The sequence below is a fragment of the Streptomyces sp. SID13726 genome (assembly GCF_010548375.1).
Taxonomy (GTDB): domain Bacteria; phylum Actinomycetota; class Actinomycetes; order Streptomycetales; family Streptomycetaceae; genus Streptomyces.
In genome coordinates, this window is sequence record NZ_JAAGLY010000029.1 from 57,672 (window position 1) to 99,095 (window position 41,424).

Sequence of the window (41,424 nt, forward strand, 5' to 3'; positions counted from 1 at the left end):
CCGGTACGTGATTCCGACGGCGGCTGTCGGGGACGCGCGCCGCCTTGAGGAGTCGGCGCTGCCGGACGGATGCAGCCTCGACTACGAGGACGGTCCCGGGATGGGCGGCGACGGGCCGTTCGGCCAGGACTCGGGTCCCTCCGGGCGCAGACAGCTGCCGCTGGTGTCGGTGGAGAACTTCCACGCGCTGCGCAGGCGGCAGACCACCGACGACGCTGAGGAGGCCTGATGCCCTCGGACGCAGTGCTGTACCAGGCGGCGGCGCTCTGCCTGACGTATCCCGACGACGCCTTCCGGGCGCGGCTGCCGCTGCTGCGCGAAGCTGCGCCGCAGCTGCGGGAGTTCGTGGACCACGCGGCGGTGACGCCCGCGCAGGATCTCGCTGCGCACTACGTCCAGGTCTTCGACTTCAAGAACCGGCACAGTCTGTATCTGAGCTGGTGGCAGGACGGGGACACCCGGCGGCGCGGGATGTCGCTGGTGCGGTTCAAGGACGTCTACCGGGCCGCCGGTCTGGAGTTCACCGGCGAGGAGCTGCCCGACTTCCTGCCCGCCGTACTGGAGTTCACGGCCCGCACCGGTGACACCACCCTGCTCACCGAGCACCGCGAGGGACTGGAGCAACTCCGCTCCCGGCTCACCGGCTTCGGCACACCGTACGCATCCGTCCTGGACGCGGTGTGCGCCGCGCTGCCGATCGGGGCGCGCTCATGACGACACTCCTGTGGGGCGTGCTGCCGTACGTCACGATCGCGCTGCTGATCGCCGGGCTGGTCTGGCGTTACCGCTACGACAAGTACGGCTGGACGACCCGCTCGTCCCAGATCTACGAGTCGAAGCTGCTGAACGTCGCGTCCAACGCCTTCCACTACGGCATCCTCTTCGTGCTCGCCGGCCACCTCGTGGGGCTGTTCATCCCGATGTCCTGGACGGAGTCGCTCGGCATCGGCGAGCACACGTACCACCTGTTCTCCCTGTACGGCGGGACGGCGGCGGGCGTGCTGACGGTGACCGGGATCGCGCTGCTGATCTATCGCCGCCGTACGAAGGCACCGGTGTTCCGGGCGACCACGGTCAACGACAAGGTGATGTACCTCGTGCTGCTCGGCGCGATCGTGATGGGCATGGTCGCCAAGCTGACCCACGCCTCCGGCAACGGCTACAACTACCGTGAGTCCATCGCCCCTTGGGCCCGCAGCCTGTTCAGGCTGCGACCGGACACGGACCTGATGTCGGGCGTCCCCGTCCTCTACGAGATCCACGCGGTCATCGGCATGACCCTGATCGCCCTGATCCCGTACACCCGCCTGGTCCACATGTTCAGCGCCCCGGTGCAGTACCTGTTCCGCCCGTACGTGGTGTACCGCAGCCGCGACCCCAAGCAGTTGGGGTCGCGGCCGGAGCGGCGGGGGTGGGAGAGGACCGGGGTCTGACGGGGTCTCAGGCGGCGCCGCCCTTCTGCTCCTTCTCCTCGTCCACGATCTCCGCGTCCACCACGCCCTCCTCCTCGGAGGTGCTCGTGCTCGGCTCTTCCGCCGCTGAACCGCCGGAGGCTGCCGCATACATGGCCTGGCCCATCCTCTGGCTGACGGAGGCGAGTTTCTCGACGCCGTCGCGGAGGGTGTTGGTGTCGGCGTTCTCCGCCAGGAGGCGTTTGAGGTCGGTGATCGCCGACTCGACCTCCGTCTTCGTCTCGGCCGGGACCTTGTCCTCGTTCTCGCGGACGAACTTCTCGGTCTGGTAGACGAGTTGCTCGGCCTGGTTGCGGGTCTCGGCGGCCTCGCGGCGACGGTGGTCCTCCTCGGCGTACTGCTCGGCCTCGCGCATCATGCGGTCGATGTCGTCCTTGGGCAGCGCCGAGCCACCGGTCACCGTCATCTTCTGTTCGCGGCCGGTCGCGAGGTCCTTCGCCGAGACGTGCATGATGCCGTTCGCGTCGATGTCGAAGGCGACCTCGATCTGGGGCACGCCCCGGGGCGCGGGCGGCAGGCCGGTGAGGTCGAAGACGCCCAGCTTCTTGTTGTACGCGGCGATCTCCCGCTCTCCCTGGTAGACCTGGATGCCGACGGAGGGCTGGTTGTCGGCCGCGGTCGTGAAGATCTCCGAACGCCGGGTGGGAATCGTCGTGTTGCGCTCGATCAGCTTCGTCATGATGCCGCCCTTGGTCTCGATCCCCAGGGACAGCGGGGTGACGTCGAGCAGCAGCACGTCCTTCACGTCGCCGCGGATGACACCCGCCTGGAGCGCCGCGCCGACCGCCACCACCTCGTCCGGGTTGACCCCCTTGTGCGGGTCCTTGCCGGTGAGTTCCTTGACCAGGTCCGTCACCGCGGGCATCCGGGTCGAACCGCCGACGAGGATCACGTGGTCGATCGCGGCGAGCTTGATGCCGGCGTCCTTGACCGCCTGGTGGAAGGGGGTCTTGCAGCGGTCGAGCAGATCGGCGGTGAGCTCCTGGAACTGAGCCCGCGTCAGCTTCTCGTCGAGGTGCAGCGGGCCTTCGGCGGAGGCGGTGATGTAGGGCAGGTTGATCGAGGTCTCGGACGAGGAGGACAGCTCGATCTTGGCCTTCTCGGCGCCCTCGCGCAGCCGTTGGAGCGCCATCTTGTCCTTGCCGAGGTCGACGCCGTACTGCCCCTGGAACTTCTTCACGAGGTGCTCGACGACCCGCTGGTCCCAGTCGTCGCCGCCCAGATGCGTGTCGCCGTTGGTCGCCTTGACCTCGATGACCCCGTCGCCGATCTCCAGCAGGGACACGTCGAAGGTGCCGCCACCGAGGTCGAAGACCAGGACCGTCTGCTCCTCGCCCCGGTCCAGGCCGTACGCGAGGGCCGCCGCCGTGGGTTCGTTGATGATCCTGAGGACCTTGAGCCCGGCGATCTCCCCGGCCTCCTTGGTGGCCTGCCGCTGGGCGTCGTCGAAGTAGGCCGGCACGGTGATCACGGCGTCGGTGACGTCCTCGCCGAGATAGGACTCGGCGTCCCGCTTCAGCTTCTGCAGGACCCGCGCGGACAGTTCCTGCGCCCGGTAGCGCGTGCCGTCGATGGCGCCCTCGTCGGGGAAACGCCAACTCCCGTCCCCCATGTACCGTTTCACGGAGCGCGCGGTGCGCTCGACGTTGGTCACGGCCTGCCGCTTGGCGACCTCTCCGACCAGCACCTCGCCGTTCTTGGCGAAGGCCACGACCGACGGTGTGGTCCTGGCCCCCTCCGCGTTGGCGACGACGGTGGGCTCACCCCCTTCCAGCACGGCCACCACCGAGTTCGTGGTCCCCAGATCGATCCCGACCGCACGACCCATCGCTGTCCCCTTCCGCCAGGGAGTTCCGTCAGGAGGCCATCCCGCACTCCAGCACAAAACTTGAGTGCGCTCTTGTCAATGGGACGGGTACCCCGTCGGACGCGCTTCGTGCCGCTCGCCGCGCAGGGCGACGGCCCTCCGGGGCCGGTCGGTGATCAGGACGTCGACGCGCGGATGGTCGAGAAAGGACCGCATCAGGGGCTCGTCGTTGACCGTCCAGACCATGGTGAACAGATCGTGGCGGACCGCCTCGCGCAGCACGTTGGCCCGCGCGAGCCGCTGGTGCACGGCCACCCCGCCCGCGCCGCAGGCGCGCACCCGGCGCATCGGCAGGAGCTCGCTGAGCCGGACGCCTGCCAGCCGGGACCGGGCGATCTCCTTGCCGTCCCGCCCCAGCGACAGGGCCGTGCGCACCCGGGGGAAGGCCCGGGCCACGGCGGCGACGGAACGGTCCTCCAGGGTGGTGGCGACGAACCCGTCCTCCCCGAGCAGCGCCACCGCCCGGTCGACCAGCTCCCGCTCGTACCCGGTCTCCTTGAGGTCCAGGTGGCCGATCAGCCTCCCCGCGATCAGTGACATGACCTCGTCGACGACCGGCACGGCGTACCCGGCCCGCTCGCTCAGCTCGGCGTGCGTGATCCGCGCCAGCAGGGGTCCGCCGGGCCCCACCCGGGGGTCGTGGTGGACGACGAACACCCCGTCCGCCGTACGCCGGATGTCGAACTCGACGTACTCCGCCCCGGACCGGACGGCGTCCTCGTACGCCTCCCGGGTGGCGGCCCTGGCGCGCTCGGAGCCGCCCCGGTGGGCGGAGACGGCGGGGCGGCCCGGCATACGGCGGTCAGCTCCCGGACGGCGGGCGCTGGGCGGGGACCGGGACGGACGGGGTCAGCAGGGGGCCGCGGCGCCTGCCGACCCGGATGATGCGGACGTATCCGATCGCGGCGAGCACGAGGAAGGGCACCCAGGCCAGGAGGTACGCGGGGAGGTAGCGGGCGTCGAAGATGGAGCGGTGGACGTTCACGGTCGTGGCGTTGACTCCGAAGAACGCCAGCAGCAGGGTCGGCGGCAGGGCGATCAGGGTGGCGATCGCGACCAGTACGGAGACCGTGCGGTCCCGGCGGTCGTCGCGCTCCGAGAGCTCGGCGTCCAGCGCCGCCGAGCGGGCGCTGATCACCGAGGTCAGCCGCTCGACCATGCGGGCCGAGTTCTCCAGACTGTCCCGGACGCCGAGCGCGTCGCGCAGGGAGGTCTGGAAGGCCTCCATGACCATCTCGGGGATCAGCAGGCTGTCGACGTACGCCTCCACGCCGAAGGCGAGGTCCAGCTGGAGTTCGTTGACCCCGGCGGAGAGCTGTGCGATCAGTGACCGGACCTCGGACGGTGAGCGTGTCGAGGCCTGTTCGTTGGCCCGCATCGCCTCGAACGCGGCCAGCCGGGTGCGCTGGAGGACCGCGAGGGCGGAGATCATGCCGACGGCGACCAGGGTCAGGCCGTTCTCCACGTGCTCGGCCCAGCCGGCGTGGACGGAGACCCCGCGGCCGTGCGCGGAGAGGGTGGCGCCGTGGTTCCTCAGGTTGGGCAGCACGGCGGGTACGGAGGCGCGGGGGCCGCCCATCCGGCCGCGGTAGAGGATCTCGTTGAGCACGACGGGCAGCCGGGCCTCGTCGGCGTCCAGCAGGGTCGTGCGCAACTCCCCGCCTGGGAAGACGAGTTGGTGCACGTTCTGCCCGAAGGCCAGGGGCTCGACGGGGTGCAGCAGCTGCCCCAGCGCGGTGAGCAGCGGCCGGCCGCCGAGGGTGATGCCGTCCCGGTCGAAGCAGGTGGTCGCGAGCCATCCGGCGAGGTCGGCGGCCGGGGTCGGTCCGGCGAACTCGCAGTCCACGACCAGGGTGATGTCACCGCGCGGGGTGGCGAGGACCGCCAACTCGGCGGACGCCAGGGCGAGTCCGTGGTCGCCGTGCGGCAGCCGCAGCTGATCGGGCGGCACGTCCTCGACGAGCACCGGTACGGGCAGCACGGCCTCGCTGGACTTCAGGTGCAGCCCGAAGCGGCCGAAGTCGAAGCGGTCGACGAGCCGACCGAGCGTGGGGCGCTCCGGGTCCAGCCGGCCGGTGAGGCTGAACAGCACCAGGACCCGGGTGAGTTGACGGGTGCCGGAGTCGAGTACGGCCGTACCGCCGGACGTTCCCGGAATCATCGTGTTCCCTTCCACCCCACCGATTCTGGTCCCCGTACCGGACGTCGCGCGGACCGCCCCGGACAGGCGGCCCGCGCGACCCGGCGCCTTCGGGATCAGGCGAGCTTCGCGTCCAGCGTGATCGGTACGGCCTTCAGGGCCTGGCTGACCGGGCAGTTGGCCTTGGCGTCCGTGGCGGCGGCGACGAAGCCGTCCTCGTCCAGGCCGGGCACGGTGCCCTCGACGGTGAGGTGGATGCCGGTGATGCCCTCACCCGGCTGGAAGGTGACGTCGGCGGAGGTGACGAGCTTGGTGGGCGGGGTGCCGGCACCGGCAAGGCCGTGCGACAGCGCCATGGAGAAGCAGCTGGAGTGGGCGGCGGCGATCAGCTCCTCAGGGCTGGTCTTGCCGTTCGCCTGCTCGGCGCGCGACGGCCACGACACCGGCTGCTGGCCGATGCCGGAGGAGTCGAAGGTGACGACTCCGTTGCCCTCGAGCAGGTTGCCTTCCCAGACGGTGTGTGCGGAGCGCGTGGTAGCCACGGTCAGTCCTTTCCTGTGGTCCCGCTGATGGGGGTGCGGGATCGATCCGATCACACCCTACGACTCAGCTCACCCGGAACACCGGCCCCCGTGAGGTGAACGGCAGCCGAGCCCCCTTCGGGATCAGATACGCGTGCTCGCGGCGTACCCGCAGCACGTCGCACCAGCCGTCCGTGATCACCAGGACCGGGGCGCCGGGCGGGAAGTCGTCGGCGCGGTGCAGCAGGTCGATGCCGGGCTGCAGGACGGTGCCGCCGCGGCCGCGCACCCGGACCCGGCCGGCGATCTCCGTCACGGGCAGATAGCCGGCGTCGTGCGGGGCCGCGTCGCAGAACACGACCCGGGCGGCCGGTACGTCCCGGGCCCCGGCGTACGAGGCGATGGCGCCCAGCGCCTTGCCGAGCAGGGTGCGGTCCATCGAGCCGGAGGTGTCCAGGACCACGCCGAAGGTGCAGCGGGCGATCTCCTCGGGCGGGAAGTAGCGCCCTGCGCGGGGGATGTCGGGGGTGGAGGACTGGCGGCGCGAGGGACGGGCGTAGGACCGCACGGGCCGCGGGCTGGGCACGAACTCGTCGAACCAGCGCGCGAGTCGGGCGTCCCACGGCAGCGGCGGATGGCTGAGCGCGCGGATCTCCTCGACCAGGCCGCCGGGCAGGTGGCCGCGGTCCTTCTGCTGGTGCAGGTCCAGGCCCTGGCACAGGCCCCGGCGGTAGAACTCGTCGAGGTCGACGTGGTCGCGGGGCGATCCGAGCGGGCCGCCGAGGATGTCGCCGACGCCCTTGCCCCGCAGGGTGGCGAGCCGGCGCTGTCTGCGCAGGTCGCCGGCGATGCGGTCGTAGACCTCCTCGGCGGACAGACCGGCGAGCTGCGGGTCGTGCAGCAGCCCCTCGGGCATGGTGCCGACCTCCATCTCGGTCAGCCAGCCGTTGATGACGTAGTCGCAGGCGACGTTGAAGAGAAAGGGGTCGCGGGCGCCGCGGCGGTCGCCGTGGCGCAGGGCGGCGTGCAGCATCTCGTGGGCGAGGATGAACCGCCACTCCTCTTCCTCGAAGGTGCGCAGCGGGTTGACGTAGATCTCCCCGGCCTCGGGGTCGACCGCGGCGATGGAGATGCCGTGGGCGCGGGTGAGTTCGGCGTCGGCGACCAGCTTGATGCCGGCGGCGATGCCGCCGAGGAGGGGGTAGGAGGAGACGAACCAGCTCAGGGCTGCCTGCCAGGGGCGTTTCACGGGTGCCTCGCCGTCCAGCGAGTCCCGTCGTCCGCCGGCCATGTCCATCGCGGCCGACACGGTCCTGGTGAGCGCGGTGGCGAACGCCATCTGGTGGTCCGGGGGTTGGACGGACCAGCCGCGCCAGGGCATCAGCACTTGGTCGGGGCGGTCGTGCGCGGTGCCGCAGTGCTCGTAGGCGGCGGGCAGTCCGTCGCGCCGCCAGCGCGCGGCGAGCCGCTCCTCGTCGCCGTCCGGGTAGGCGGCGGGCAGGTGCTCGGGGGTCTCGCCGACGGGGAAGCCGAGCAGGAAGCGGTTGACGACGACGCAGCGGGCGGCGAGTTCGAACGGGTCCGGCTGGACGCGCGGGCCCCGCACGGCGGGGACGTGCCCGAAGCCGAGGTGCAGGACGGCGTGCGCGAGCGCCCAGGCCCAGGCGGCGGGCTCAGCCAACCGCTGGGGGCTGACGTGGAGTTCGCCGTAGGAGTCGACGACCACGAGCCCGTCCCGGGGCGCGTACTCGCAGGTCTCGTGACGGCAGACGTCGAACTCGACGGCCGCGAGGGCCGGGTTGGTCTTGAGCAGCCGCATGCCCTCGGCGAACGCCTCGGCCGCGAGGTCCCGTTTCTTCTTCTTGTCGGAACCGCGGCTCACCGCCGCGCCTCCACCAGCCGGGGCATGTCACGGGCCGCCTCGACGAGGAACCAGGAGGGCAGTACGGGGTTGCCGTCGGCGTCGGAGGCGATGACGGTCTGGGCCACCTCGACGGAGATCTCGGCGAGCTGGACCAGCAGCGACTTGGCGCGGTACGCGGTCTGCCGGCCGTTCGCCGACATGTGGTCCTTGCTGACCGGGAGTTCCTTGACGAGCCGGCCGCGGAAGGACTCGGCGAGGTAGTAGAGCAGGTCGCGGTCCTCCAGGCGGTTCGGCCAGCGGGCGTCGCCCTTGATGATCGCCTCGATGCCGAACTTGCTGCGCACGATCTTGACGTATCCGCAGAACGCGGTCGCGTGCACCGGGGTCAGGGTGCCGTGCGCGAGGACCTTCAGGGTCTCCTCGTCGAGGTCCCGGCCGAAGGAGTGCAGGGCGTCGGAGAGCATGTGCCAGGAGCGGGGCGTGGAGAAGGGCTCCTCGGTCTTGGGCGGCCTGGACCACAGATGGTCGGGGCGGTCGGTGAGGTGGTCCAGGATCCAGGGGTGGATGCCGTTGCCCGCGGCCCAGACCAGCCAGTCCTTCGCGGACGCCTCCAGGTGGACGTGGGCGAGCCGGTTGACGAGGGCGGAGGCGACGGGCCGGGCGAGGGCGTTGTCGGTGGCGCGGTTCCCGGCGCCGATGACGATGGAGCCCTCGGGGAGTTCGTACTCGCCGATACGGCGGTCCAGGATCAGCGAGTAGAACGCCTTCTGCACGTCCGGGGTGGCCGCGTTCAGCTCGTCCAGGAACAGGCAGTACGGCTCGTCCCTGGCGATGGACTCCGGCGGGCAGAACACCGACCGGCCGTCCCGGATCTGCGGCACCCCGATGAGGTCCTCCGGGGCGAGCTGTGTCCCGATCAGGCTCACGCACTCCAGCCCGAGCGACGCGGCGAACTCCCTGACCAGGGAGGACTTTCCGATGCCGGGCGCGCCCCAGATGAACACCGGCCGGACGGTGGCGAGGCCGAGGAGGAGTTCGGGGATACGGGAGGGCGGGACGGTGACGGCAGCCTGCAAGAGGGGAGCTCCAGGGAGAGTTCGAGAAGAAGGGGGCGACTCGAACAGTGTGGGCGGCGAGCCGGAGGGACGCAGCTGATTTTCCCGGGGCGGGCGGCTACGCGGCCTTCTTCTCCGACTTTTCCGCCTTCTCCGCCTTGTCCACGGGGACTTGGGGGCCGCCCGCCTCGTCCAGCCACGCCCGCAGCAGCTGGTGGACCTGCTCGGCCCCGGCGAGGTCCTGGGGCGGCTCCGACAGGGTGAGCGGCGACAGCAGGAAGGGCTTGGCCTGCGCGCCCCCGAGCCCGCCGTGCGAGCCGATCTGCTCCTCGAAGGCCAGCACCTCGCCGTCGGCCGGATCGAACCACGAGTTGACCATGATGTCGGCGGTGTGCGGGAAGGAGTGCGTGCGCCGGACCGCCTCGGCCGCACCGGGCCCGAAGTCGGCCAACGGCCCCGGATTCTCGTCCAGTTGATCCAGCGGGATCTCGGTGCCGAACGGTCCGAGCACCACCCCGCCGTGCTTCTCGCTGCGCACCAGGAGGAAGCCGATGCCGGGGTGGTTGGCGAGCGTGGTCAGCAGCGCCGGGTGCCGTGCGTCGATCTCCTCCTTGCTCATCCGGTGGTGCACATCGGGGAAGGAGACCAGGCCGAGGTTCCCGGACGCCAGCACGATCGGCTCGGAGCCCCGCGCGGGCCGGTTCAGCTCGCGGCCCTCCTTGCCCGGTCTGCGCAGCGCGGCCCGGACGGCGGCGCGGGCCTCGGCCCCGCTGTGGGTGCGCTCGGCCTTGCGCGGCACGGGCAGTCCGCAGCCGGCCCGGACCAGGTCGCCCAGGGTGAGTCCGTAGCGGGTGCGGAAGGTCTCGCCGGGGCTCTGACCGTGGTCGGACAGGACGACGATCCGGTACGGGCGCGGGGCGTGCTCGGCGACGTTCTCGATCAGCGCGAGCGCCCGGTCCAGCCGCTCCAGGACCTTCGCGGCGTCCCGGCTCGTCGGCCCGGAGTGGTGGGCAACCTCGTCATAGGCGACGAGGTCGGCGTAGACGGCCGTACGGCCCGCGAGCATGTCGCCCATGACGGCGGCGACCACGACGTCCCGCTCGACGACGGTCGCGAAGGCGCGGACCAGCGGGTACAGGCCGCCGCGGCCCACGCGCGGGCGCTCCTTGCGGGCCCGGGCGCGGGTGGACTGGCCGATCTCGCGGCCGACCTCGGCGAAGAAGGACATGGCGGTGCGGACGGCGTTGGCGGGGTCGGAGAAGTAGGCGAAGTAGCCCGCCCGGGAGCGGGTCTCGCGGCTGCGGCGGCGGGTGGCGATGGACAGGACGAGGGCCTGTTCCTCGGCGCCGCCGGAGAAGAGGTTGCCGCGGCTGGCGCCGTCGACGGCGAGCAGTCCGCCGTGGCCGGTGTGCTCGACGGCCCGGCGCTGGAGTTCGACGGCGCTGGTCGGGCGGTTGCAGACCATCACCTCGCCGCGGTCCTTCTCGTACCAGCGGAAGGCGGGGACGTCGTGGTTGCTGCCGTGCAGGATGCCTAGCTGGCTGGCACCGGTCTGGCTGGACCAGTCGGTGCGCCAGGGCGTGAGCCGGTGAGTGGGGCGCGCCCCGCGGCCGGGGACGACGGCGTGGCCGGTCCAGCGGGCGATCGTGGGCATCAGGCCCTTGCCGACGGCGGCGAGCAGGACGTCGTGGCCGACGCCGTCGAGCTGGAGGAAGACGGTGCCCGGGGTGGCCGGTCCCGCGGGGCGGCCTCTGCGGCGGCGGTCGGAGAGGCGGTAGAGACGGCGGCGGTAGGCGTCGTCGTCGCGGACGGCGAGGGCACCGCCGGTGGCGGAGGCGACGGCCGACATGACGGCGGCGACCACGACCGCGGTCTCGGGGGCAGCGTCACCGCGCTCGGCCGGGTTCAGGCGCAGGGCGAGCAGCAGCAGCGCGCCGTTGAGGAAGAAGACCAGGAGCCCGAGCACCAGCGTCGGCACCAGCAGGAAGAGGCGGACCAGCAGCGGCCAGACCACGGCCGACAGCACACCGAAGGCACCGGCCCCGAACGCGGCGGTGACGGCGATCCGGGTCGCGCTGTCGCCGCTCGGTGACTGGAGCCGGAAGTCCGGCAGGATGCCGGCCAGCACGAGCATCGTGAGCGTGGAGACGGCCCACACCGTGATGCTCCGCCCGACCTGACTGGCCACCCGCCGCCAACGCCCTGCGCCCACGCCCCGTCCACCTCACGTCCCGGCCCGTCGTCGCTGCGGGCGCTGGAACCAGCGTGTCACACGGGTCGGACAGTCAGCGTCCGTCGTAGCCCGCGGTCGGCATCGACAGCCTGCGGTGCACGCTGGCCTTCATCTGGGCGTCGTACAACGGCTCGGCGAAACCCACGGTCTCGACCCGGACCCCGCGCCGGGCGCATTCGGCGGTGAACTCCTCCACCGAGGACAGGGCGCTCTCCAGGACCCGGCGGCTGGGGGCCACGAAGACGTCGGTGCCGGGGCGGACGCCGTCCCACAGCACGCAGTGGTCGGCCCGCAGGCCCCGTACCAGAAGTTCCCGCCGCACGGTGTAGCCGCGCTCGGCGGCCCAGCGGGCGCACATGGCGTGCTGGCTGCGGGAGTCCACCAGGAAGGGGTCCGCGTCCAGCTCCTCCAGCGGCGTCAGACTCGCGATCGCCGTGACACGGACCGGTCCCATGGTGTCCCCCTCACCTCCGGGTTTCGCCGCCGACCCTACTCCAGCCCGTAGGCTTCGGGGAGTCGCGCGAAGGAGGCAAAGAGGTGCCGGTGGAGATCACCTGGTGGGGTCACGCGACCTGCACGGTCGCGGATTCGGACGTACGTGTGCTCACCGACCCTCTGTTCGCCCGCCGGCTCGCGCATCTGCGCCGGCGTCGGGGAGCGGTACCACCCCCCGCCGCCTGGCGCGCGGACGTGGCGCTCGTCTCCCATCTGCACGCCGACCACCTGCACGTTCCCTCGCTGGCCCGGCTGGAGCCGGGCACGCGTCTGCTCGTGCCCCGGGGCGCACCACGCCAGGTGCCCGGGCTGCGCCGGCTCACCCACCTCCGGATCGACGAGATGGCACCGGGGGACGAGACGCGCGTGGGCGACCTGGTGATACGCGCCGTCCCCGCGCGGCACGACGGACGGCGGCTGCCGGTCGGACCGCACCGCTCCCCGGCCCTCGGGTACGTCGTCGAGGGCTCGGCGCGGACGTACTTCGCCGGGGACACCGGGCTCTTCGACGACATGGCGAAGGAGGTCGGGCCGGTCGACGTGGCGCTGCTGCCGGTCGGCGGGTGGGGGCCGTATCTCGGGGAGGGACACCTCGACGCGGGGCGCGCGGCCCGGGCGCTGGGCCGGCTGGCGCCGCGCAGCGCGGTGCCGGTGCACTACGGGACGTACTGGCCGATCGGCATGGACGCGGTGCGGCCGCACGAATTCCACGCGCCGGGCGCGGAGTTCGTGCGGCTGTCGGCGGAGTTCGCGCCGGAGGTGGACGTGCACCGGCTGGAGCACGGGGAGAGTGTGCGGCTGGAGGTCGCGCGGTGACGTGGCTGGCGGCGGCCTCCACAGGCGCGACGCCGGGGGCCGCGGGACAGGCGATCGGGTATCCGACCCTGTTCCTGCTGGTGTTCCTGGGGGCGTTGGTGCCGGTGGTGCCCACGGGGGCGCTGGTGAGTTCGGCGGCCGTCGTGGCCTTTCATCAGACGGCGCCTCTCTCGCTGCTGTTCGTGTTCGTGACGGCGTCCACGGCGGCGTTCCTCGGGGACGTGGCGCTGTACTGGCTGGGGCGGCGCGGGATGGGGTCGAAGAACGGGTCGCGGTGGCTGGAGGCGATCCGGTCCCGGGCGCCTGAGGAGCGGCTCGCGCAGGCGCAGGGGAAGCTGGCCGACCACGGGGTGGCCGTGCTGGTGCTGTCCCGGCTAGTGCCGGCGGGGCGGATTCCGGTGATGCTGGCCTGTCTGATGGCCGAGTGGCCGCTCAGGCGGTTCGTGCGGGGGAATCTGCCCGCCTGTCTGGCGTGGGCCGTGACGTATCAGCTGATCGGGATTCTCGGGGGTTCGCTGTTCAAGGAGCCCTGGGAGGGCGTGGTGGCGGCGGTCGCGCTGACCGTGGCGATCAGTGTGGCACCGGGTGTGTGGAAGCGGGTCCGGTCCACCGGCTGACGGCTCATCGGTCCAGCACCCTCGATCCGCCCACCGGCAGGTCCCACAGGTCCTCCCGCGCCAGGCCCGCCTTCTCCCAGGCGTCCCGCACCCGCGTGAGCGGCTCCAGCACCGGTTCCGCCGACAGGACGAAGGTCGCCCAGTGCATGGGGGCCATCCTTCTCGCACCCAGGTCCTGGGCCGCCCGCACCGCCTCCTCCGGGTCGCAGTGGACGTCGCTGAGCCACCAGCGGGGGTCGTAGGCGCCGATGGGGAGCAGGGCGAGATCGATGCCGGGGTAGCGGTCGCCGATGCGGGAGAACCAGTGGCCGTAACCGGTGTCGCCCGCGAAGTAGACGCGTTGGCCGGTCCCGGACGTCATGACCCAGCCGCCCCAGAGGCTGCGGCAGGTGTCGGTGAGGGAGCGCTTGGACCAGTGGTGGGCCGGGACGAAGTCGAAGCGGACGCCGTTCAGTTCGGCCGCCTCCCACCAGTCCAGCTCGGTCACCGCGGTGAACCGGCGGCGGCGGAACCAGCGGGCCAGGCCGGCCGGGACGAGGACCGGGGTGTCGCGCGGCAGGCGGCGCAGGGTCGGGGCGTCGAGGTGGTCGTAGTGGTTGTGGCTGATGACCACCGCGTCGATCCGCGGCAGCGCGCTCCAGTCGATGCCGACCGGGGTGATGCGGGCCGGGGTGCCGAGGATGCGGCGGGACCACACCGGGTCGGTGAGGACGGTCAGGCCGCCGACGCGGACCACCCAACTGGCGTGCCCCGCCCAGGAGACGGCGACGGTGCCGGCGTCCACGGCGGGCAGCGGGCCGGGTTCGTACGGCAGCTTCGGGATGTCGGCGAGACCCTCGGGGCCGGGGCGTACGGCGCCCTCGCGGGCGAAGCGGGCCATGGCCTTCAGACCCGGCAGCGGGGCGGTCAGGCGGTCGTGGAAGGACCGCGGCCACACTCTGCGCTCGCCCAGCGGGCGCGGTTCGGCGAGCGGCGGGGACGGGGGCGCGAAGGAGGACGGGACGGAGGGCTCGTCGGCCACTCGGGTGCTGGTGCTGGTGGTCGACTCGGACTGCTGCGTCATCGAGGAGGCTCCCATCGCTGAGCGTCGTCGCGGAGGTCGTCGAAGACCGACTTCAGGGTGATCAACGCGCGTTGCACGTGTGGCAGTTCCAACGGTGTGGGTGAGCTGAGACATTCCGTGCGCTCCTCGTCCGTTCCGCCGAGCAGCGGGCCGGTGGCGAGCCGTACGCGCGGCGCGCCGAGGTCGTCGCCGAAGCGGTGGCCGCCGGGCGCGGGCATGCCGAGCCGGGCGGTGAGGAAGTCCTCCAGGTCCTGGGCGTCCCCGACGCCCTGCGCGGTGAGCGCGGGGCGCAGGGGGCCGAGGTCGACGTAGAGGTGGCGGCCCGCGCGCGGGGGCCGGGAGAGGGCACCCGCGCCGACGACGACCGCGTGCGCGGCGGCGGCCACGCGCGCGTGGAGGCCCACCACGGCGGTGCGGTGGGCGGTGACCGGCTCGGGCTCGGTGAGGGCGTGGGCGGCGGCCTCGGCGACCGGGGCGGCGACCCGGGCGCCGAGGGCGGTCAGGATGTCCAGCACGCGTGCGCGCAGGCCGTCGCCGTGGCCGTTCGCCGGGAAGCGGGCGAAGGCTGCGGGCCAGCCGGTGGGCAGCAGTCCGCCGGCCAGGTCGGTGACGACGGTGACCCGGTCGGGCAGCATCTCGGCGGGGCTGAGCAGCACCGTCTCCTGCGGGGCGTGCACGGTGTCGCGCCAGGTCTCGTCGCTGACCAGGTGCAGGCCCTCGCCCGCGGCGGCCTCGACGGTCTCGTGCAGCACCTCGGGCGGGGCGACGGTGGCGGTGGGGTCGTCGGCGACGGACAGCACCAGCAGCCGCGGGTCACCGCCCTCGGCACGCACCCGGCGCACGGTCTCCAGGAGGGCGTACGGGTCGGGGACACCGCCGCACTCGGCCGGTGTCGCCACGTGGAAGACGGGTCTGCCCAACAGCCGTGCGTACGGCGCCCACCAGGCGGCGCAGGGGCGAGGCACCAGGACGTCGCCGCCGAGCGCGGCGGTCAGGGCGAGCAGCAGGGAGGGGGCGCCGGGGGCGGCGACCACGTGGTCGGGCCGGGCGGGCAGTCCGCGCCGGGCGGCGTAGCCGCAGGCGGCCTCCAGGAGCGGGGGGCCGCCGCCGACGGGTTCGGCCCGGGGGCGGGCTGCCGCGGCGGCGAGGACGGCGGTGAGGTCGGGCAGTACGGGCAGGCCGTCGTCGGGCAGCGGGGGGCCGTAGCGGACGGGGCCGTGGCCCTCGGGGTCCGTCCGCATGGTCACCTCCGTGCGCCGCTCTCGGCGGGCTCTTCCGGTCCGCCGTCTCGTTCTCGCGCGCCTCGCGCGTTCCTCGCGTTCTCCGTACCCACACGGCCACCAGGCCATGGGCGCCCGTGCGGGTTGCACCGGTCACACGGCTCCGGCGTTTCGCCTCAGACGTCCGCCGCGGGGGCCTTGCGGCGCAGCCGGTAGACGGCGCCCGCCCCGGCGCCCGCGATCAGCAGGCCGCCGACGACCAGCGCGGGCACGTTGTCGGTGAAGGTGCCGCCCTGGCCGGCCCGGACGGGGCGCTGGATGGCGGCGGCGTCGCAGGTCTCGGTGCGCGGTTCGGCGCACGGACGGCGACCGCCGCCGCTGTCGGTGCCGCCGCGCCGGACGGTGAAGGTGGCGCTCCACGCCTTGCCCGGTCCGCGGTCCGCGCCGGGGCAGGTGCCATCGACGGTCCACGCGGAGTCCGGGCCGACGCCGTCGGCGCCGTCCTGGAGCTCCTGGTCGGCGGCGACGCGCGCGGTGCCGCGGTAGGCGGGCCCGGCCGTCGCGTTGTCGTTCGCAGGCACCAGTTGCAGTCGGACGGTGTCCGTGTCGAACGCCTCCGAGGTGGCGTCGAGAGTCGCGGGCGGTGTGCCCGCGCCGGGGTCGCAGGTGACGGACACGGTGACGCTGCCGCCCGGCTGGACACTGCTCGGACTGACCTCGGCGGCCGGGTCCGCGAAGGCGGTCGGCACGGACGCGCCCAGGGCGATCCCGAGCACGGGCAGGACGACGGACAGGGCCCGGAGACGGGCGGTGCGGCGCATGGGGCGGACTCCTTCGGCCGACGGCTGCGGGGCCCGTCGTCGGGCGTCGGGGTGGCGACGACCGGGCCGAGGGCGCGACGGTCGCACCCACGGCCATCACAGCCCGGCCCTCCCCGTCCCGCGCGCGGCCGGAGGCCATTGGCGGGACGGGGAGGGCCGAGTGGGTGACGCCGGGGGCGGGCCGTCACGCGGGGCTGGGGCCGATGACACGGCCCGTCACCCGGTGCTCAGCACGCAGTACTCAGTGATCAGTGCTCAGACCTCGCAGCTCATCGCACGGGCTCACGCCGCCGCGTCGCGCATGATCTGTTCGCGCAGCCGTCCGCAGCAGCGGCTGATCAGCCGGGACACGTGCATCTGGGAGATGCCCAGCTGCTCGGCGATCCGGCTCTGGGTCATGTCGCCGAAGAACCGCATGTAGAGGATGGCGCGCTCCCGCTCGGGCAGCGCGGCCAGCCGGGGCTTGACGGACTCGCGGTCGACGACCGTGTCCAGCGCGGGGTCCGGCGAGCCGAGGGCGTCGGCGAGCGAGTAGCCGTCCTCGCTGCCCGGCAGTTCGGCGTCGAGGGAGAGCGCGGTGAAGCTCTCCAGGGCCTCCAGACCGACCAGCACGTCCGCCTCGCTCATGCGTGCGTGCTCGGCTATCTCGGCGACGGTGGGCCGGCGCCCCTGGACCGTCTGGGAGAGGTCCTGGCAGGCGAAGCGGACGCGGTTGCGCAGGTCCTGGACCCGGCGCGGCACATGCAGGGTCCACATGTGGTCGCGGAAGTGCCGCTTGATCTCGCCGGTGATGGTGGGGACGGCGTAGCTCTCGAAGGCGTTGCCGCGTGCGGGGTCGTAGCGGTCGACGGCCTTGACCAGGCCGAGGGCGGCGACCTGACGCAGGTCGTCGAAGCTCTCACCGCGGCTGCGGAAGCGGCCGGCCAGCCGGTTGGCCATGGGCAGCCAGGCCTCGACGACCTGTCCGCGCAGGGTGTCGCGCTCGGCGCCCGGAGGCAGTGCGGCCAGCCTGCGGAAGGCCTCGGCCGTGTCGGGGGCGTCGTCGTGCGGGTGGTGCTTCGCGCTCACTGGAGTGGGCATGTGCGTCGCAACTCCCTAGATCGTGCTCTGGGTTGGACGAGCGACGTGGGAGAGCGTCTGGGAGAAGAGACCGGGGCAGACGCGACCGTGGCGGCATGGGCCGCTCCCACGGACGTGCCTCCGGTCCGAAGCACTGAGACTGCGCCTGCCCCCGGCACCGCATGGCAAACACCGGGGCAGGTTTTCCGCCGGTCCGCAGGGTGACTCGTAAGGCTGCCTGTGCCATCCATGTCCGGGAGGTCAGTCCATGAGCACCAAGGTGTCCGATCACATCCTCGAGCGGCTGCGCGAGTGGGGTGTGGACCATGTCTTCGGCTATCCGGGCGACGGCATCAACGGTCTGCTGGCGGCCTGGGGCCGGGCCGACGACCAGCCGCGGTTCGTGCAGTCGCGGCACGAGGAGATGTCCGCGTTCGAGGCGGTGGGCTACGCCAAGTTCAGCGGCCGTCTCGGAGTGTGCGCGGCGACCTCAGGGCCCGGCGCGATCCATCTGCTCAACGGCCTGTACGACGCGAAGCTGGACCATGTGCCGGTGCTGGCGATCGTCGGCCAGACGCACCGCACCGCGATGGGCGGCTCGTACCAGCAGGAGGTGGACCTGCACACCCTGTTCAAGGACGTGGCCTCGGAGTTCGTGGAGACGGTGACGGTCCCCGAGCAGCTGCCGAACGTCCTGGACCGGGCGATCCGCACCGCGTACGCCCGCCGTTGCCCCACGGCGATCATCGTCCCGGGCGACGTCCAGGAGCTCAACTACTCGGCTCCCACACACGAGTTCAAGATGGTGCCGTCCAGCCTGGACCGCAGCGCCTGGACTGCGGTGCCCTCCGAGGAATCGCTGGAGCGGGCCGCGGAGATCCTCAACTCCGGTGACAAGCCCGCGATCCTGATCGGTCAGGGCGCGGCCGGAGCGCGGGCCGAGGTGGAGCGGATCGCCGAACTGCTCGGCGCGGGCGTCGCCAAGGCGCTGCTCGGCAAGGACGCCCTGAGCGACGAACTCCCTTATGTCACCGGGTCGATCGGCCTGCTGGGCACCCAGGCGTCGTACGAACTCATGCGAGACTGCGACACGCTGCTGACCATCGGATCTTCCTTCCCCTACACGCAGTTCCTGCCGGAGTTCGGCAAGGCGCGCGGTGTGCAGATCGACATCGACCCGAACATGATCGGGATGCGTTATCCCTACGAGGTCAACCTCGTCGGCGACTCGAAGGCCACCCTCCAGCGGCTGATCCCGATGCTCGACGTGGAGCGCGGCGGGCGCGAGTGGTACGACACGGTGTGCGACAACGTCTCACGCTGGCACGGGGTGATGGAGCGGCGGGCGCAGCAGTCGGCGGACCCGATCAACCCGGAGTACGTGGCGCGTGCCCTGGACCCGCTGCTGCCCGACAACGCGATCGTCACCTCGGACTCCGGCTCCACCGCCAACTGGTACGCCCGGCATCTGACCATGCGGCCCGGGATGCGTTCGTCGCTCTCCGGCACGCTGGCGACGATGGGCCCGGGGGTGCCGTACGCCATCGGCGCGAAGTTCGCGCATCCGGACCGGCCCGCGATCGCGCTGGTCGGGGACGGGGCGATGCAGATGAACGGGCTCGCGGAGCTCATCACGGCGGCGAAGTACCGGGAGCTGTGGGAGGATCCGCGGCTGATCGTGGCCGTCTGGAACAACCACGACCTCAACCAGGTGACCTGGGAGATGCGGGCCATGGAGGGTGCCCCGTCCTTCCTGCCCTCGCAGCAGCTCCCGGACGTCCAGTACGCCGCGTTCGCCCGCTCGCTCGGCCTGACCGGGATCCGGGTGGAGAAGCCGGAGGACGTCGAGGCCGCCTGGCGGGCCGGCCTTGAGGCGGACGGGCCCGCGGTCCTGGAGTTCCTCACCGACCCGGCCGTACCGCCGATCCCGCCGCACGCGACCTGGGAGCAGATGGAGGCCACGGCCGCCTCGATCCTCAAGGGCGACGCGGACCGGGCGTCCATGGTGAAGCAGGGCTTCAAGGCGAAGGTGCAGGAGTTCCTGCCGGGGCGGGAGAAGAAGTAGCCACGGGAGAGGGAACAGCCACCGGGAGGGCGTCCGGTTCGGTCCGGTCGCCCTTCGGCTCGGGCAGCATCAGCTCCTCGTACCGGCCCAGCGCGAGCACCACGCCGAGCATGAGGATCGGTATGAGCGCGGCGAGGGCCACCATCGCCATGTCCTTCCCGGGGGAGGTGCGCGGGGGGTCCGGGCCGGGTCTCCGCGCTTCCGTGGGGCAAACCTCGTGTCGGCCTCCGGTCCTCGGGTACGCGGTGCGGACCCCGAAGATCTGGAGGGAGACATGCAGCGAGGCAGCGACCGGCTGAGCCGCCACCGCGACGACGAGATGAAGCACGAACTCCAGGGTCTGCTCCGCTCCGGGCACCCCACCCGGAGCGAGGAGTGGAACGACCCGGAGCCGACCGCCGACGACGATCCGCAGGTCTGGGGCGGGCCCGTGGCGCCGGGCAGCGCCGGGGCGTCCCTGGAGACCGTCCGGCTCGAACTGGCCCGTGTCCTGAGCCGCGGTTCGTTCCCCGCCACCGCCGGGCGGCTGGCGCGGGTGCTGCGCCGGGAGAACGCCCCCGACGTCCTCGTCGAGGCCGTGGAGGGGCTGCCGCCGAAGGAGAGCTACGGCGGCCTCCAGGAACTCGCGCGGGCGCTGACCGCGACGGAGGGCGCGCCGTGACGGCCGAGCTGGTACGGGACGTGATGACGCCCGGTGTGGTGGCCGTGCGCCCGGACGCCTCGCTGGTCGAGGCGGCACGGCTGATGCGCTCGCAGGACATCGGCGATGTGGTGGTGGCCGACGGCCAGCGGGTCGTCGGGATGCTCACCGACCGGGACATCACGGTCCGTGCCGTCGCCGACGGCGTGGACCCGCTGACGGTGAGCGCCCGGTCGGTGTGCACGCCCGATCCGCTGACGGTCGCCCCGGGCGACCCGGTGGAGCAGGCGGTCGCGCTGATGCGCGCGCACGCCGTACGCCGGCTGCCGGTCGTCGAGGACGGCCTGCCCGTCGGCATGGTGAGCCTCGGGGACCTCGCCGAGGCCGGGGACTCGCGGTCGGCGCTCGCGGACGTCAGCCGGGCCGATCCGGAAGCCGTCGGCCCAGCCCATCGGGAAGCCGCTCCGGAGCCCGGTCGGGAAGCCGGGGCAGCCGGATGACCCGGGCCCGGGCCGCCGAGATCAGCGCAACCGGTGCCACGGTCGACGTGGGTGACGTGACCACCCGCTATCTCCTCTACGGGCTGCTGCCCAGCTGGTTCGTGCCGGGGCTCGCCGACTGGGTGATGCACCGGCGCACCCGGATCGAGGAGACGTCGGGCACCAAGGAGTCCCTGATCCACTCCCTGATGATGGCGGAGGTCGGCATCCCCATCGCGCTGACCCTGCGCTACGAGGTCAACCCCCTGCTGCTCACCGTGCAGTTGGGCGGCGCCGCGGTGCACGAGGCGACCGCGCTGTGGGACGTGCGTACGGCGGTGGAGAGCGACCGTGAGGTCAAGCCGCTGGAGCAGCACATCCACAGCTTTCTGGAGTCGCTGCCGTTCGGCGCGCTGGCCGCCCTGATGTGTCTGCACGCCGACCAGGTCAGGGCCCTGACGCGCGGTGGACGGGGACACCGGGACGCCTGGCGGCTCGTGCCCCGGCGCCGGCCGCCGTCGCCCGCCTATCTCGCGGGCATCGGCGCCGCGATCGGCACCTGTGTGCTGCTGCCCTACGGGGAGGAGCTGTTGCGCTGCGTGCGCACAGCCCGTGCAAGGAAGAAGCTTTCCAGGAAAGGCAGTTGAACCATCATGCGCATCGCGTTTCTGACCGCGCCCGAGGGTGTCGAGCAGATCGAGCTCACCGATCCGTGGCAGGCGGCGGTGGACGCGGGCCACGAGCCCGTGCTCGTCTCGACGCGGCCCGGGAGGATCCAGGCCTTCAACCACCTCGACAAGGGCGACACGTTCCCCGTGCAGGAGGTCGTGGGCGAGACGTCCGCGGACTCCTTCGGCGGGCTGGTGCTGCCGGGCGGGGTCGCCAACCCCGACCTCCTGAGGACCGACGAGAGGGCCGTCGCGTTCGTGCGCGCCTTCTTCGAACAGGGCCGCCCGGTGGCCGCGATCTGCCACGCGCCCTGGACGCTCGTCGAGGCGGACGTCGTACGGGGCCGCGTGCTCACCTCCTGGCCGAGCCTTCGCACCGACATCCGCAACGCGGGCGGCTCCTGGGTGGACGAGCAGGTCAAGGTCTGCGACCACGGGAACAACAAGCTGGTCACCAGCCGCAAACCGGACGACCTCAAGGCGTTCTGCGAGACGTTCCTCGACGTGTTCACGAAGGAGGCCGCGTGATGGACCGCACCGACGGCCGGCCCGCTGACCCCGCCGACCCCGCCGACCGCAAGCAGCGCCAACGTGAGGGCTTCCACGCCGACGACCCGGCCGCCCGGCCGCTCACCACCGACCAGGGCGTCGAGGTCGACCACACCGACGACTCGCTCGCCGCCGGTGAGCGCGGTCCGACGCTCATGGAGGACTTCCACTTCCGGGAGAAGCTCACCCACTTCGACCATGAGCGGATCCCGGAGCGGGTGGTGCACGCGCGGGGCGCGGGCGCGTACGGCTACTTCGAACCGTACGAGTCCTGCGCCGAGTTCACCCGCGCCGCCTTCCTCCAGGACCCGGCGGTCCGTACGCCGGTCTTCGTGCGGTTCTCGACCGTGCAGGGCCCGAAGGGCTCGGCGGACACCGTGCGGGACGTGCGCGGCTTCGCCACCAAGTTCTATACGTCCGAGGGCAATTACGACCTGGTCGGGAACAACTTCCCGGTCTTCTTCATCCAGGACGGCATCAAGTTCCCCGACTTCGTGCACGCGGTGAAGCCCGAGCCGCACAACGACATCCCGACCGGAGCCTCCGCGCACGACACCCTGTGGGACTTCGTGTCGCTCCAGCCGGAGACGCTGCACGCGATCATGTGGCTGATGTCGGACCGGGCGATCCCGCGCAGCTACCGCATGATGCAGGGCTTCGGCGTGCACACCTTCCGGTTCGTGAACGCCGAGGGGCGCGGCACGTTCGTGAAGTTCCACTGGAAGCCGCGGCTGGGCTCGCACTCGCTGGTGTGGGACGAGGCCCAGGAGTGCCAGGGCCGTGACCCGGACTTCAACCGGCGCGACCTGTGGGACTCGATCGCGGCCGGCGAGTACCCGGAGTGGGAGCTGGGTGTCCAACTGGTGCCGGAGGAGGACGAGTTCGCCTTCGACTTCGACCTGCTGGACGCCACGAAGCTGATCCCGGAGGAGCAGGTGCCGGTCCGGCCGATCGGGCGGATGGTGCTGGACCGCAACCCGGAGAACTTCTTCGCCGAGACCGAGCAGGTCGCCTTCCACACGGCCAACGTCGTCCCCGGTATCGACTTCACCAACGACCCGCTGCTCCAGGCCCGCAACTTCTCCTATCTGGACACCCAGTTGATCCGGCTCGGCGGGCCCAACTTCGCCCAGCTGCCGGTGAACCGTCCGGTGGCGCCGGTGCGCACCAACCAGCGCGACGGCTACCACCAGGGCGCGATCCACCAGGGCACGAACTACTTCCCGAACTCCCTCGGCGGCGGCTGCCCGGCCCACGCCGGTGTGGACGGGAAGGCGTTCACGCACTACGCGGAGCGCGTGGACGGGCACAAGATCCGGCGGCGCAGCCCGAGTTTCCAGGACCACTACAGCCAGCCGGCGCTGTTCTGGAACAGCATGACCGACTGGGAGAAGCAGCACATCGTCGCGGCGTTCCGGTTCGAGCTGGGCAAGGTCGGCGCGCGGGCGGTGCGGGCCCGTACCGTCGAGCAACTCGCCAAGGTGAACGGGGAGTTGGCGGCCGAGGTGGCGCGCGGTATCGGGGTGCCGCAGCCGCCCGGGCCCGCCACGGAGCCGACCAAGCTCGCCTCCCCCGCGCTCAGCCTGGAGGCGCAGCGGGGCGACGGATCGATCCGCACCCGGCAGATCGCGGTCCTCGTCACCGACGGGATCGACGCCGAGCAGGTGACCTCGGTGCGGGAGCGGCTGGCCGCCGAGGGCGCGATCGTGGAGGCGCTGGCACCGGCGGACGGCGAGGTGCGGGGCGCCGACGGGGAGCTGTACACCGTCGACCGCGCGCTGCCGACCGTGGCCTCGGTGCTCTACGACGCCGTACTGCTGCCCGGCGGCCCGGTGGGCACCCCGCCCGCGGCCGGCGATCCGGACGCGATGCGCTTCGTGCGGGACGCCTACCGGCACGGCAAGCCGGTGGCCGCGCTCGGTTCGGGCGTCGGGATCCTGTCGTCGCTGGAGCCGGAGGGGCTGCGGCTGTCCACCGAGTTCCACCGTGTGGTGGCCGACCACGGCGTGGTGACCGAGACGTCGCCGGGTCCGGCGGGCGAGGAGTTCCTGGACGCGTTCGTGGCGTCGATCGCCGCGCACCGCCACTGGGACCGGCTGCCGACCCGGCACTGAGTCCCCGGGCACGACACACGGCACACGACACCGGTGACCCGCTGATCACGTGATCGGCGGGTCACCGTTTCACTGTCGCGGCCTCCGTCAGTCCAGCGCCGGAGTCACCGTCCGCCGTCGCAGCCCCCGTCAGTCCAGCGCCGGGGTCGCCGACTCCCCCCGCCGCCGGTCCCTGGCCCCTTCCCGCGTGCGGCCCGCCGCCACCATGCGGTGCGGGTTACGACGCAGATACTCGCCCTCCAGGCGGGCCATGCGCTCGTTGTGGGCCCTGAGGGCGTCGTTCGAGCCGTAGAGCAGCGTGTCGTGGCGCGTGCGGTGGATGGTCTCCAGCTCCTTCATGAGCTGTTGGTCGTCCAGCCGGCTGGGGTCGACTCCGGTCATCGTGGTACCCCGCTCGTCGTGTCCGTCGATGCGCTTCGGGTACCCGCCCGGCGAGCACTACCGCACTGCCCCCGAGCGGCATCCGGGAGGGAACCATGGATCTCGCTTTCCTGCATCCACTCTACGAACATCCGGGCCCCTGGGCCTCCGTGTACGTCGACACCTCACGTCACACGGCGGACACGCCCCACGAACGCCTGCTCACAGCCGCGGCGGCGGCCCGCGAGCTGTCCCGGCAGGGGGCCGACGAGGCGACCTGCCGGGCCGTACGGGAGTCCCTGGAGGAGCTGCGGCACTCGTCCGAGCCGCACGGCCGGGCCGTCTTCGCGCGGGCCGGCGAGGTCGCCCTGCGCCTGCCCCTGACCAGGTCCCCCGACGGGAGCCTGGTCCGCTGGGCCGCGCTGCCGCATGCCGCGCCGCTGCTGGAACTGGCCGGTGAGGACCCGGTGTGCGTGGTGGCGTACGTCGACCGCAAGGGTGCCGACATCGAGCTGCGCGGGGCCTTCGGACGGCAGGGCGCCGGGGCGGTCTCCGGCCGGCCGTGGCCCGTGCACCGGACGTCCTCGTCGGACTGGTCGGAGCGGCACTTCCAGCTGCGGGTGGAGAACACCTGGGAGCACAACGCGGCCGAGATCGCCGACGCGCTCGCCGTCTGCCAGGAGGAGACCGGCGCCGACCTGCTGGTCCTCGTCGGCGACGAGCGCGAGAAGCGGTCCGTGCACGAGCGGCTGCCGAAGCGGCTGCACGCGCTGGTCGTCGAGGCGGGACACGGCGCCGGCAGCCGGCTGCTCGACGAGGACGTCGAGGACGCCCGCGCGGGGCATGTACGGCAGCGCGCGGAGCGCGAGCTGGAACGGTTCCGCGCGGCCCGGGCACCGGGCGACGACGGGCGTCCCGGGGCCGTGGAGGGCGTGCCCGCGCTGGTCGAGGCGGCGCGTGAGCACCGTATCGACGAGCTGCTGGTCCACCCGGACGGCCCCGACGCGCACCGCGAGGTGTGGATCGGCGAGGACCCCGACCAGCTGGCGGTCCGCCGTACGGATCTGAAGATCCTCGGCGAGCAGAACTCCTGGTCGGCCCGCGCGGACGACGCGCTGATCAGGTCGGCGGTGGCGACGGGGGCGCCGGCGCTGTCCGTCACCGCCGACGAGGCGCCGGTGGGCGGCCTGGGCGCCCTGCTGCGCTGGGCCTGAGAGCCCTCGGGCGCCGGGTCTACCGGGCCCGCTCCACGCGCCGCTCGTCCCACACCGGCCCGTCGCTCTCCCGCACCCGCCCGTCCGAGCCGAAGACCAGATAGCGGTCGAAGGACCGGGCGAACCAGCGGTCGTGCGTGACGGCGAGGACCGTGCCGTCGAAGGCCTCCAGGCCCTCCTGAAGGGCCTCGGCGGACTCCAGGTCGAGGTTGTCCGTGGGCTCGTCCAGGAGGAGCGCGGTGACGCCCTGGAGCTCCAGGAGCAGGATCTGGAAACGGGCCTGCTGGCCGCCGGAGAGCCGGTCGAAGCTCTGCTCGGCCTGGCCGGTCAGCTCGTAGCGGCGCAGCCGGGACATCGCCGGGCCCCGGTCCTGGGCGTGCTCCTTCCAGAGGATGTCCAGCAGGGTCCGGCCGAACAGCTCGGGGTGGGCGTGGGTCTGCGCGAAGTGTCCGGGCACCACGCGCGCCCCGAGCTTCCACTCCCCCGTGTGCGCCACGCCGGAGTCTCCCGCGAGGAGCCGCAGGAAGTGCGACTTGCCGGAGCCGTTGGAGCCGAGCACGGCGACGCGCTCGCCGTAGAAGACCTCCAGGTCGAAGGGTTTCATCAGCCCGGTCAGCTCAAGTCCCTTGCAGGTGACGGCCCTTACGCCGGTACGGCCGCCCTTGATCCGCATCTTGATGTCCTGCTCGCGCGGCGGCTCGGGCGGCGGACCGGCCTCCTCGAACTTGCGCAGGCGGGTCTGGGCGGCCTGGTACCGGGAGGACAACTCATGGCTGATGGAGGCGGCCTGACGGAGGTTCAGCACCAGCTTCTTCAGCTGCGCGTGCTTCTCGTCCCAGCGCCTGCGCAACTCCTCGAAGCGCGCGAAGCGTTCGCGCCGGGCCTCGTGGTAGGTGGCGAAACCGCCTCCGTGCACCCAGGCGTCCGCCCCGGCCGGCGAGGGCTCCACCGACACGATCTTCTCGGCGGCCCGGGACAGCAGTTCCCGGTCGTGGGAGACGAAGAGGACCGTCTTGCGGGTCTCCTTGAGCCGCTCCTCCAGCCAGCGCTTGCCGGGCACGTCGAGGTAGTTGTCCGGCTCGTCGAGCAGCAGCACCTCGTCGGCGCCGCGCAGCAGCGCCTCCAGCACGAGCCGCTTCTGCTCACCGCCGGACAGCGTCCGCACCTGCCGGAACTGCGCCTTGTCGTACGGCACCCCGAGCGCGGCCATGGTGCACATGTCCCACAGCGTCTCGGCCTCGTAGCCGCGCACCTCGGCCCAGTCGGCCAGGGCCTGCGCGTACTTCAGCTGGGCGGCCTCGTCGTCCACGGTCATGATCAGATGCTCGGCCCGGTCCACGGCCCCGGCGGCCTCCCTGATCCGGGGCGACGCCACCGACACCAGCAGATCCCGTACGGTCGACTCGTCCCGCACGGACCCCACGAACTGCCGCATCACCCCGAGCCCGCCACTCACGGTGACGGTCCCGCCGTGCGGCTTCAGCTCCCCCGAGATCAGCCGCAGCAGGGTGGTCTTCCCGGCCCCGTTGGGCCCGACCAGGGCCACGACAGCCCCTTCGCCCACCCGGAACGACACATCGCCGAGCAGCGCCCTCCCGTCGGGGAGGTAGTACTCGAGGTGTGCGGCTTCCAGATGTCCCATGGGCCGCATTGTCGACGCAGAAGCAAGACCTGGGCAAACGCATAACTCACGGTGCCGGAAGCCACTCAGGGGCGCGGGGCTGTTTCCCTGAGCGGCTCCGCCGCGTGGGCGCGTCCGCCGCCGCCTTCGCGACCGGCGTCGCCCTGGAGTCCCCGGCGTGGGGCGCCGTCGTGGCCCCGCTCGCCTGGTCGGTCGCGCTGTCGCGGGTCTGCACCGGCGTGCACGTCCCGAGCGACCGCCGAGATCGTGGAGTGCGAGCGGCACCCTGAACCACTTCGCCCACGACGGTGAGGTGACCGAGGTGGAGGCGAGGTGACGCTGGAGAAGCTGCCCGAGGCGCTGACCGTGTACCGGCCGATCCCCGGGAACTGATCATCCGTCAGTCCACATTCCAATACGGGGGTCTCACCATTCGACATGCGGGCGTACGGTTCTGTCATGTCGAGACCTCAGGAAAAGCCGCAGGAGACCGCCGTCTACACGCACGGCCACCACGAGTCCGTGCTGCGCTCGCACACCTGGCGTACCGCCGCCAACTCCGCGGCCTACCTGCTCGGTTCGCTGAAGCCCCATATGAAGGTCCTGGACATCGGCTGCGGTCCCGGCACGATCACCGCCGACCTGGCCGCGCTGGTGCCGGACGGTCATGTCACCGGCGTCGACCAGGCGGCGGGCGTCCTGGAGCAGGCGCGGGCCACCGCCGCCGAACGGGGCCTGACGAACGTCGACTTCGCGGTCGCGGACGTGCACGCCTTGGACTTCCCGGACGACACCTTCTGCGTGGTCCACGCCCACCAGGTGCTCCAGCACGTCGGGGACCCGGTGCGGGCGCTGCGCGAGATGGTGCGGGTCACCAGGCCGACCGGGTACATCGCGGTCCGCGACTCGGACTACGCGGCCATGACCTGGTACCCGGCGTCTGCGGGACTGGACGACTGGCTGGACCTGTACCGGCGGGTGGCCCGGGCCAACGGCGGCGAGCCGGACGCGGGGCGGCGGCTGAAGTCCTGGGCGCTGGCGGCGGGACTGACGGACATCACGGCCACCTCCGGCACCTGGACCTACTCCACCGCCGAGGAGCGGGAGTGGTGGAGCGGCCTGTGGGCCGACCGCACGCTCGCCTCGGCCTACGCGGAGCGGGCCACCGAGGGCGGCCACGCCACCGCCGAGCAGCTGCGGGCCGTCTCGGATTCCTGGCGGAAGTGGGGAGAGCGGGAGGACGGCTGGTTCTGCGTGCTGCACGGCGAGATCCTGTGCCGCAAGAGCGCCTGAGGCCTCATTCCCGGGGGAGCAGCGGGCCCAGCGGCCCGAGGTCCAGGTTCAGGTCCTCGGGCCGCAGGCCGTACCGCTCGCGCAGTTCGGTCATGCGGTCGTCGAGCAGCATCAGGGTGAGCCCGATGCGCTCCTCCTGCTCCTCGTCCAGGTCGCCCTGGTCGAACCGGCGCAGCGCCTGGCGTTCCATGAGCTGGCGCAGCAGTTCCACCACGGTCAGGACGAGTTTGACCAGGTCCCGCTCGACGGTGTCGGGCTCCAGGTCCAGCCGGTTGCGTCGGGCCGTCACAGCGAATCTCCCCACGGTGAGGGCACCTGCTCGTTGACCGAGCTGATCAGCGCGTTCAGGTCGATACGGACGAGGTCGACGTCCGCGATGCGCAGGGTGATGTCCCCCGTGATGACGACCCCGCCGGCCAGCAGCCGGTCGAGGAGGTCGACGAGGGCCACCTCACGCCGTTCGATCACGGTCACGGGCGCTCCTCCCCCATGAGGTCCGTGAAGGAGTAGGCGGCCCAGGGTCCGGTGAGTTCCACCCGCATTCCCGGGGTGTCGTCCTTCGTGCGGTCCACCAGTTCCACGAACTCCTCGGAGTGCTTCCGCGGCACCAGATAGGCGGCGTTGAGCACGTTCCGTCCGGAGGCGCCGGACAGCGTGGCGTTCTGCGGGGCGTGCAGCCGGGAGTCCTCGGCGTGCGCGGAAAGCGTCGCGTGGAGCCGGGTCGCGAAGGACTCCGCCTGCTGCCAGGTGTCCTCCCGCGCCCTGGTCTGCTGCCGCCGCTGCCGGAGATAGTCACGGCCGGACGCGGGCTGGGCCGCGGGGGCCGGCCGCTCCGGCTCTCCCGGTTCCGTCTCGGCGTACACCTTGACGCCCCACTCGACCCGGCCGTCCAGCCGGTCGAGGGTGCGCAGGAAGTCCTCCTCGCCCGCCTCGATCATGGTCCGTACGCCGCTGTCGTCCCGGAAGACGGTGCCGAGCCGGAGCGGCAGCGGGGTGGTGACGGCGGTGAGCGCGTCGATCACGCACTGGTGGGCCCGGACCGTGGCGGTCAGCCAGTCCAGATCCTCCAGATGGGCGCGGAGCGGGCCTTCGGCGAAGTCCTGCTCGGGCACATGGCTGACCACGGCGATGAGACCGCGGTGGGTGAGCAGCCGGGGCGGATCGCCCCCCAGCCCCGTCAGCTGGGACTGGAGGGCGGCTCCGAAGGGACGGCACACGGCGTAGACGTAGCGCAGTCCGGTCATGAGCCCTCCTCCTGTGCGCGAGCCGGCGCCAGCTCCTCGAGCCGGGACAGCCGCTCGCGCAACTCGGCGTTCTCGCGGGACAGTTCGTCACGGCGGGCCCGGGTGGACAGTGCCGGGTCGTCCTCCCACCAGTCGATGCCCATCTCCTTGGCCTTGTCGACCGAGGCGACGATGAGCCGCAGCTTGATGGTGAGCAGCTCGATGTCGAGCAGGTTGATGCGGATGTCGCCCGCGATGACGATGCCCTTGTCCAGCACTCGCTCCAGGATGTCCGCCAGGTTCGCTCCGCTTCCCTGGCCGTACGGGTCCGGGAGCCGGCTGGGCATGCTCATCGTCGGCTCCCGCCCTCGGCGTACTCGTAGTCGTCCTCGTCCTCGGGCACCTCTTCGTCCTCGGGCACCTCTTCGTCCTCGGGCACCTCTTCGTCCTCGGGCACCTCTTCGTCCTCGGGCACCTCTTCGTCCTCGGCGGCCTCGTCCTCGGCGGCCTCGTCCTCGGACAGCTCGCCCTCGGGTTCCTCCTCGGGCTCGGGCTCCTCCTCGTCGTACTCCTCGTACTCGTCCTCGGCCTCCTCGTCCGGTTCGGACTCCTCGTCCTCCGCGGCCTCGGCGCCCTCCTCGTCGTAGGCGTCCTCGGCACCTTCCTCGGCGCCTTCCTCTTCCTCCTCCGCCACCGCGTCCTCGTGGCTCTTGACGACCTCGCCGTCGCGGATCTCGCCGCGCCAGCCGTCGTCGGCCTCGCCCTTGAGGGTGATGAAGCGGGCGTAGTGCTTGAGGTCGAGGCGGGCCCTGCGGCCCTGGGCTCGCCAGATGTTGCCGGTCTTCTCGAACAGGCCCTTGGGGTAGTACTCGATCACCAGCAGGACCCGGGTGAGGTTGTCGGCGAGCCGGTGGAAGGAGACGACGCCCTTGCTGGTGCCCTTGGCGCCCTCCGAGGTCCAGGAGATCCGGTCGTCGGCGACCTGCTCGGTGGTGGTCGCCTTCCAGCTGCGGTTGGACCAGAAGATCTTCATCTGCCAGTCGGTGTGGGTGTCGTCGGCGCGGTTCGCGCTCTTGACGCCCTTCGCGAAGGTGGAGAAGTCCTGGTACTGCGTCCACTGGTCGTAGGCCGTGCGCAGATCCACGCCGACATCGACGAACTCGATGATCACCGTGGGCTTCTGGCCGGCCCCGCCCTTGCGCCTGCCCTTGCCACCGCCGCCGAGGTTCTTGAAGGCGCCGACCACCTTGTCCTTGGCGTGCGAGAAGCCGAGCTCGACCGCGCTGCGCATGGGCCCCTTGCCCTCGGCGAGCTTGCGGCCGCCGTCCAGGGCGAGCTTGGCGAAGCCGGGGCTGTTGCCCTCCGCGATGTCGTTGAGCTTGCCGGTGGTCTCGCCCAGCTTGTGGCCGACGCCGACCAGCATCCGCTGGACCTGCGCGGACAGGTACTCCTGCACCTCGGCCTTGAGCCGGTCGGCGGCCTCGCTGTGGGCCACGTCGGTGATCGGGTTGCTCTTCGCCTTGTCGGTGACGTCACGGGCGGATCCGAGGGTCTCGGTCATCACTCACCGCCTCCCTTCGGCAGCCGGGCCCGGGCACCGCGTGCGGCACCGCCGGCCGCGGTCGCCTTCTTGGCGGCCGTCTTCTTCGTCGCGGTCTTCTTGGCCGCGGTCTTCTTGCCGGCCGTCCGGCTCTGCGCCGTCTGCCTGGCGGGCGGCTTCCCGCCGGGTGCCTTCTTCGCCGCCGCCTTCTTGGCGGGGGCCTTCTTCGCCGCCTTCTTCGCCGCGGCCGGACGCCCGTCCCGGTCGTTCCGCTCGCCCCGGTCGCCCCGGTCGTCCCTGTCGTTCCGCTCGTCCCCGGCCTCGCCGTCGTGCCGGTCCGAGCGCTCGTCGTCGGCGTCCGTCGTCCCAGTCTGCCCCCGCTCGGACTCCTCGTCGCCTTCGGACTCCTCGTCCTCGTCCTCGAAGAGGCCCGGCACGTCCGGTGCCACGCCCGCGAGCTGGTCGCGGACCTCCGCGGTACGGCCGTGCAGGCGGTCGGCGATCGCGTCGATCTGCCGCTCCACCATGGCGCCCGAGGCCGCCTTGCCGACCCCGCGCAGGTCCACCCGCAGCTGGTCCCCGATCTCCTTGAACTGCGGGTTCTTCAGCAGTTGCTGGGACACCAGGTCCGCGATGGCCCGCGGGCTCAGATGCATCCGCTTGCCGGCCACGAGCGTGCCGACGGCGAACGCCAGTTTCAGTTTCTTCGTACGTCCTAGGAGGTATCCGGCCCCTACCGCGAGGCCCAGTCCCACTCGGTTCATCGTGTCGTCCCGTCGCCAGTCCCCGCGCCACCGCGCAGGCCGATCTCCAGTCGTTCGAGGAGTTCGTCCTCCTGTCGGTCGAATTCCTCCTCGTCGATCTCGCCCGCCTCAAGTCGCTCCTCGAGCCGGGCGAGTTCGGCCCGGACCGTCGCCGGGTCGTAGTACAGGCGCTCCGCCTCGTGCAGCACCTGTCTGATCACCCAGGCGCTTCCGCGTACCGGGGCGAACGGCAGCAGCAGTACCTCTCCGATGAGCCCCACGGCGGTCTCACTCCTCCGCGTGGTCGATGCCCACCGAGGTGCCGGCGGGCTCGGCCGGGCCGGGTTCGACGAAGCTGTACGGCGGCAGCGGTCCGTTGACGCGCAGGTCGAGGTGGGGGTGGCTCGTGCGCAGCCGCTCCACCTCGGACAGGAAGGACGCGGCCGCGTCGCGCTCCACGAGGAACGACACGTTGGCGAGCCAGCCGGAGGAGTCGGGGCCCACGCTGATGGCGTCGGCGACCGGTTCCAGGGCGTGCCGGACCTCGCCCGCGTCCTCGGCCTCGCGGGCCTTGACGGCGGCCACGACCATCTCGCCGAGCCTGAGCCGCTGCTCGTAACTGCCGCCGCCCGCCTGCCGGTTGGCCTCGGTGACGGCGCGGACCTCCGGGTTGTCGGACATCACGCGGTGCAGTACGGCCTCTTCGTCGTGCGTGGCCTTGACGTTGTACTCGACCTTGCCGTCGAGGGTGCGCAGGCGCTCCTCGTAGTGCTCGGCGCGGTCCGCGAGCACCCCGGTGACGGAGCCGTCGTCGGGGGCCACGCTGCCGAACCGCATGGGCAGCACGCAGCCCTCGGCGCCCACCTCGCCGAGCACGTTCTGGTGGGCGAGCAGGTCACGGCGCTTGGGCCGGAGGCCTTCGGGGGCATCGCTGACGACGGCCGCCAGATCGCCCTCCGTCAGCACCCGCACCGGGCGCGCGGGGTCGCCCACCCCGCTCATGTCCTTCGGCAGCGCCGGGTGAGAAGCGGCGGTGATGCCGTACACGTACGTGCTCACTCCTGCTCCTCCTTCCTGCGCGCGGCCGTGGTCCTGCGGGCCCGCGGCCTGGACTCGGTCTGTCCGTCCCCCTCACGCGCCTGCTTGAAGGCGTCGGAGATGGTCTCCGCGGCGCCGGAGAGCGCGCCCTTGGACTTGCCGCGCGCGCCGGACTCGGTCATCTCGCCGACGATCTCGGGCAGACCGGGGCTCTTGTTGCGGCCGGACTCCAGGTCGAGCCGGTTGCACGCCTCCGCGAAGCGCAGATAGGTGTCGACGCTGGCCACCACGACCCGTACGTCGATCTTCAGGATCTCGATGCCGACGAGGGAGACCCGCACGAATGCGTCGATGACGAGCCCCCTGTCGAGGACGAGCTCCAGAACGTCGTAGAGACCGCTGCTGCCGCCTCCACCGCCCTGTTGTGCCGGAACGACGGTCATGCCGACCGCGCCTCCTTGTCTGTGGTCTCGTGAACGGATGTCCGAAGTGGGCGGCTCAGCGACCGCCCTGCCTGTGTGCGTCCGCCCGGCCGCGTTCGTAACGGCGAACGCGCCGATAGCCGGTGAGCTCGCCCTGCTGGTCGAGTTCGACCTGGTAGCTCGCCATCAGGCTCATCGTGTCGGGCACACGGGAGAGTTCGAGGACCTCGACCTCCAACGACCAGCCGTCCTCGGTCTGTTCGAAGGAGGAGACGTTCTCGGCGGTCATGCCGGTCAGCTCGGTGAGCTGGGCGCGCGCGTGGCGCAGCACCTCCATCGGGCTGGGTCCCCGCCGCCGATCCGCCACGTCCTCTTCTGTGTCCTTTTCTTTCCCTTTGGGGGAATTCTGTGAAGTCTGTGATTCTGATGAGTTCTTTGTGTTCGCCATGGCCACCTCCCCCTGCGGGTGGCCGCTCGTCCGTCGGCCAAACCTTCAGGAGGGCATCAACGCGTTCAGCCGCCGCCGGGCCGGGCCGAGCGCCCGTCCCTTGGCGGGCACTCCGTCCCAGGGGCGGGTGCGGGCCTGTTCGAGGGCGTCGGCGACGGTCCAGCGGCGGGCGTCGAGCCCCGGGTCGTCGAGCTGGGTCCAGGACATCGGGGTGGCCACCGGGGCACCCGGTTTCGCGCGGACGGTGAAGGGGGCGACGGCGGTCTGGGCGTAGCCGTTGCGCTGGACGTCGAGGTAGAGGCGGTGGCCGCGGTCCTTCTTGCGGGCGGCGGTGGTGAACCGGTCGGGGTGGCCCGCGACCAGGGTGTCGGCGACGTCCTTGGCGAACGCGCGCACCTCGTCGAAGCCCTGCCGGCCGTCGAGGGGCACGATCACGTGCAGACCGCGCGAGCCGGTCGTCATCAGCGCCGAGGGCAGCCGCAGCTCGTCGAGCAGCTCCCCCAGCAGCCAGGCCGCCTCGTGCACGGCGGCGAAGTCGTCGTCACCGGCCGGGTCGAGGTCGAAGACCATCCGGTCGGGCCGCTCCACGTCACCGGCCCGGGACAGCCAGCGGTGCACGGTGAGGGCGGCCTGGTCGGCGAGGTACAGCAGCGTGGCGGTGTCGTCGCACACGGTGTGGCGGACGGTGCCGCCCTCCTTCGGCACCTCGACGCGGCCGATCCACTCCGGGTAGCCGTCCGGGGTGTTCTTCTGCATGAACCGGGGGCCGCCGAGGCCGTCCGGATGCCGCTCCAGCATCAGTGGACGGCCCCGCAGATGCGGCAGCATGAAGGGCGCGACGGACCGGTAGTAGTCGACGAGGTCGCCCTTGGTGTACTCCTTGGCGCCGTCGCCCGCGGGGAAGAGCACCTTGTCCGGCCGGTGCACCTCGACGGTGTGCTTCCCCGCGCGTACGGTCCGTACGCCGCCCCCGCTCACGACACGATCGCCTGCTCCACCAGCAGCCGTACGGCGGTGGCGACGGACTCGGCGTCGATGCCCGCGGCGTGCAGCTGCTCCTCGGGCGAGGCCGAGCCCGGCATCGTACGCACCGCGAGCCGCACCAGGCGGGGCACGGGCCGGCCGTCGCAGAAGGCGTCGAGGACGGCGTCGCCGAGCCCGCCCTCCTCGTGGTGGTCCTCCACGGTCATGAGGCAGCCGGTGTCCTCGGCGGCCCGGCGCAGGGTGTCGCGGTCGACGGGCTTGACCGAGTACAGGTCGATCACCCGCGCCGGGATGCCCTCCCGGTCCAGGGCTTCGGCGGCCTTCAGCGCCTCGGGCACGGTGACGCCCGCCGCGACCAGCGTGATCCGGTCGTCCCCTGAGGAGCGCAGCACCTTGCTGCCGCCGATCGGGAACTCCTCCCGGGGGCCGTAGAGCACCGGGCTCTCCCCGCGGCCGGTGCGCAGATAGCGGATGCCGTCCAGCTCGGCCATCGCGGCGACCAGGTGGGCGGTCTGGTTGGCGTCGCACGGGTACAGGACGGTCGAGCCGTGCACCGCGCGCATCATCGCCAGGTCCTCCAGGCCCATCTGACTGGGCCCGTCCTGCCCGATGGCGACCCCCGCGTGCGAGCCGACGAGGTTGATGCCGGCGCCGCTGATGGCGGCCATGCGGACGAAGTCGTGGGCACGGGTGAGGAAGGCCGCGAAGGTTCCGGCGTACGGCACCCAGCCGCGCGCGGCGAGGCCCACGGCGGCCGCGACCATCTGCTGCTCGGCGATGTAGCACTCGAAGTAGCGGTCGGGGTGTTCCTTGGCGAAGAGCTCGGTGCGGGTGGAGTCGCCGACCTCGCCGTCGAGGGCGACGACGTCACCGCGCCCGGTGCCGAGGGCGGTGAGGGCCTGCCCGTAGGCGTCCCGGGTGGCGACCTCCTCGCCGGTGTCCCAGCGGGGCAGTTCCAGGTGTCCGGCGCGTACGGCGTGCAGGATGCGGGCGGCCGACGGCTCGCGCACCTCGACGCGCAGGTCGCGTACGCCGCCCAGCTCCTCGATGGCGTCGTCGGCGTTCTTCAGCGGCTTTCCGTGCAGCCCCTCGCGGTCCTCGACGTCGGCGACTCCCTTGCCCTTGAGGGTGCGGGCGAGGATCGCGGTGGGCTGGCCCTTGGTGGACTCGGCCTCGCCGTACGCGCGCCCGATCGCGTCCACGTCGTGTCCGTCGACCTCGACGGTGTGCCAGCCGAACGCCTGGAAGCGGCGGGCGTAGGCGTCGAGGTCGTGTCCGTGGCGGGTGGGTCCGCGCTGGCCGAGCCGGTTGACGTCGACGATCGCGGTGAGGTTGTCGAGGTGCTCGTGCCCGGCGTGCTCGGCGGCCTCCCAGACGGAGCCCTCGGCGAGTTCGCTGTCGCCGCAGAGCACCCACACGCGGTACCCGGTGCGTTCCAGGCGCTTGCCGGACAGGGCGATGCCGACCCCCACGGGGAGGCCCTGGCCGAGCGAACCGGTGGCGGTCTCCACCCACTTGAGCCGGCGCGGGGTGGGATGCCCTTCGAGCCGGCTGCCGTTCTCGCGGAAGGTCAGCAACTCCTCGTCGTCGACGGCTCCGGCGGCCTTGTAGGCGGAGTACAGCAGCGGTGAGGCGTGGCCCTTGGACAGCACGAAGCGGTCGTTGCCTGGGTGTTCGGGGCGGTCGAAGTCGTAGCGGTAGTGGTGCGCGAGCAGTACGGCCATCAGGTCCGCGGCGGACATCGAGGAGGTCGGGTGCCCGGAGCCCGCGGCGGCCGCGGCGCGGACGCTGTCCACGCGCAACTGCTGGGCGAGTTCGACGAGTTCACCGGTGTTCATGAGTCTCCTTCCGCGGGGTCCGCGTCAGTGCGCTGGGCGGGGCCAGGCCCTTGGGCCGGCTCACCGCCGGGTTGGTTCCTGGCGGGTTCTCCGCCGGGTTGGTTCTTCGCGGGTTCTGCACCCGGCTGGTTCTTCGCCGGTTCCCCGGAGTCGCCCGGTGGCGTGTCGGCGGCCGTCGCCGCTCCCGGGCCGGAACCGACCCGTTCCGGCCGTCCCGGTACCCGCGCCAGCTCGGGGGACGCCGACTCCAGCGGTACCGACCAGGACCGTACGAGGCCCAACTGGACGGCCTGGCGCGGGAGTACGGCGTCCAGCAGCCAGTCGGCGGCGACCCGGACCCGGTTGCCCGGCATCGCGGCGAGGTGGTAGCCGCGGGTGACGGCACCGGCCGCGAGCCCGGAGAGCGGGATGTGCAGGGGGTCGGCGGCGGCCTTGGTGCCGCCCAGGTCGACGACGAAGCCCAGGTCCCGGTGCCGGTACGGCTCGGGCTCACCGTCCCCGAACGAGGCGGCGAGGTTGTGCGCCACCGTCCTGCCGTGCCGCCAGGCGTGCTGTGCCGTCATGGGCGTGAAGCCGCCGGGATTGTCCAGGTCGGGCACCGCGGCCGCGTCCCCGCACGCGAACACCTCGGGCCGGCCCGGCAGTCGGAGATAGGGGTCGACGACGAGCCGCCCGCGTTCCAGGGGCTGCCCGGTGGACTCGACGAGCGGGTCGGGCCGTACGCCGACACACCACATGAGGGTGCGGGTCTCGACGAACTCCCCGTCCGTCAGCAGCACCCCGCCCGGCGTGGCCTCCTTCACGGACGTCCCCATGCGGACCTCCACGCCGCGTTCCCTGAGCGTGCGGTCGGCCGTACGGGAGAGGTGTTCGCCGAGTTCCGGCAGTACCCGATCGGCGATGTCGAGGAGGATCCAGCGCGGCCGTACGCCCTGCCTGAGGGGGTGTTCGCGGACCTGCGCGTCGGTGTAGAGCTGTCCGTGCGCGGCGACCTCGGTGCCGGTGTAGCCCGCGCCGACCACCACGAAGGTGCAGCGGGCCGCGCAGCTCTTCCGGTCGTCGGCGGCGGCCGCGAGCTCCACCTGGCGGGTGACGTGGTCCCGCAGGTACAGCGCCTCGGGCAGACCGCGGAAGCCGTGCGCGTACTCGGCGACCCCGGGGACGGGGAGCAGTTTGTTGACGCTGCCTACGGCCAGCACGAGCCGGTCGTAGGAGAGGCTGCCGGGCTCGCCCTCCGGACCGGTGTAACGCACGGTCCGCGCGTCCAGGTCGATGCCGTCGGCCTCGCCGAGCACCAGCCGCACCCGGGGCAGGGTGCCGGAGAGGGAGACGGTCACCCGGCGCGGCTCCAGGATTCCGGCGGCGACCTGGGGCAGCAGGGGCAGGTACAGGAAGTAGTCGGTCGGGTTGAGCAGGGTGATGTCGGCCCTGCCGCGGGCCCTGCGGGAGAGGTCCCTGGCCGTGCGGTAACCGGCGAAGCCGGCGCCGACGATCACGATGCGGGGTCGGCTCACGGTGCGCCTCCGGGGCTGTCGCGTACCTGCGGGAGCCTTCCGCGTCCCCCTGCCCCGAGCGCCCAAACGCCGGTTTCCGTACGGGCCGCCGGGTACCCGGACGGAGCCCACTGCTCACGGAGGCGCCGGAGGTTCCCCATGCCGGAATACGGCTATTTCCTGTCGTGCGAGGAGTTCGGCCCCGCGGACCTGGTCGAACAGGCGCGGATGGCCGAGCAGGCGGGCTTCCGCTCGCTGTGGATCTCCGACCACTACCACCCGTGGAACGACGCGCAGGGCCAGAGTCCGTTCGTCTGGTCGGTGATCGGCGCGCTCTCGGAGGCGGTGTCGCTGCCGATCGAGACGGCCGTGACCTGCCCGACCGTGCGGATGCATCCGGCGGTGGTGGCCCAGGCCGCGGCGACCTCGGCCGTGCTGACGAACGGCCGCTTCCGCCTCGGCGTCGGCTCCGGCGAAGCCCTCAACGAGCATGTCCTGGGCCATGTGTGGCCGCCCGCGCACATCCGTCTGGAGATGCTGGAGGAGTCGATCCAGGTGATGCGCCGGCTGTTCACGGGCGAGGAGGTCAACCACCACGGCACCCACTACACGGTCGAGAACGCCCGCCTCTACACGGTCCCCGACGAGCCCGTCCCCATCGACATCTCCGGCTTCGGCCCGGCGGCCACGGCACTCGCGTCCCGGGTCGGCGACGGCTACATCACGATGATGCCCGAGGCCCCGATGGTGGAGCAGTACCGCAAGGGCGGCGGCGCGGGCAAGCCCGTGAGCGGCGGTACCAAGGTCTGCTACGGCACGGACCGCGACGAGTGCGTCCGTACGGTCCGCAGGCTCTGGTTCAACCAGTTCCTGCCCGGCGAGATGGGCCAGATCCTGCCCTCGCCGAGCCACTTCGAGCAGCTGGAGCCACTGGTCACCGAGGACATGGTGACCGAGAAGTCGGTGTGCGGGGACGACGTCGACGAGCACGTCGCCGCCCTGAGCGCCTTCGCCGACGCGGGCTTCGACCGCGTCTACGTCAACCAGATCGGTCCCGACCAGCGCGGCTTCTTCGACTTCTACCGTACGAAGGTGCTGCCCCAGCTCCAGCAGGGGTGAACGGATGAAGCTGCACAGGCCTGTCGTCTCGGTGTACACGGTGCCGACGGACGCCCCCGAGGCCGACGGCACGCTCGCCTGGGACACCACGACCATGGTGATCGCCGAGGTGACGACAGGCGAGGAGACCGGCACGGGCTGGACCTACGGCCCGGCCGCCGTCGGCGACTTCCTCACCGAGCACCTCGCGCCGCTGGTCGAGGGCCGCAGCCCGCTGGACATCCCGGCCCTGCACGAGTCGATGTGCCGCTCGGTCCGCAACACCGGCCGCCCGGGCATCGCGGCCTGCGCGATCTCCGCCCTCGACATCGCCCTGTGGGACCTCAAGGCCCGGCTCCTGGAACTCCCCCTGGCCCGGCTCCTCGGCGTCGCCCGCGAGCGCGTCCCGGTCTACGGCAGCGGCGGCTTCACGACCTACCACGACACGCATCTCGCCGCCCAGCTCAACGGGTGGGTGCACGGCCAGGGCATCCCCCGCGTCAAGCTGAAGATCGGCGAGAGCTGGGGGCGGGCGGTGTCCCGGGACCTCTCCCGGGTGCAGACGGCACGTCAGGTCATCGGCCCCGACGCCGAGTTGTACGTCGACGCGAACGGCGCGTACACCCGCAAGCAGGCGATCCGGGTGGGCCACGCCCTCGCGGAGCACGGCGTGGGCTGGTTCGAGGAGCCGGTCTCCTCGGACGACCTGACCGGTCTGCGCCTGGTGCGCGACGCGCTGGTCTGCGATGTCACGGCCGGTGAGTACGGCTACGACCTCCCGTACCTGGCCCGCATGATCACGGCCGGCGCGGTGGACTGCCTCCAGGTGGACGCGACCCGCTGCGGCGGCCTGACGGAGTTCCTGCGCGCCGCCGCGCTCGCCCAGGCCCACGGCCTGGAGGTGTCCGCCCACTGCGCTCCGCACGCCCACGCGGCGGCGGCCGCGGCGATCCCCAACTGCCGTCACATCGAGTGGTTCCACGACCACGTCCGCATCGAGGACATGTTCTTCGACGGCGCCCTGGACCCGACGGGCGGCACGGTCTCCCCGGTGGCGGGCCTGGGCCACGGCCTGACGCTGCTGACGGAGCAGGTGGAGGAGTACCGGGTGGCGTGAGACGACAGCGCAGAGCAGAGGTGGGCGGGGAGTCCCGTACTCCCCGCCCACCTCTGCGTTGCTCAGCCCCGCCGCCGCAGCCCGGCGGTCACCGCGGCGCCCACTCCTCCGGCCGCCGCCATCAGTCCCACCCGGCCCCGGTTGCGGGAGAGCCAGTCCTGCCAACTCCCCGTCTCCGACTCGGAGTCGAAGCGGCCGTGCGCCCCGTGGTCCCGTCCGTGCGGGCCGTCCGCCGGGACCCACAGGTTCCCCGGCCCGTCGTGCGCTCCCTCGTCCTGCTGGGCGTCGAAGCCGGTCCGGCCCAGGTAGCGGTCCAGGACGCCGGGCACGACCGCGTTGGCCAGCAGCGTGGCCACCGTCGAGCCTCCGACCCAGTACTCCCGCCGCCGTCCGTGGGACCCCGCGTGTACGACGGCCCGTGCCGCGACCTCCGGCTGGTACACCGGCGCCACCGGCCGGGCCCGACCCGGCATCCGGTTCAACACCCAGTCGAACTGCGGGGTGTTGACGGCGGGCAGCTGCACCATCGTCGTACGGACCCCGCTGCGGGCGTGGAGCAGCTCGCAGCGCAGGGACTCGTTGAACCCCTGGATCGCGTGCTTGGCCCCGCAGTACGCCGATTGCAGCGGAATCCCCCGGTAGGCCAGCGCGGACCCGACCTGCACGACGGTCCCCCGGTCCCGCGGCAGCATGTGCCGCAGTGCCGCCCGGGTGCCGAACACATAGCCCAGGTAGGTCACTTCGGTCACCCGACGGAACTCGTCCGGGGTGATCTCGGTGAACGGCGCGAAGACCCCGGCGAAGGCGTTGTTGACCCAGACGTCGATGTGCCCGAAGGCGTCGACGACCTGCTGGGCGGCGTCGTCGACGGCCTTGGCGTCGGCCATGTCGACGCTCACGACGAGGACCTCGCCGCCGGCCCGCTGCACTTCGTCGGCGGCGGCCGCGAGGCCCTCGCGTCCCCTGGCCAGCAGGGCGACGCGGGCCCCGCGTTCGGCGAAGGCCCGGGCCGTGGCCCGTCCCACGCCACCGCTGGCCCCGGTCACCACCACGACCCTGCCGTGCCTCACGCGCGGTTCCCTTCCCGCACCGCGCGTCACGCCCGGTGGCGCGGCTGCTCGGGGTCGATGTCGTCCTGGCGCGGCGCCGCGCCGGGTTCCGGGGTGCCGGGCGTCCCGGGCGCGGCCGGCGGCATCGGCGGGTAGGGCAAGCCGAGCCCGCTCGGCGGCGCGAC

At 72.2% G+C, this 41,424-nt stretch carries 44 protein-coding genes (1 of these 44 cut by a window edge); 16 read left to right on the forward strand and 28 right to left on the reverse strand.

Features of this window, described 5'->3' with window-relative positions; translation table 11 throughout:
• The 3 genes in view from narH to narI are tightly spaced (each overlapping or abutting the next) and all read left to right on the forward strand, a layout consistent with a single transcriptional unit that may run on beyond the window.
• Window positions 1–229 carry the 3' end of a nitrate reductase subunit beta gene (narH, locus tag G3I78_RS41260; RefSeq protein WP_164434567.1) on the forward strand. 1,376 nt of this gene lie to the left of the window's left edge, so the window shows 229 of its 1,605 coding nt (coding positions 1,377–1,605); its start codon lies beyond the left edge, outside the window; the stop codon is at window positions 227–229.
• Window positions 229–714, forward strand: a complete 486-nt coding sequence (narJ, locus tag G3I78_RS41265; protein WP_164434569.1) for a nitrate reductase molybdenum cofactor assembly chaperone — start codon at window positions 229–231, stop codon at window positions 712–714. Before narH ends, narJ begins: the two co-directional genes overlap by 1 nt.
• Window positions 711–1,433: a respiratory nitrate reductase subunit gamma gene (gene narI, locus G3I78_RS41270; protein ID WP_164434571.1), complete on the forward strand. Its 723-nt coding sequence runs from the start codon at window positions 711–713 to the stop codon at window positions 1,431–1,433. Before narJ ends, narI begins: the two co-directional genes overlap by 4 nt.
• A gap of 7 nt (window positions 1,434–1,440) precedes the next feature.
• Here narI and dnaK read toward each other — a convergent pair whose 3' ends face one another.
• The 8 genes from dnaK to G3I78_RS41310 form a co-directional block, all read right to left on the reverse strand.
• A complete protein-coding gene (dnaK, locus tag G3I78_RS41275; protein WP_164434573.1) occupies window positions 1,441–3,300 on the reverse strand; it encodes a molecular chaperone DnaK in 1,860 nt (619 codons plus the stop codon).
• Window positions 3,301–3,375: 75 nt separating this feature from the next.
• Window positions 3,376–4,134: a glycerophosphodiester phosphodiesterase family protein gene (locus G3I78_RS41280; protein WP_164434575.1), complete on the reverse strand. Its 759-nt coding sequence runs from the start codon at window positions 4,132–4,134 to the stop codon at window positions 3,376–3,378.
• A gap of 7 nt (window positions 4,135–4,141) precedes the next feature.
• Window positions 4,142–5,500 carry a hypothetical protein gene (locus G3I78_RS41285; RefSeq protein ID WP_164434578.1) on the reverse strand — a complete coding sequence of 453 codons (1,359 nt, stop codon included), beginning with the start codon at window positions 5,498–5,500 and terminating at the stop codon, window positions 4,142–4,144.
• Between the two features lie 95 nt (window positions 5,501–5,595).
• Window positions 5,596–6,021 carry an OsmC family protein gene (locus G3I78_RS41290; protein ID WP_164434580.1) on the reverse strand — a complete coding sequence of 142 codons (426 nt, stop codon included), beginning with the start codon at window positions 6,019–6,021 and terminating at the stop codon, window positions 5,596–5,598.
• Window positions 6,022–6,085: 64 nt separating this feature from the next.
• Window positions 6,086–7,819: a hypothetical protein gene (locus tag G3I78_RS41295; RefSeq protein WP_164434658.1), complete on the reverse strand. Its 1,734-nt coding sequence runs from the start codon at window positions 7,817–7,819 to the stop codon at window positions 6,086–6,088.
• Window positions 7,820–7,878: 59 nt separating this feature from the next.
• Window positions 7,879–8,940, reverse strand: coding sequence for a MoxR family ATPase (locus tag G3I78_RS41300; protein ID WP_164434582.1), 1,062 nt, complete (start codon window positions 8,938–8,940; stop codon window positions 7,879–7,881).
• A gap of 97 nt (window positions 8,941–9,037) precedes the next feature.
• Window positions 9,038–11,131: a phage holin family protein gene (locus tag G3I78_RS41305; protein ID WP_164434583.1), complete on the reverse strand. Its 2,094-nt coding sequence runs from the start codon at window positions 11,129–11,131 to the stop codon at window positions 9,038–9,040.
• Between the two features lie 73 nt (window positions 11,132–11,204).
• Window positions 11,205–11,606, reverse strand: coding sequence for a hypothetical protein (locus G3I78_RS41310; RefSeq protein WP_164434585.1), 402 nt, complete (start codon window positions 11,604–11,606; stop codon window positions 11,205–11,207).
• A gap of 83 nt (window positions 11,607–11,689) precedes the next feature.
• Here G3I78_RS41310 and G3I78_RS41315 point away from each other — a divergent pair, with 83 nt between their 5' ends.
• Together G3I78_RS41315 and G3I78_RS41320 are read left to right on the forward strand one after the other, a co-directional pair.
• Entirely contained in the window at window positions 11,690–12,463 is a 774-nt protein-coding gene (locus tag G3I78_RS41315; protein WP_164434587.1) for an MBL fold metallo-hydrolase, read from the forward strand.
• The gene (locus G3I78_RS41320) at window positions 12,460–13,080 is read left to right on the forward strand and encodes a VTT domain-containing protein (protein WP_164434589.1); all 621 of its coding nucleotides are present in this window, start codon (window positions 12,460–12,462) and stop codon (window positions 13,078–13,080) included. Before G3I78_RS41315 ends, G3I78_RS41320 begins: the two co-directional genes overlap by 4 nt.
• A gap of 4 nt (window positions 13,081–13,084) precedes the next feature.
• Here G3I78_RS41320 and G3I78_RS41325 read toward each other — a convergent pair whose 3' ends face one another.
• From G3I78_RS41325 to G3I78_RS41340, 4 genes are all read right to left on the reverse strand, one after another.
• Complete coding sequence (locus G3I78_RS41325; RefSeq protein WP_164434591.1) at window positions 13,085–14,143, reverse strand: MBL fold metallo-hydrolase; 1,059 nt, start codon at window positions 14,141–14,143, stop codon at window positions 13,085–13,087.
• A complete protein-coding gene (locus G3I78_RS41330; protein WP_164434592.1) occupies window positions 14,140–15,384 on the reverse strand; it encodes an aminotransferase class I/II-fold pyridoxal phosphate-dependent enzyme in 1,245 nt (414 codons plus the stop codon). Before G3I78_RS41330 ends, G3I78_RS41325 begins: the two co-directional genes overlap by 4 nt.
• A 155-nt stretch (window positions 15,385–15,539) precedes the next feature.
• Complete coding sequence (locus G3I78_RS41335; protein WP_164434594.1) at window positions 15,540–16,184, reverse strand: hypothetical protein; 645 nt, start codon at window positions 16,182–16,184, stop codon at window positions 15,540–15,542.
• A gap of 282 nt (window positions 16,185–16,466) precedes the next feature.
• Complete coding sequence (locus G3I78_RS41340) at window positions 16,467–17,264, reverse strand: RNA polymerase sigma factor SigF (RefSeq protein ID WP_164434596.1); 798 nt, start codon at window positions 17,262–17,264, stop codon at window positions 16,467–16,469.
• A gap of 247 nt (window positions 17,265–17,511) precedes the next feature.
• On the opposite strand from G3I78_RS41340, the gene G3I78_RS41345 reads away from it, so the two are divergent.
• The 6 genes from G3I78_RS41345 to G3I78_RS41375 all read left to right on the forward strand — a co-directional run bounded on the left by G3I78_RS41345 (window position 17,512) and on the right by G3I78_RS41375 (window position 23,758).
• Window positions 17,512–19,308: a thiamine pyrophosphate-requiring protein gene (locus G3I78_RS41345; protein ID WP_164434598.1), complete on the forward strand. Its 1,797-nt coding sequence runs from the start codon at window positions 17,512–17,514 to the stop codon at window positions 19,306–19,308.
• Between the two features lie 274 nt (window positions 19,309–19,582).
• Entirely contained in the window at window positions 19,583–19,969 is a 387-nt protein-coding gene (locus G3I78_RS41355) for a DUF2795 domain-containing protein (protein ID WP_164434601.1), read from the forward strand.
• Window positions 19,966–20,448: a CBS domain-containing protein gene (locus tag G3I78_RS41360; protein ID WP_343243973.1), complete on the forward strand. Its 483-nt coding sequence runs from the start codon at window positions 19,966–19,968 to the stop codon at window positions 20,446–20,448. Before G3I78_RS41355 ends, G3I78_RS41360 begins: the two co-directional genes overlap by 4 nt.
• Window positions 20,445–21,074: a diguanylate cyclase gene (locus G3I78_RS41365; protein WP_164434603.1), complete on the forward strand. Its 630-nt coding sequence runs from the start codon at window positions 20,445–20,447 to the stop codon at window positions 21,072–21,074. The genes G3I78_RS41360 and G3I78_RS41365 overlap by 4 nt, the downstream gene beginning before the upstream one ends.
• A gap of 6 nt (window positions 21,075–21,080) precedes the next feature.
• Window positions 21,081–21,623 carry a type 1 glutamine amidotransferase domain-containing protein gene (locus G3I78_RS41370; RefSeq protein WP_164434606.1) on the forward strand — a complete coding sequence of 181 codons (543 nt, stop codon included), beginning with the start codon at window positions 21,081–21,083 and terminating at the stop codon, window positions 21,621–21,623.
• Window positions 21,623–23,758 (forward strand): catalase, encoded by a 2,136-nt coding sequence (locus tag G3I78_RS41375; protein WP_164434608.1) that lies wholly within the window; start codon window positions 21,623–21,625, stop codon window positions 23,756–23,758. Before G3I78_RS41370 ends, G3I78_RS41375 begins: the two co-directional genes overlap by 1 nt.
• A gap of 129 nt (window positions 23,759–23,887) precedes the next feature.
• On the opposite strand, the gene G3I78_RS41380 is transcribed toward G3I78_RS41375, so the two are convergent.
• Complete coding sequence (locus tag G3I78_RS41380) at window positions 23,888–24,169, reverse strand: DUF6158 family protein (RefSeq protein WP_164434663.1); 282 nt, start codon at window positions 24,167–24,169, stop codon at window positions 23,888–23,890.
• 65 nt (window positions 24,170–24,234) lie between these two features.
• Between G3I78_RS41380 and G3I78_RS41385 the strand changes: the two genes are divergently transcribed.
• A complete protein-coding gene (locus G3I78_RS41385) occupies window positions 24,235–25,332 on the forward strand; it encodes a Vms1/Ankzf1 family peptidyl-tRNA hydrolase (RefSeq protein WP_164434610.1) in 1,098 nt (365 codons plus the stop codon).
• 19 nt (window positions 25,333–25,351) lie between these two features.
• On the opposite strand, the gene G3I78_RS41390 is transcribed toward G3I78_RS41385, so the two are convergent.
• Complete coding sequence (locus tag G3I78_RS41390; RefSeq protein ID WP_164434612.1) at window positions 25,352–26,974, reverse strand: ATP-binding cassette domain-containing protein; 1,623 nt, start codon at window positions 26,972–26,974, stop codon at window positions 25,352–25,354.
• A gap of 104 nt (window positions 26,975–27,078) precedes the next feature.
• Between G3I78_RS41390 and G3I78_RS41395 the strand changes: the two genes are divergently transcribed.
• Together G3I78_RS41395 and G3I78_RS41400 are read left to right on the forward strand one after the other, a co-directional pair.
• A complete protein-coding gene (locus G3I78_RS41395; protein ID WP_164434480.1) occupies window positions 27,079–27,243 on the forward strand; it encodes a hypothetical protein in 165 nt (54 codons plus the stop codon).
• 169 nt (window positions 27,244–27,412) lie between these two features.
• Window positions 27,413–28,246 (forward strand): methyltransferase domain-containing protein, encoded by an 834-nt coding sequence (locus tag G3I78_RS41400; RefSeq protein WP_164434614.1) that lies wholly within the window; start codon window positions 27,413–27,415, stop codon window positions 28,244–28,246.
• A gap of 4 nt (window positions 28,247–28,250) precedes the next feature.
• Here the strand turns inward: G3I78_RS41400 and G3I78_RS41405 are convergent, their stop codons facing one another.
• Genes G3I78_RS41405 through G3I78_RS41465 form a run of 13 tightly spaced genes read right to left on the reverse strand, consistent with a single transcriptional unit; the run spans window position 28,251 to window position 37,996 of the window.
• Entirely contained in the window at window positions 28,251–28,535 is a 285-nt protein-coding gene (locus G3I78_RS41405; protein ID WP_164434617.1) for a gas vesicle protein K, read from the reverse strand.
• Complete coding sequence (locus G3I78_RS41410) at window positions 28,532–28,720, reverse strand: gas vesicle protein (RefSeq protein ID WP_164434618.1); 189 nt, start codon at window positions 28,718–28,720, stop codon at window positions 28,532–28,534. The genes G3I78_RS41405 and G3I78_RS41410 overlap by 4 nt, the downstream gene beginning before the upstream one ends.
• Window positions 28,717–29,490 (reverse strand): GvpL/GvpF family gas vesicle protein, encoded by a 774-nt coding sequence (locus tag G3I78_RS41415; protein WP_164434620.1) that lies wholly within the window; start codon window positions 29,488–29,490, stop codon window positions 28,717–28,719. Before G3I78_RS41415 ends, G3I78_RS41410 begins: the two co-directional genes overlap by 4 nt.
• On the reverse strand, window positions 29,487–29,822 hold the full coding sequence (locus G3I78_RS41420) for a gas vesicle protein (protein ID WP_164434622.1): 336 nt from the start codon (window positions 29,820–29,822) through the stop codon (window positions 29,487–29,489). The genes G3I78_RS41415 and G3I78_RS41420 overlap by 4 nt, the downstream gene beginning before the upstream one ends.
• A complete protein-coding gene (locus G3I78_RS41425; RefSeq protein ID WP_164434625.1) occupies window positions 29,819–31,030 on the reverse strand; it encodes an SRPBCC family protein in 1,212 nt (403 codons plus the stop codon). Before G3I78_RS41425 ends, G3I78_RS41420 begins: the two co-directional genes overlap by 4 nt.
• Window positions 31,030–31,773: a DNA primase gene (locus tag G3I78_RS41430; protein ID WP_164434627.1), complete on the reverse strand. Its 744-nt coding sequence runs from the start codon at window positions 31,771–31,773 to the stop codon at window positions 31,030–31,032. Before G3I78_RS41430 ends, G3I78_RS41425 begins: the two co-directional genes overlap by 1 nt.
• The gene (locus G3I78_RS41435; RefSeq protein WP_164434629.1) at window positions 31,770–32,033 is read right to left on the reverse strand and encodes a gas vesicle protein GvpG; all 264 of its coding nucleotides are present in this window, start codon (window positions 32,031–32,033) and stop codon (window positions 31,770–31,772) included. The genes G3I78_RS41430 and G3I78_RS41435 overlap by 4 nt, the downstream gene beginning before the upstream one ends.
• Window positions 32,034–32,040: 7 nt before the next feature.
• The gene (locus tag G3I78_RS41440; RefSeq protein WP_164434631.1) at window positions 32,041–32,811 is read right to left on the reverse strand and encodes a GvpL/GvpF family gas vesicle protein; all 771 of its coding nucleotides are present in this window, start codon (window positions 32,809–32,811) and stop codon (window positions 32,041–32,043) included.
• Window positions 32,808–33,233, reverse strand: a complete 426-nt coding sequence (locus G3I78_RS41445; RefSeq protein ID WP_164434633.1) for a gas vesicle structural protein GvpA — start codon at window positions 33,231–33,233, stop codon at window positions 32,808–32,810. The genes G3I78_RS41440 and G3I78_RS41445 overlap by 4 nt, the downstream gene beginning before the upstream one ends.
• 55 nt (window positions 33,234–33,288) lie before the next feature.
• Complete coding sequence (locus tag G3I78_RS41450; protein ID WP_164434635.1) at window positions 33,289–33,660, reverse strand: gas vesicle protein; 372 nt, start codon at window positions 33,658–33,660, stop codon at window positions 33,289–33,291.
• Between the two features lie 45 nt (window positions 33,661–33,705).
• Complete coding sequence (gene ligD, locus G3I78_RS41455) at window positions 33,706–34,638, reverse strand: non-homologous end-joining DNA ligase (RefSeq protein ID WP_164434636.1); 933 nt, start codon at window positions 34,636–34,638, stop codon at window positions 33,706–33,708.
• Window positions 34,635–36,482: a transketolase gene (locus tag G3I78_RS41460; RefSeq protein ID WP_164434638.1), complete on the reverse strand. Its 1,848-nt coding sequence runs from the start codon at window positions 36,480–36,482 to the stop codon at window positions 34,635–34,637. Before G3I78_RS41460 ends, ligD begins: the two co-directional genes overlap by 4 nt.
• Window positions 36,479–37,996 carry an NAD(P)/FAD-dependent oxidoreductase gene (locus G3I78_RS41465; RefSeq protein WP_164434640.1) on the reverse strand — a complete coding sequence of 506 codons (1,518 nt, stop codon included), beginning with the start codon at window positions 37,994–37,996 and terminating at the stop codon, window positions 36,479–36,481. The genes G3I78_RS41460 and G3I78_RS41465 overlap by 4 nt, the downstream gene beginning before the upstream one ends.
• A 138-nt stretch (window positions 37,997–38,134) precedes the next feature.
• Here G3I78_RS41465 and G3I78_RS41470 point away from each other — a divergent pair, with 138 nt between their 5' ends.
• Both G3I78_RS41470 and G3I78_RS41475 read left to right on the forward strand, forming a co-directional pair.
• Window positions 38,135–39,094: an LLM class F420-dependent oxidoreductase gene (locus G3I78_RS41470; RefSeq protein WP_164434643.1), complete on the forward strand. Its 960-nt coding sequence runs from the start codon at window positions 38,135–38,137 to the stop codon at window positions 39,092–39,094.
• Between the two features lie 4 nt (window positions 39,095–39,098).
• Complete coding sequence (locus G3I78_RS41475) at window positions 39,099–40,190, forward strand: enolase C-terminal domain-like protein (protein WP_164434645.1); 1,092 nt, start codon at window positions 39,099–39,101, stop codon at window positions 40,188–40,190.
• A gap of 62 nt (window positions 40,191–40,252) precedes the next feature.
• Here the strand turns inward: G3I78_RS41475 and G3I78_RS41480 are convergent, their stop codons facing one another.
• Window positions 40,253–41,260, reverse strand: coding sequence for an SDR family oxidoreductase (locus G3I78_RS41480; protein ID WP_164434647.1), 1,008 nt, complete (start codon window positions 41,258–41,260; stop codon window positions 40,253–40,255).
• Window positions 41,261–41,424: the final 164 nt, after the last annotated feature.

Bases quoted from the DNA above. Each gene is read 5' to 3' on its own strand.
- G3I78_RS41385 (WP_164434610.1), top strand. From the start codon at position 24,235: ATGGATCTCGCTTTCCTGCATCCACTCTACGAACATCCGGGCCCCTGG.
- narJ (WP_164434569.1), top strand. From the start codon at position 229: ATGCCCTCGGACGCAGTGCTGTACCAGGCGGCGGCGCTCTGCCTGACG.
- G3I78_RS41475 (WP_164434645.1), top strand. From the start codon at position 39,099: ATGAAGCTGCACAGGCCTGTCGTCTCGGTGTACACGGTGCCGACGGAC.
- G3I78_RS41285 (WP_164434578.1), bottom strand. From the start codon at position 5,500: ATGATTCCGGGAACGTCCGGCGGTACGGCCGTACTCGACTCCGGCACC.
- G3I78_RS41280 (WP_164434575.1), bottom strand. From the start codon at position 4,134: ATGCCGGGCCGCCCCGCCGTCTCCGCCCACCGGGGCGGCTCCGAGCGC.
- G3I78_RS41365 (WP_164434603.1), top strand. From the start codon at position 20,445: ATGACCCGGGCCCGGGCCGCCGAGATCAGCGCAACCGGTGCCACGGTC.
- dnaK (WP_164434573.1), bottom strand. From the start codon at position 3,300: ATGGGTCGTGCGGTCGGGATCGATCTGGGGACCACGAACTCGGTGGTG.
- G3I78_RS41420 (WP_164434622.1), bottom strand. From the start codon at position 29,822: ATGAGCATGCCCAGCCGGCTCCCGGACCCGTACGGCCAGGGAAGCGGA.
- G3I78_RS41390 (WP_164434612.1), bottom strand. From the start codon at position 26,974: ATGGGACATCTGGAAGCCGCACACCTCGAGTACTACCTCCCCGACGGG.
- G3I78_RS41335 (WP_164434594.1), bottom strand. From the start codon at position 16,184: ATGCGCCGCACCGCCCGTCTCCGGGCCCTGTCCGTCGTCCTGCCCGTG.
- G3I78_RS41450 (WP_164434635.1), bottom strand. From the start codon at position 33,660: ATGGCGAACACAAAGAACTCATCAGAATCACAGACTTCACAGAATTCC.
- G3I78_RS41310 (WP_164434585.1), bottom strand. From the start codon at position 11,606: ATGGGACCGGTCCGTGTCACGGCGATCGCGAGTCTGACGCCGCTGGAG.
- G3I78_RS41330 (WP_164434592.1), bottom strand. From the start codon at position 15,384: ATGCGGACGGACCCCGAGGGCCACGGCCCCGTCCGCTACGGCCCCCCG.
- G3I78_RS41345 (WP_164434598.1), top strand. From the start codon at position 17,512: ATGAGCACCAAGGTGTCCGATCACATCCTCGAGCGGCTGCGCGAGTGG.
- G3I78_RS41415 (WP_164434620.1), bottom strand. From the start codon at position 29,490: ATGACCGGACTGCGCTACGTCTACGCCGTGTGCCGTCCCTTCGGAGCC.
- G3I78_RS41470 (WP_164434643.1), top strand. From the start codon at position 38,135: ATGCCGGAATACGGCTATTTCCTGTCGTGCGAGGAGTTCGGCCCCGCG.
- G3I78_RS41340 (WP_164434596.1), bottom strand. From the start codon at position 17,264: ATGCCCACTCCAGTGAGCGCGAAGCACCACCCGCACGACGACGCCCCC.
- G3I78_RS41355 (WP_164434601.1), top strand. From the start codon at position 19,583: ATGCAGCGAGGCAGCGACCGGCTGAGCCGCCACCGCGACGACGAGATG.
- G3I78_RS41430 (WP_164434627.1), bottom strand. From the start codon at position 31,773: ATGAACCGAGTGGGACTGGGCCTCGCGGTAGGGGCCGGATACCTCCTA.
- narI (WP_164434571.1), top strand. From the start codon at position 711: ATGACGACACTCCTGTGGGGCGTGCTGCCGTACGTCACGATCGCGCTG.
- G3I78_RS41445 (WP_164434633.1), bottom strand. From the start codon at position 33,233: ATGACCGTCGTTCCGGCACAACAGGGCGGTGGAGGCGGCAGCAGCGGT.
- G3I78_RS41295 (WP_164434658.1), bottom strand. From the start codon at position 7,819: ATGCGGCTGCTCAAGACCAACCCGGCCCTCGCGGCCGTCGAGTTCGAC.
- G3I78_RS41400 (WP_164434614.1), top strand. From the start codon at position 27,413: ATGTCGAGACCTCAGGAAAAGCCGCAGGAGACCGCCGTCTACACGCAC.
- G3I78_RS41375 (WP_164434608.1), top strand. From the start codon at position 21,623: ATGGACCGCACCGACGGCCGGCCCGCTGACCCCGCCGACCCCGCCGAC.
- G3I78_RS41460 (WP_164434638.1), bottom strand. From the start codon at position 36,482: ATGAACACCGGTGAACTCGTCGAACTCGCCCAGCAGTTGCGCGTGGAC.
- G3I78_RS41425 (WP_164434625.1), bottom strand. From the start codon at position 31,030: ATGACCGAGACCCTCGGATCCGCCCGTGACGTCACCGACAAGGCGAAG.
- G3I78_RS41370 (WP_164434606.1), top strand. From the start codon at position 21,081: ATGCGCATCGCGTTTCTGACCGCGCCCGAGGGTGTCGAGCAGATCGAG.
- G3I78_RS41325 (WP_164434591.1), bottom strand. From the start codon at position 14,143: ATGACGCAGCAGTCCGAGTCGACCACCAGCACCAGCACCCGAGTGGCC.